Origin of the sequence: Paenibacillus sp. USDA918EY, assembly GCF_009870825.1 — a bacterium.
Taxonomy (GTDB): domain Bacteria; phylum Bacillota; class Bacilli; order Paenibacillales; family Paenibacillaceae; genus Paenibacillus_AQ; species Paenibacillus_AQ albilobatus.
On record NZ_WTWY01000023.1, the window covers coordinates 1 to 57,671 of the forward strand.

General features: G+C 53.5%; 48 protein-coding genes, 3 tRNA genes and 1 riboswitch (1 of these 52 running past the window's edge). Of the genes, 40 read left to right on the forward strand and 11 right to left on the reverse strand.

What is annotated here, in order from left to right:
* Window positions 1-61 precede the first annotated feature (61 nt).
* Together GQY55_RS27965 and GQY55_RS27970 are read left to right on the forward strand one after the other, a co-directional pair.
* Window positions 62-135 (forward strand) — tRNA-Arg (locus GQY55_RS27965).
* 14 nt (window positions 136-149) lie between these two features.
* Window positions 150-233: transfer RNA gene (locus tag GQY55_RS27970), tRNA-Leu, on the forward strand.
* Between the two features lie 170 nt (window positions 234-403).
* Here the strand turns inward: GQY55_RS27970 and GQY55_RS27975 are convergent.
* Complete coding sequence (locus tag GQY55_RS27975) at window positions 404-3,922, reverse strand: discoidin domain-containing protein (protein WP_160045215.1); 3,519 nt, start codon at window positions 3,920-3,922, stop codon at window positions 404-406.
* A 512-nt stretch (window positions 3,923-4,434) separates the two neighbouring features.
* Here GQY55_RS27975 and GQY55_RS27980 point away from each other — a divergent pair.
* The 4 genes from GQY55_RS27980 to GQY55_RS27995 all read left to right on the forward strand — a co-directional run bounded on the left by GQY55_RS27980 (window position 4,435) and on the right by GQY55_RS27995 (window position 7,711).
* Window positions 4,435-5,655 carry an ArnT family glycosyltransferase gene (locus GQY55_RS27980; RefSeq protein WP_236575926.1) on the forward strand — a complete coding sequence of 407 codons (1,221 nt, stop codon included), beginning with the start codon at window positions 4,435-4,437 and terminating at the stop codon, window positions 5,653-5,655.
* A gap of 29 nt (window positions 5,656-5,684) precedes the next feature.
* On the forward strand, window positions 5,685-6,707 hold the full coding sequence (locus GQY55_RS27985; RefSeq protein ID WP_160045216.1) for a polysaccharide deacetylase family protein: 1,023 nt from the start codon (window positions 5,685-5,687) through the stop codon (window positions 6,705-6,707).
* A 154-nt stretch (window positions 6,708-6,861) separates the two neighbouring features.
* A tRNA-Pro gene (locus GQY55_RS27990) sits at window positions 6,862-6,935 on the forward strand.
* Window positions 6,936-7,042: 107 nt separating this feature from the next.
* The gene (locus tag GQY55_RS27995) at window positions 7,043-7,711 is read left to right on the forward strand and encodes a BofC C-terminal domain-containing protein (RefSeq protein ID WP_236575927.1); all 669 of its coding nucleotides are present in this window, start codon (window positions 7,043-7,045) and stop codon (window positions 7,709-7,711) included.
* Window positions 7,712-7,792: 81 nt separating this feature from the next.
* Here the strand turns inward: GQY55_RS27995 and GQY55_RS28000 are convergent, their stop codons facing one another.
* Window positions 7,793-8,860: a branched-chain amino acid aminotransferase gene (locus GQY55_RS28000; protein WP_160045217.1), complete on the reverse strand. Its 1,068-nt coding sequence runs from the start codon at window positions 8,858-8,860 to the stop codon at window positions 7,793-7,795.
* 118 nt (window positions 8,861-8,978) lie between these two features.
* On the opposite strand from GQY55_RS28000, the gene GQY55_RS28005 reads away from it, so the two are divergent.
* From GQY55_RS28005 to yajC, 8 genes are all read left to right on the forward strand, one after another.
* Complete coding sequence (locus GQY55_RS28005; protein ID WP_160045218.1) at window positions 8,979-9,875, forward strand: LysR family transcriptional regulator; 897 nt, start codon at window positions 8,979-8,981, stop codon at window positions 9,873-9,875.
* 245 nt (window positions 9,876-10,120) lie between these two features.
* On the forward strand, window positions 10,121-10,624 hold the full coding sequence (gene ruvC / locus GQY55_RS28010; RefSeq protein WP_160045219.1) for a crossover junction endodeoxyribonuclease RuvC: 504 nt from the start codon (window positions 10,121-10,123) through the stop codon (window positions 10,622-10,624).
* Window positions 10,621-11,235, forward strand: coding sequence for a Holliday junction branch migration protein RuvA (ruvA, locus tag GQY55_RS28015; protein WP_160045220.1), 615 nt, complete (start codon window positions 10,621-10,623; stop codon window positions 11,233-11,235). Before ruvC ends, ruvA begins: the two co-directional genes overlap by 4 nt.
* A 36-nt stretch (window positions 11,236-11,271) precedes the next feature.
* The gene (ruvB, locus tag GQY55_RS28020; protein WP_160045221.1) at window positions 11,272-12,276 is read left to right on the forward strand and encodes a Holliday junction branch migration DNA helicase RuvB; all 1,005 of its coding nucleotides are present in this window, start codon (window positions 11,272-11,274) and stop codon (window positions 12,274-12,276) included.
* A 77-nt stretch (window positions 12,277-12,353) separates the two neighbouring features.
* The gene (locus tag GQY55_RS28025; RefSeq protein WP_160045275.1) at window positions 12,354-14,444 is read left to right on the forward strand and encodes a SpoIID/LytB domain-containing protein; all 2,091 of its coding nucleotides are present in this window, start codon (window positions 12,354-12,356) and stop codon (window positions 14,442-14,444) included.
* Window positions 14,445-14,450: 6 nt separating this feature from the next.
* Window positions 14,451-15,479, forward strand: coding sequence for a tRNA preQ1(34) S-adenosylmethionine ribosyltransferase-isomerase QueA (gene queA / locus GQY55_RS28030; RefSeq protein WP_160045222.1), 1,029 nt, complete (start codon window positions 14,451-14,453; stop codon window positions 15,477-15,479).
* Between the two features lie 37 nt (window positions 15,480-15,516).
* On the forward strand, window positions 15,517-16,656 hold the full coding sequence (gene tgt, locus GQY55_RS28035; protein WP_160045223.1) for a tRNA guanosine(34) transglycosylase Tgt: 1,140 nt from the start codon (window positions 15,517-15,519) through the stop codon (window positions 16,654-16,656).
* 69 nt (window positions 16,657-16,725) lie between these two features.
* On the forward strand, window positions 16,726-17,067 hold the full coding sequence (gene yajC, locus GQY55_RS28040; protein WP_160045224.1) for a preprotein translocase subunit YajC: 342 nt from the start codon (window positions 16,726-16,728) through the stop codon (window positions 17,065-17,067).
* 153 nt (window positions 17,068-17,220) lie between these two features.
* Here yajC and GQY55_RS28045 read toward each other — a convergent pair whose 3' ends face one another.
* The gene (locus GQY55_RS28045; RefSeq protein WP_236575929.1) at window positions 17,221-18,057 is read right to left on the reverse strand and encodes a phosphatase PAP2 family protein; all 837 of its coding nucleotides are present in this window, start codon (window positions 18,055-18,057) and stop codon (window positions 17,221-17,223) included.
* A gap of 77 nt (window positions 18,058-18,134) precedes the next feature.
* On the reverse strand, window positions 18,135-18,524 hold the full coding sequence (locus GQY55_RS28050) for a TIGR04086 family membrane protein (protein ID WP_160045225.1): 390 nt from the start codon (window positions 18,522-18,524) through the stop codon (window positions 18,135-18,137).
* A gap of 246 nt (window positions 18,525-18,770) precedes the next feature.
* Between GQY55_RS28050 and GQY55_RS28055 the strand changes: the two genes are divergently transcribed.
* Window positions 18,771-19,541 carry a DUF421 domain-containing protein gene (locus GQY55_RS28055; RefSeq protein ID WP_236575931.1) on the forward strand — a complete coding sequence of 257 codons (771 nt, stop codon included), beginning with the start codon at window positions 18,771-18,773 and terminating at the stop codon, window positions 19,539-19,541.
* A gap of 2 nt (window positions 19,542-19,543) precedes the next feature.
* On the opposite strand, the gene spoVB is transcribed toward GQY55_RS28055, so the two are convergent.
* Entirely contained in the window at window positions 19,544-21,157 is a 1,614-nt protein-coding gene (spoVB, locus tag GQY55_RS28060) for a stage V sporulation protein B (RefSeq protein WP_268895079.1), read from the reverse strand.
* Between the two features lie 266 nt (window positions 21,158-21,423).
* On the opposite strand from spoVB, the gene GQY55_RS28065 reads away from it, so the two are divergent.
* The 7 genes from GQY55_RS28065 to GQY55_RS31675 all read left to right on the forward strand — a co-directional run bounded on the left by GQY55_RS28065 (window position 21,424) and on the right by GQY55_RS31675 (window position 28,584).
* Window positions 21,424-21,666, forward strand: a complete 243-nt coding sequence (locus GQY55_RS28065; protein ID WP_160045279.1) for a post-transcriptional regulator — start codon at window positions 21,424-21,426, stop codon at window positions 21,664-21,666.
* A 165-nt stretch (window positions 21,667-21,831) separates the two neighbouring features.
* Complete coding sequence (gene secD / locus GQY55_RS28070; protein WP_160045226.1) at window positions 21,832-23,103, forward strand: protein translocase subunit SecD; 1,272 nt, start codon at window positions 21,832-21,834, stop codon at window positions 23,101-23,103.
* On the forward strand, window positions 23,093-23,998 hold the full coding sequence (secF, locus tag GQY55_RS28075; protein WP_160045227.1) for a protein translocase subunit SecF: 906 nt from the start codon (window positions 23,093-23,095) through the stop codon (window positions 23,996-23,998). Before secD ends, secF begins: the two co-directional genes overlap by 11 nt.
* A 174-nt stretch (window positions 23,999-24,172) precedes the next feature.
* A complete protein-coding gene (locus tag GQY55_RS28080; protein ID WP_160045228.1) occupies window positions 24,173-25,129 on the forward strand; it encodes a cation diffusion facilitator family transporter in 957 nt (318 codons plus the stop codon).
* Between the two features lie 54 nt (window positions 25,130-25,183).
* Complete coding sequence (gene recJ / locus GQY55_RS28085) at window positions 25,184-27,586, forward strand: single-stranded-DNA-specific exonuclease RecJ (protein WP_160045229.1); 2,403 nt, start codon at window positions 25,184-25,186, stop codon at window positions 27,584-27,586.
* Window positions 27,587-27,626: 40 nt separating this feature from the next.
* On the forward strand, window positions 27,627-28,145 hold the full coding sequence (locus tag GQY55_RS28090) for an adenine phosphoribosyltransferase (RefSeq protein ID WP_160045230.1): 519 nt from the start codon (window positions 27,627-27,629) through the stop codon (window positions 28,143-28,145).
* Window positions 28,146-28,479: 334 nt separating this feature from the next.
* On the forward strand, window positions 28,480-28,584 hold the full coding sequence (locus GQY55_RS31675) for a DUF4127 family protein (protein ID WP_236575930.1): 105 nt from the start codon (window positions 28,480-28,482) through the stop codon (window positions 28,582-28,584).
* Between the two features lie 174 nt (window positions 28,585-28,758).
* On the opposite strand, the gene uraA is transcribed toward GQY55_RS31675, so the two are convergent.
* On the reverse strand, window positions 28,759-30,063 hold the full coding sequence (gene uraA, locus GQY55_RS28095) for a uracil permease (protein WP_160045231.1): 1,305 nt from the start codon (window positions 30,061-30,063) through the stop codon (window positions 28,759-28,761).
* A 306-nt stretch (window positions 30,064-30,369) separates the two neighbouring features.
* Here uraA and GQY55_RS28100 point away from each other — a divergent pair, with 306 nt between their 5' ends.
* The 11 genes from GQY55_RS28100 to GQY55_RS28150 all read left to right on the forward strand — a co-directional run bounded on the left by GQY55_RS28100 (window position 30,370) and on the right by GQY55_RS28150 (window position 44,043).
* Window positions 30,370-32,547: a RelA/SpoT family protein gene (locus tag GQY55_RS28100; protein ID WP_160045232.1), complete on the forward strand. Its 2,178-nt coding sequence runs from the start codon at window positions 30,370-30,372 to the stop codon at window positions 32,545-32,547.
* A gap of 47 nt (window positions 32,548-32,594) precedes the next feature.
* Window positions 32,595-33,044 (forward strand): D-aminoacyl-tRNA deacylase, encoded by a 450-nt coding sequence (gene dtd, locus GQY55_RS28105; protein ID WP_160045233.1) that lies wholly within the window; start codon window positions 32,595-32,597, stop codon window positions 33,042-33,044.
* Window positions 33,045-33,108: 64 nt separating this feature from the next.
* On the forward strand, window positions 33,109-33,270 hold the full coding sequence (locus GQY55_RS28110) for a hypothetical protein (RefSeq protein WP_160045234.1): 162 nt from the start codon (window positions 33,109-33,111) through the stop codon (window positions 33,268-33,270).
* A gap of 149 nt (window positions 33,271-33,419) precedes the next feature.
* Window positions 33,420-33,911: a hypothetical protein gene (locus GQY55_RS28115; RefSeq protein WP_160045235.1), complete on the forward strand. Its 492-nt coding sequence runs from the start codon at window positions 33,420-33,422 to the stop codon at window positions 33,909-33,911.
* A gap of 823 nt (window positions 33,912-34,734) precedes the next feature.
* Window positions 34,735-35,991: a histidine--tRNA ligase gene (hisS, locus tag GQY55_RS28120; RefSeq protein ID WP_160045236.1), complete on the forward strand. Its 1,257-nt coding sequence runs from the start codon at window positions 34,735-34,737 to the stop codon at window positions 35,989-35,991.
* Between the two features lie 32 nt (window positions 35,992-36,023).
* Window positions 36,024-37,811, forward strand: a complete 1,788-nt coding sequence (aspS, locus tag GQY55_RS28125; protein WP_160045237.1) for an aspartate--tRNA ligase — start codon at window positions 36,024-36,026, stop codon at window positions 37,809-37,811.
* Window positions 37,812-37,834: 23 nt separating this feature from the next.
* Window positions 37,835-38,590 carry a tRNA threonylcarbamoyladenosine dehydratase gene (locus tag GQY55_RS28130; protein WP_160045238.1) on the forward strand — a complete coding sequence of 252 codons (756 nt, stop codon included), beginning with the start codon at window positions 37,835-37,837 and terminating at the stop codon, window positions 38,588-38,590.
* A gap of 481 nt (window positions 38,591-39,071) precedes the next feature.
* Complete coding sequence (locus GQY55_RS28135; protein WP_160045239.1) at window positions 39,072-40,031, forward strand: 3'-5' exoribonuclease YhaM family protein; 960 nt, start codon at window positions 39,072-39,074, stop codon at window positions 40,029-40,031.
* Between the two features lie 23 nt (window positions 40,032-40,054).
* Window positions 40,055-40,843, forward strand: a complete 789-nt coding sequence (locus tag GQY55_RS28140; protein ID WP_160045240.1) for an endonuclease/exonuclease/phosphatase family protein — start codon at window positions 40,055-40,057, stop codon at window positions 40,841-40,843.
* A gap of 370 nt (window positions 40,844-41,213) precedes the next feature.
* Complete coding sequence (rpoD, locus tag GQY55_RS28145; protein ID WP_236575932.1) at window positions 41,214-42,044, forward strand: RNA polymerase sigma factor RpoD; 831 nt, start codon at window positions 41,214-41,216, stop codon at window positions 42,042-42,044.
* Window positions 42,045-42,507: 463 nt separating this feature from the next.
* Window positions 42,508-44,043: an ABC-F family ATP-binding cassette domain-containing protein gene (locus tag GQY55_RS28150; protein ID WP_160045242.1), complete on the forward strand. Its 1,536-nt coding sequence runs from the start codon at window positions 42,508-42,510 to the stop codon at window positions 44,041-44,043.
* A 167-nt stretch (window positions 44,044-44,210) separates the two neighbouring features.
* Here the strand turns inward: GQY55_RS28150 and GQY55_RS28155 are convergent, their stop codons facing one another.
* From GQY55_RS28155 to GQY55_RS28175, 5 genes are all read right to left on the reverse strand, one after another.
* A complete protein-coding gene (locus tag GQY55_RS28155; protein ID WP_160045243.1) occupies window positions 44,211-45,047 on the reverse strand; it encodes an energy-coupling factor transporter transmembrane component T family protein in 837 nt (278 codons plus the stop codon).
* Window positions 45,041-45,826 carry an energy-coupling factor ABC transporter ATP-binding protein gene (locus GQY55_RS28160; protein ID WP_160045244.1) on the reverse strand — a complete coding sequence of 262 codons (786 nt, stop codon included), beginning with the start codon at window positions 45,824-45,826 and terminating at the stop codon, window positions 45,041-45,043. The genes GQY55_RS28155 and GQY55_RS28160 overlap by 7 nt, the downstream gene beginning before the upstream one ends.
* A 111-nt stretch (window positions 45,827-45,937) precedes the next feature.
* Complete coding sequence (locus GQY55_RS28165) at window positions 45,938-46,834, reverse strand: ABC transporter ATP-binding protein (RefSeq protein WP_160045245.1); 897 nt, start codon at window positions 46,832-46,834, stop codon at window positions 45,938-45,940.
* Window positions 46,834-47,427, reverse strand: coding sequence for an ECF transporter S component (locus GQY55_RS28170; protein WP_160045246.1), 594 nt, complete (start codon window positions 47,425-47,427; stop codon window positions 46,834-46,836). The genes GQY55_RS28165 and GQY55_RS28170 overlap by 1 nt, the downstream gene beginning before the upstream one ends.
* Window positions 47,424-48,044, reverse strand: a complete 621-nt coding sequence (locus tag GQY55_RS28175; protein WP_442953648.1) for a YkoF family thiamine/hydroxymethylpyrimidine-binding protein — start codon at window positions 48,042-48,044, stop codon at window positions 47,424-47,426. Before GQY55_RS28175 ends, GQY55_RS28170 begins: the two co-directional genes overlap by 4 nt.
* A 146-nt stretch (window positions 48,045-48,190) precedes the next feature.
* A riboswitch (TPP riboswitch) is annotated at window positions 48,191-48,307 on the reverse strand.
* Window positions 48,308-48,606: 299 nt separating this feature from the next.
* Between GQY55_RS28175 and GQY55_RS28180 the strand changes: the two genes are divergently transcribed.
* The 7 genes from GQY55_RS28180 to GQY55_RS28210 all read left to right on the forward strand — a co-directional run.
* Complete coding sequence (locus tag GQY55_RS28180) at window positions 48,607-50,772, forward strand: HelD family protein (protein ID WP_160045248.1); 2,166 nt, start codon at window positions 48,607-48,609, stop codon at window positions 50,770-50,772.
* Window positions 50,773-50,926: 154 nt separating this feature from the next.
* Window positions 50,927-51,841 carry an SDR family oxidoreductase gene (locus GQY55_RS28185; protein WP_160045280.1) on the forward strand — a complete coding sequence of 305 codons (915 nt, stop codon included), beginning with the start codon at window positions 50,927-50,929 and terminating at the stop codon, window positions 51,839-51,841.
* Between the two features lie 48 nt (window positions 51,842-51,889).
* On the forward strand, window positions 51,890-52,507 hold the full coding sequence (locus GQY55_RS28190) for a TetR/AcrR family transcriptional regulator (protein ID WP_160045249.1): 618 nt from the start codon (window positions 51,890-51,892) through the stop codon (window positions 52,505-52,507).
* Window positions 52,508-52,794: 287 nt separating this feature from the next.
* Window positions 52,795-53,097: a CD3324 family protein gene (locus GQY55_RS28195; protein ID WP_160045250.1), complete on the forward strand. Its 303-nt coding sequence runs from the start codon at window positions 52,795-52,797 to the stop codon at window positions 53,095-53,097.
* 313 nt (window positions 53,098-53,410) lie between these two features.
* Window positions 53,411-54,952: a PucR family transcriptional regulator gene (locus GQY55_RS28200; protein WP_160045251.1), complete on the forward strand. Its 1,542-nt coding sequence runs from the start codon at window positions 53,411-53,413 to the stop codon at window positions 54,950-54,952.
* Between the two features lie 276 nt (window positions 54,953-55,228).
* Complete coding sequence (locus tag GQY55_RS28205; RefSeq protein WP_160045252.1) at window positions 55,229-55,876, forward strand: aspartate/glutamate racemase family protein; 648 nt, start codon at window positions 55,229-55,231, stop codon at window positions 55,874-55,876.
* Between the two features lie 233 nt (window positions 55,877-56,109).
* On the forward strand, window positions 56,110-57,671 hold the 5' portion of the coding sequence (locus tag GQY55_RS28210; RefSeq protein WP_160045253.1) for an OPT/YSL family transporter. 49 nt of this gene lie beyond the right edge of the window; 1,562 of the gene's 1,611 nt are visible here — the first part of the coding sequence; it begins with the start codon at window positions 56,110-56,112; the stop codon falls past the right edge of the window.

Below are 57,671 nucleotides of genomic sequence, written 5' to 3' on the forward strand. Positions count from 1 at the left end.
GAGCATCGCCTTGCCAAGGCGAGGGTCGCGGGTTCGATTCCCGTCGTCCGCTCCAAAATATGCGCCCTTAGCTCAGCTGGATAGAGCGTTTGACTACGAATCAAAAGGTCAGGAGTTCGAATCTCTTAGGGCGCGTTTTACTTTTATAAGCCGGTGTGGCGGAATGGCAGACGCGAACGACTCAAAATCGTTTGGGGAGACCCGTGGAGGTTCGAGTCCTCTCACCGGTACCACATGTACTATAAGCGGTTCATTAGAGATAAATCTAATGAGCTTTTTTTGTTTTTTGTACCTTGTTTACTCTAGAAAACGGGGCTGTTCCCGTTCGAACTATGTTTCCGATTGCGAGTTGATAATCTAACAATCGGGGTGCAGTTCGGACTCGGGAACAGCCCCGTTTATATTATTTTACCTGAAGCCTGTTGATCAGATCCTCCATCGGCCGCAGATCGTGCGCAGCATCGTAAGGATAACGGTTTAGAAACTGCAGCAGCAACTTATGCGTTTTTTCGTTATTGTCGATTTGATTCAGGGACTTTTCCATTTTCGCAATCAACTGCTTGTATTCCCGATTAGAGTCGGAGCCGTACACTTCAAATTCAAAAAAGGAGTTACCGAACGCGGTAGCCCGCTTTATGCCTTGGAATTTGACGTAACGCGCTTGCTGCGGATCAAACGTAATGCTGTCCATATTGCCTTTGGAATTGATGATCCCCTCCCTGCCGGAAACATTGGTCCAGTTCTTCTTGTTCGTAGATACCAGCAGCTGGTATTTCGTCGCATAAGCCGCTTGCCATTTGATGATGACTTTGCTGATGTCTTTAGGCGCCCCGAGGTCAACGATAAACCAAGCATCATCCGCGTAAGCGCTGGACCATCTGGAACTCGGGGATATGTCCCCGTCAACGGCCTTGCCGGACGGGAATGAAGAGGATTCGGTTTTGGAGGATTCCGTCGATTGGTGCAAAGCCAGGTTTTTGCTGCTTAGCAGTTCGATGGCTTTGTTATAAATCATCACGTTATCCAATACGCCTTTAAAGGCATTGGTTTGGCTGCCGATTCGTAACGTCGGCAGGACAAGGGTATTCATTTTAGGATATTTTTCTTCCATCCGTTCCACATATTCATCCAAATTGACGAACAGCGTCACGCCTTTATTATCGCCCTTGAGTGTGAGATGCGTCCACTTGCCCTCCGGAACGGCATAGTTGAAAGTGCTGTTATAATGCTCTTTCGTAAATCCAAGCTTACCGGTTGTGCCTTGCTTTAGCTTCAGTGTTCCGACAGGGGATTCCATCAAAACAGCATCATTCGGGTTGCCCGGGTCCGGATTGACCCACATGGAGACGGTCCAGTCGAATCCAACGGCCTCCACCGGCGTTTCAATGTAGCTCTTTCCGCCGTTCAACCGGATGCCGTTATCGTATTTCCCTTGCGTAACATTGACGTTAACGCCTTTGCCGTCGAAATGGTTGCCGGAATCATCCTTGATTCCGTTTTCGAATGTATATTGAATGACGCTGTTAATGTCGTTGTTGACAGTGATTTTATGGGACAAGTTGGCATTCGGCGCTTCGCCAATGATTTTCTTCCGCTGCTCGAAGCGTTCGAACGATCTGTCGTCTCTCGTACCGGTCCACATTTTCTCCGATACGACCTGAATTCCGGGCAACAGTCGTTCATGCGAATCATCCATCGACACTCCGTTGGCTTCGGATGCATCGTTCCATAGGCAGAACATGCCGCCTTTGACGCGCGGATGACCGAATGGAAGCGTCGTTGTTGCCCATTTGACCGGCTCCCACTCATTGTATAAAAGCCGGGTATTCGGGTAGTCCCTATACATCGTAGGTACGATATACATATATGCGTTCTCGGCATTAACGATATCATAGCCGAGGTCTGCCGCCTGCTGCGGAGAACCATAAGATTCACGCCAGATGTCCATGGTGGCGTCGGTGCTGATAGGCGTCGAACCGTTATATTGCGTAAGCCCGCCCCATAGATGAGGATGTTTACCTTTTCCGTTAATGTATCTGATAAGCGTATCCATGTATCCCCGAAATACTTCCACATCACCGGCGTATTCATCCGTGCCGATGTTTATGTCCGGCCCGACGAATGTCGGATCGCTGCCGTCCAGGTATTCATCAAGTAAGGATTTGACGAATTGAACCGTTTCCGGTTTGGAAATGTCAAGGGTCCGATCGTTCCCCAACGCGGGGTTGTAGGCAGTGAATGCGCGGGAATGCCCCGGCGTATCGATTTCCGGAATGACGTTTACGCCGTATTCCATGCCCAGAAGCTGCAGGTCTTTGAACTCCTGCTTCGTATAATAGCCGTTGGGACTTGGCAGCCCCGGATAAGTGGTGCTCTCCAGCCGGAAAGCCGCTGTCGTTCCGTCTCCGAACGGCGTGCCGACAACATCGTTCAAATGAATCTGGAACGTGTTCATTTTGTACCAGGACAGCAGCTTCACATAACTCCGGAGAAAATCGATGGTATAGAATTTGCGGGCGACGTCAATCATGATTCCGCGCTGTTCGTATTTCGGATAATCTCTTGCTTCGCCTTTTGGAATGGTCCGGTCCGGATGTTGTTTGATGATTTGCAGCGCGGTTCTCGTACCGAAAAACACGCCTTTTGCGGAAGCGGAGGTAATGGAGACATATTGATCTACGTTGAACAGGTTCCCCTCATCGCCAAGCCATGCCAGGGAAGGGTTGATCGACAAGAACAAGTCGCCTTTGCTCGGTTCGCCGTTCACGATCTGGAGGTCGTAGCCGGTGATATCCTGCAAATCCTTACGAGTCAGCTCGGCGGCATTTTGCAGAGCGGCCTGGTCTTTCGGATCTACGACGATCCGCGACGATTTCGACAGAACGTAACTGCCCGTGTGCCCGTACCATTCGCGTAAGGATGGAATGACATCCGGCTCGGCATTCCGGTCCGGCGTTTGTTTATGCTGTCCAGGCACGATGACCGTCATATTTCCGGAAAGCAGTTTGCGGCCCGGGTTTTTTTTATCCTCGACCTGGATGATCAGATTTACCTTGGCGTCCACCAGCGGTTCCCGTATATTGCCTTCCATGTCGATCACTTGGACGCGGTCGCTTCCGTACAGGCTGACTCGATAACCTTCAGGGACTTGCGCTGCGGACCAATCAAGCTTCGTTTGCCCAGGTTTCACTGGAATTGCCGAGCTCACGTTGTCCACGATCCTCTGCAAGTCACGTAATTGGTATACTTCGAATTCATAAAACGAATAGCCGTATAAGACTCCTTTGACAGGCGCCCGCTTGATCCCTTGAAACTTCACGTATCGCGCCTGTATCGGCGTGAAATCTACCGTTTCAACGCCGCCTTTGCACTGAATCGTGCCGTCATTTTCTTTTGCATTTTTCCAGTGCTTGGCGTCATCGGACACAAGGATTTTATAGCTTTTAGCCGGAGTATGCCAGCGGATCACGACCCGGTCGATATCCGTTTTTTTGCCAAGATCGACATAAAACCATTGATTGTCTTTGAGAGCGGAGGACCATCTCGTACTGCCTTGTCCATCGACTGCCAGCTTAGAGTTCAGCTCATTTTTTTCATTGCCGGAGGCGAAGGCGGGTTGGAGCAGAGCCAGGTTCATTTCGCGATCGGTTTTGCCATTTTTCGCGTTATCCTTGGGCGTGTCCTTTGTTATGCTTTTTGTGTCGTCTTTCGTATTGCCTTGCGCGTTGTTTATTGTTCTGTCCTGGGCACGGTCGGAATGGAGTGCTGCTGCAGGAGGATTTTCTTTTCCTGACGAAGGCGCCTCTTTCATGACTTCCTTGGAGGCGGTTTGGGCATGTACGGTTGCCGACTGAACGATGGGGGCCGTCATCACGGCGAGAACAATCAGCGTTGAAGCGGCTTTCAATAATGTCTTTTTCATGGTCCCTCCATATTATTCCAATTTATGTGTTAAATGTGTTAAAACCTGGCTGAGCAAATATGTAGTAAAATTGCGTTTTTCCGCGGTCCCACATGCAGATGCAGCATAAATAACCCCAGCAATCCCAAAACTCCTTGGTTGTTGATGTAGTCGCGATGAGTAAGTCACTAAGCTAGCTCGTTACGTATACGGTTATATGACATTGAATCGTACCAAAGCCCCTCCATCGAATGTCGCCTCGACAACCGCATTCCAACCGGAATTCTGGCTGCGACTCTCTTTTTGCCCCAGCTTTTTAAACAAGTATATAGATTCAATACCCATAAATCCAACTCTATCCTATTTATTAAGAAATGATTAAGCAGCAGTTAAGCAGCAGTTAAGAAGTTTGGAATGAAAGGGTTAAGATCCATTCTTTATTCTTGGATCCGTCAACGTTCATTCCATCGCACGGCTCTCTTTTTAATCCCGCTTTCGCCCGAAAAAGCTTAGACATGACAGGAGGTTTTATTTTGAATATCTTACGATCGCCAAAAGCCGTGTGGGCGATGCTGGCAGTCATTCTGCTGATTGCTGTTTATTTACGAATCGACTTCTTGACCTCGGTGAAGCATAACGTATCCCACGATTCGGTCTATTACGATGAAATGGTGAAACGATTGATCGAAAAGGGGGTGTATGCCTATAAAGCGGAAACTCCGAACGCGCAGGTCGCTCCAGGTTTTCCGCTGTTCATGGCCGGTATCTACAAGCTTGTTGATTATACTCATCATGATCCGTTTCCGTATCTGCGTTATGCGAATCTGTTGCTCAGTATGGTCAATCTGGTCCTGATTTACTTCATTGCCTGCAAGCTGGTCAACGCCAGAATCGGTCTGATCGCAACTGGCGCCGCAGCCACCAATCCTCCGTTCATATGGGCGAATGGCGCAATCCTGACGGAGGTGCTGGCGACTTTCCTATTCCTTTCGTATATCTACCGGCAACTTCGAGCGATTCAAACCGGGCGGGGACGTGATTCCCTGATTGCCGGAGCGCTTCTTGGCTGCACCGCGCTCGTTCGTCCGGAATTTTTACCGGTCGTCGTACCGATCTATCTCTTCTATTGGCTGTGGACCAAGAATCGCGCCGCTTGGAAGCTGCTGCTGTTGGCCTGCATCGGATTGAGCATCGTCATGTCGCCGTGGTGGATTCGCAATCTGGTAACCTTAAACAAGGTCGTGCTGACCGCCACTCAGACGAATCCTTTTCACGCAGGTACATATCCGTACAAAAACTGGGATGACGGCTTGGTTGACCGTCACGGCAAGACGCAGCAAGAAGTGGCGATTGAACGTTTGAAGATAGGCTTCACTGAACATACGTGGCTGTTCCTCAAATGGTATACGGTCGGCAAATTGGATTACATTTATTCCCGGATGTATTTCGGCAGCGGCCATACACCGATGTATAAGGTCATCCCGCTGCGAAACCAGTATCATACGGCTATGATCTGGACCGGTGTGCTCGGTCTCATATTAACGCTCCGGCGCTGGCGCCAGCCGCTGACCTTGATCGCGCTAATCCTGGTCGTGATGTCGTTCATCAGGCTCTTGTTCATACCGGAGTATCGTTACAATTTCATTGCGATGCCCCTGTTCATCATCATCGGCAGCGCTGCCGCGGAGATGATTGCCAGGTGGATTTACGCTAGAATCTCTCCGAGTTTCACGAAGGAAGTTAAGGAAGTATGAACAAGATTTCGGCAAAGGAAGGAAACCCGATGACTTCAATATCTAAACATATTCTGATCGTGTTGGCCTTTGCCATTGCATCTGCCGTCCTGCTGAGCGGTTGTGACCGCTCGCAGAAACCGGCAGAAACGAACAACGGTCAGCCTTCAACCAAGCCCAAACCCGAGACCAAACAGCAGCCTGAGTCCAAAACCCAGCCGCAAACCGGCCCCAAGCAGGCGACAATCATCCCTCCTGCAGGAACGCCTATCGATAAAAAAGTGCTATACCGAAATCATGTTATTGTACTTATGTACCATCATCTAGAGGAGAAACCTTCGGCGAAGTCAAGGATCACGCCACAATTGCTGGATGATCAAATCGCCGCCATGATCCGTAACGGTTTCCGGATTATTTCCATGGACGAGTATCTGGACTTTATGCTGGACGACAAGCCGGTACCCGAGAATGCCGTTTTGCTTACGTTCGATGACGGGTATGCAAGCTTCTACGATTTGGCTTTTCCCGTTCTCAGGAAATATGGGGTTACGGCAACGGACTTTATTATGGCCGGAACGATTGATAATCCGCGGCACCCCGGCATCAAGAAGATGACATGGGATCAGATGAGGGAATTGAAAGCTTCGGGGATGAGTTTCTATAATCATACGTTTGACTCTCATAAGTACGCCGAAATCGATAAGGAAGGGCACGCGAGGCCGATGCTTGTCGCCAAGATGTATCTTCGCAAGGAGGGCCGAATGGAGACGACGGAGGAGTACGACAAGCGGATCAAAGAAGATATCCGCAAAGCTGAGGAATGTTTGCGCAAGGAGCTTGGCAACACGCGCGGAGTGCTTGCTTTTCCATACGGCAGATACAATAACGCGCTGCTCAAAGCGGCGAAGGAAGCCGGGATCGAAGTGTTCCTGACCATTGATCAGGGGATCAATGGCAAAGCGGACCGGATCGGATACCGCATCAATGCAGGAAATCAGAGCATGACCCCCGATAAGCTGATCAAAAAAATGAAAGAAGCAATCCCTGTCAAAACGACCCCGCGATCGAAATGAAGCGGGAAAATAGACGGGCCGGGAGCAGGCTTCCGGCCTGTTTTTAATTGTCAAAATTTACATTTGACCTTCATGCATGTCCGATATATAATAGGGAATGTTGAGGCGATAAACCAGATGAGAAATACTGGTGCGACGCCGATCCGTTCAATAACGGGATGTAGCTCAGCTTGGTAGAGCACCTGGTTTGGGACCAGGGGGTCGCATGTTCGAATCGTGTCATCCCGATCATGAAAGCCATCGATATTTCGATGGCTTTTTTTGCTGTATAAATATGTAATCCCCAGGTCACAATAACAGTAAAAGAAAAAGACTGGGAATAGAAGGGGATTATTGTGAATGCAACTCGGATCAAGAAACAACTGCAAAAGCAGTGGCGGCGCTGGAAACGCCGGTCGTTAACGTTAGGATTATCTTCGCTGGTGATCGCGATGGTGTGGGCCGGCATGTATTTGCCTGACAAAGTGCAAAGCCTGCTAAGCACCAAGCCGCCGGTGGCCATAGAAACGCTGCAATATTATCAACAAGCGGAAGCAAAAAGCGATCCGAAGGAAGACGCGAATTTTTGGAAGCTGCTGAACAAGTCCAAGGAAATCAAAGAAGTGGTCGTTCGCCACAGCTACGTTTGCGGGGAAGAAGAACGGTCGTTAGGAAAGCTGACCGTGGATGAAATTTATAATTTGCTGAACGAACATCCGTCTTGGAAAGGACAGTTCGAAGGACAAGGCAAGGTTGTATTAAACGAAACGATTCACGATCTTTCGCCTACCTGCAAGGAACGGGCGTACATGAGCCTGGATAAGGACGGCAATTTGTCATTGTTCGATGGACCGCCGGAGCAGGATAAAGTCATTAAGACGTTTTTCCAGCTGGATATCAACTCGATGGAATCCTCGCTGCCGGACGATGCATTAAGACATTTGTATGACGGCATCCGCATTCAGGATATCGATGAATATAACAGCGTCCTGTCCACGTTCAGCGATTATGCGCGGGAAGGATAAACCAGCGGCCGACAAAAAAAGATCCGCTCTGTCACGATGACAGAACGGATCTTTTTTTGCGTTGCATAGAGTTTGCGCGTCTTAAAACGTAACGGTCCAATTCCGCGGATCCGGGAGACTGCCGGACTGAAGGCCTGTGATGGTATCATACAGCTTTTGCGACAGTTCGCCGATTTTGCCTTCATTGACATGCATCGTATGTTCGTTCCAGTGGAGTTCGCCGACCGGCGAAATGACCGCTGCCGTGCCGGTTCCGAATACCTCTTCCAACTGTCCTTGCTTGTAGGCTTCGTAAATTTCCTCTATGGAAATCTTCCGTTCTTCGACCGGAACTCCCCAGTCCTTCAAAAGCGTAATGACGGAATCGCGCGTAACGCCCTCCAGGATGCTGCCGTTAATTTCAGGCGTGATGACCGTGCCGCCGATTTTAAAGAAAATGTTCATGCTGCCCACTTCTTCGATATATTTCTTTTCGATGGCATCCAGCCAAAGCACCTGCGAGAAGCCTTCTTTTTTGGCGATTTCCTGGGCTTTGATGCTTGCTGCGTAATTGCCGGCGGCTTTGGCATACCCGATTCCGCCGCGAACCGCGCGGGTATAGGAGCTTTCCACGTTGATTTTGACCGGTTCCAGCCCTCCCGAATAATAGGCGCCAACCGGCGACAGGATGACGATGAACTGATACGTGTAAGAGGATCTTACCCCTAGGCATGGCTCCGTGGCGATGATGAAAGGACGCACGTACAAAGAGGTTCCTTTTTCGGTAGGAATCCAGCTTTTATCGATTTCGATCAAAGTTTTGATCGCTTGGATGACAAAATCCCCGTCGATTTCCGGGATCCCCAACCGGTCGTTTGATTGGTTCAAGCGTTTCATGTTTTTGTCCGGTCTAAACAGCAGTACCTTGCCGGAGTCGGTCAGGTAGGCTTTCATCCCTTCGAAAACGGCCTGCCCGTAATGAAATACCATTGCTGCAGGGTCCAGCGAAATCGGGGCATACGGAACGATTCTCGGATCATGCCAGCCCTTGTCGATGTGGTAATCCATGATAAACATATGGTCGGTAAAATATTTCCCGAAACTCAGATTGCTGCTGTCCGGTTTGTTCCCCGGAGTGGTGGTTAATTGAATTTTGATTTCATCGCTCATGGCCATGCGCTCCTATCGACTTTTATAATAATGTCTACTATAGATAACAAAAAATGATTGGTCAATTCAATGTTATCAATTACAATAATAGTTATCAACTATGGTGGAGGGTTGGTCCATGGATTTTCGTCTGCTTGAATATTTTCTGGCGGTTTGCGAGGAGTTACATTTTACCAAAGCCGCCGTCAAACTGGGCATCAGCCAGCCAACGCTAAGTCAGCAAATCCGGTTGCTGGAGGATCGGGTAGGAACGCCGCTGTTCCAGAGAATCGGCAAGCGGAATTATTTGACGGAAGCCGGTTTGACGCTAAAAGAGCATGCACTGAACATATTCCATGAGCTTGAGCAAGCCCAGACGGAAATTAACGAGCTCAAGGGCATGCAGAGGGGAAAACTTACCATCGGATGCTCGGGCAACCACCTCCTCACGCAAACGCTCATATCCTTTCATCAAAAAATGCCGGGCATCTCCATCTCCGTGCTGGAGCTTGCGACCGAAGAAACGAGAACAGGGCTGCTCGACAACAAGCTGGACCTCGGCGTGGTGTTTCTGCCGCTGGATGACGAACAGCTCGTTAGCATGGAACTGTACACCGAAGAGCTGTGTCTTGCGGTTTCCTCCAAACACCGGCTGAGCCGCAAGAAAGCCGTTAAGCTGGAGGAGCTTATCCAAGAGTCGCTGGTGCTGTTCCCGGAAAAATTTTTGGTGCGCCGAATGGTCGACGCCTACAGCAAAGAGGCCGGGCTGCGGCTGCAGCCGATCATTGAGCTCTCGACCATGGATTCGATGCTGCAGCTGGTCAAGCTGAACGTAAGCTGCACGATTTTGCCGAAATCGTATTTGAATTTGATGCTCCATTCGGACATTGCCATCATCCCGATCGTTAATCCCGTTCCCCAGAAAAAGGTGGGCGTCGTTTACCGGAAGCAAAAATTTTTGAACGCCTCGATGGTTGCTTTTATCCACGAACTTACGCAAACCTATAATTCGACAAAACTGCCGCAAAAGATGTGACCGACCGCCTGCCCCTCTCTCTTCGCGAATGCGAACACTGCCGAAAACATCGTCATCGTAAAAACAACCTCCCCAGACATCATTAGATTCCCGCTAACCCGGTTGCGCAACTAGCATTGGAGCCGATTCGAAAGAGCCTTGACGGACGTTTTTCTGGTAGAGTCATAGACTTGATATGAAGTTTTACATTATAATGAAAAGAACGAATACATATGTTCGCTTTCAGACTAGAGGAGAGAATTCATTTGCGTATATTAGGTATCGACCCGGGGATCGCGATCGTCGGCTTTGGTTTCATCGATCAGGCCGGGAGCAAGCTGACCCCGGTGCAATACGGCTGCATCCAGACCGAAGCCCATACGCCGGACGAGGAGCGGCTGCTGCATGTGTACGAAGCGATGCTTCAGCTCATCGACAAATATCAGCCGGAATGCGTCGCTTTCGAGAAGCTGTTTTTCAACCGGAACGTAACGAACGCGATGCTCGTCAGCCAGGCCCGCGGCGTTCTGATCCTGGCGGCGACCCAGCGCGGCCTGCCGATTGCCGAGTACACGCCGATGCAGGTTAAGCAGGCCATCGTCGGATACGGCAAAGCGGAGAAAAAGCAGGTTCAGGAAATGGTGCGCATGTTTCTGAAGCTGCAGGCCGTGCCCAAGCCCGATGACGTGGCGGATGCGTTGGCGGTAGCCATTTGCCACGCCCATTCGCATGCGTTAAATTCGAAAATAAACGAGGTATATAGAAAATGATCGATTTTTTGAGAGGACCCGTGGTCCATCTGGAGAATGAATATATCGTGCTGGACGTTCAAGGGGTGGGATACCGCGTATTCTGCCCTAATCCTTTAATATTCGCCAAAGCGGAAGGGCCTGTGACCGTGTACACCCACCATCATGTGCGTGAGGACGCGATCCTGCTGTTCGGTTTCCCGAGCCGGGAGGAACAGAGGTTGTTCCGCAAGCTGATCGACGTATCGGGGATCGGGCCGAAGGTGGCCTTGGGCATTCTTGCGGGAGGCACGCCGGAGCAGCTGGTGACGGCCATTTACCAGGAAAACATTACGTTCCTGACGAAAATGCCGGGCATCGGCAAAAAAACGGCGCAGCGCATGGTCCTTGATTTGAAGGACAAGCTGGACGGGTTCGGCACGGCTTCGCTGGCCACCGGACTGTTTGCGGTACCGGAGCCGGAAGAAGGGGACGGATCGGCATGGTCCGAAGCGCGCGAAGGCCTTAAAGCGCTGGGATATACTGATGCGGAGCTGGATCGGGTATGGCTCAAAATCAAGGACGAGACGGCGTTTGGCGATTCGGTGGACATATTGATGAAAAAAGCGCTGAAGCTGCTTTATGCGGGTTAATCGAAGCACTCGGCTGCTGAAAGAGGGGCGATGGGAATGGATGACCGGATCATATCGGCAAATTTAATGATGGAAGACCAGGCGGTGGAGCTGAGTCTTCGCCCCCGGTATTTGAATGAATATATCGGACAGAACCAGGTGAAAGAAAACCTGAAGATTTATATCGAAGCGGCCAAAATGCGCAACGAGGCCTTGGATCACGTACTTCTGTACGGACCTCCGGGGCTTGGTAAAACCACGTTGGCCAACATTATCGCCAACGAGCTTGGCGTGAACTTGCGCACGACCTCGGGTCCCGCGATCGAGCGTCCCGGAGATCTGGCGGCGCTCCTGACCAACCTGCAGGAAGGGGACGTGCTGTTCATCGACGAGATTCACCGCCTGCACCGCACGGTGGAAGAGGTGTTGTACCCGGCGATGGAGGACTTTGCGCTCGATATCATGATCGGCAAAGGCCCAAGCGCACGCTCCGTTCGTTTGGATCTGCCGCCGTTTACGCTGATCGGGGCGACGACGCGGGCGGGCCTGCTGTCCGCTCCATTACGCGACCGTTTCGGCGTCGTAAGCCGGCTCGAATTTTACAACGTGGACGAACTCAGCTATATCGTGTCGCGCGGCGCCGATATTTTCGGCATCGAAATCGTCGGGGACGCGGCCGAGGAAATCGCTTTGCGTTCAAGGGGGACTCCACGGATCGCCAACCGTCTGCTGAAGAGGGTGCGCGACTATGCCCAGGTGCGCGGCGACGGGATGATTACGCCCAAAATCGCGGAGGAGTCGCTGAAGATGCTTCAAGTCGATCCCCGCGGATTGGACCAGATCGACTACAAGATGCTGACTTCGATGATTACGAGCTTTAAGGGCGGGCCGGTCGGACTTGATACGATTGCCGCCACCATCGGGGAGGAAAGCCAAACGATTGAGGATGTGTATGAGCCTTACCTGCTTCAGATCGGCTTCCTGCAGCGGACGCCCCGGGGCAGGATCGTGACCCCTGCGGCCTATCAGCATTTGGGTCTGCCGATGCCTGAAACCCGTTAATTCAATGCGATTGTAAACATTCTTTTTTATATAGACTTCATGGGATGCAAGGAGGAACATAACGAGTGCGAAAATCGATGGTACCGAAGGTTGTTTCATGGTGTGGCAAAGGGCTTCTGGCCGTATTGCTGGCCGCCGGAAGCTTGCAGATGCCAGGCGAGGCAGCTGCTCTTTCTGCCGACCATATCCGGGTCGGGTTGTTTATGGATTTGGGAAGCACCTATAAATCTACGACGACGGCAATGACGCTGTCCTCCGGACAAGCTTGGTCGATCGGATTCAATGCGGCAGGGGGAGCATCCTCCTTACTTACGCTTGCCGCCGGGGAAGAGGCACGTTTCAGCATTGACGGCTTCCGCGTGAAGGTGCTGGAAACCAAAGATCTTTCGGCTGCTGCCGCAGCTTACAAAAAGCTGGCGGCTACGGCGGACAAGCCGATTTTGTTCGCGGCCCCAACGTCCTCCGGACAAGTGTACCAGCTTTATACGGGGTATTATGCCAATGAGCAAACAGCCGCAGCGGCGGCAACGAGAGCAGCGCAAACGGCAGCAGCCTATTTGGACGGGCAGAAACCTGCGGTAAAAGGATCTAAACATTTGACGGCAGGCACGTACGCTTCGGAAGCGCAGGCAACAGCCGCCGCAACCTCCATCAAGGATGTAGGTTTTGACGCGATGGTCGCGTTGGAGCAGACGGCCGACGGCGGCAGCCGCTACGCGGTTTGGGTCGGGGAAGCCGCCAACGATCAGGAACTGGCCGCGCTGCAAAGCTCCGCCGCTTCGCAATTGCCGCAGTTTGCGTTAACGAACGCGGACGCGAGTATGCCGGCGTTGATCATCCGCCAGGATGTCAGCCTCGGGCAAGCCGTAAAACATTTTCAGGTTAGCGGCCAAGACGCCAAAGCTTGGGTATCAAGCAACGGTTCGGAACTGAAGGTGAAAGAAAGATCCAACCGTGCTTACCGCGGAGCGATGGAGATCAGCTCTTTAAACGGGCAGCTGGCGCTGGTTAACGACCTGGCGTTCGAACAATACTTGTATTCGGTTGTTGGCGGCGAGGTGCCGGCTTCGTGGCCTGCCGAAGCGTTAAAAGCGCAAGCGGTCGCCGCGCGCAGTTATGCGGAATTCCAAATCGGGCAAAGCAGCAAATTCAAAATCGCCGATGTCGTCGATACGACGCTCAGCCAAGCTTACAACGGGGTATCTTCCGAATCTCCCAGCGTCGTCGAAGCGGTTGACGCGACCCGCGGCGAAGTGATCCGGAAGGACGGCAAAGTGGTCGAAGCGGTGTTCTCCTCGAATGCCGGAGGCGCGTCGGCCGATCCTTCCGAAGTATGGAACAGCGGCGGGGACGCGTTCGCAAGCGTGCCGAGCCAAGGAGACACGGCCGCGACGAAAGGCCAAAAATTGTGGTACCATGTGCTGCTTCCTTCCGGCGTAAGCGGATATGTGCGTGAAGACAACGTAAAAGAGACCGGGACCTTTACCGGCGGCGGGCTTGCCAAAGTAACGGTAACGGCCAAAGACACCAACGTCCGGCCGCTGCCGCTGATCCAATCCGACAAAAGCCCCGTCGCCAAAATGAATCCCGGCGATACCGCGGTTTTGCTGGAAAAAGTAAACGAGTCCGGCACCTACTCCTGGGTCCGGGGGCCGTTTTCGTCGGCAGAACTGCTGAAAACCATCCAGGGCAAGACGCAGACATCGCCCCCTTCTCCGATCGTAACGCTGGAGGTCACCAAACGCGGGCCGTCCGGCCGGGCGACGGAAATCAAGGCCAACGGCCAAATTCTTGACGTAAAATACCCGGACTTGTTCCGCTCGGCGTTCGGCAGCCTTCCGAGCACATTGTTTGATATTGTCCAAACGGGGAGCTATACTGTACTGAGTGCGAACGGCACGACGACCAAACTGACCGGTTCGTCCGGCGCCGCCGTTATGTCGGCTTCCGGCCAAAGCACGGTGTCGGGAAGCGGAACGGTCATCCTGACCGGGGACGGCACGGCCCGCAGCATAGACCCGAGCGAAGGCTTCCTATTTGTCGGCCGCGGCAACGGGCACGGCCTCGGACTCTCGCAATGGGGAGCCAAAGGGATGGCGGACGAAGGGTATGGTTATCAGGATATATTGAAACACTATTACCAGAATGTGACTTTGACTAAGGAATGACGAAATATGAACGTAGATTTGTACGATTTTGACCTGCCGGAATCATTGATTGCGCAGACGCCGCTCAAGGAGCGCACGGCATCTCGATTATTGACGCTGAACAAGCAGACCGGCGCCATCGCCCATCATACATTCAAGGATATCGTGGATCAGCTGCAGCCCGGCGACACGCTCGTGTTAAACGATACGCGGGTCATTCCCGCGAGATTGTTCGGTACCAAGGAGGATACGGGGGCCAAGGCCGAAGTGCTGCTGCTGAAAAACCTCGGCGAGGACCGGTGGGAAGCGCTCGTAAAACCGGGCAAAAAGCTGAAACCGGGGACGTCGATCCTTTTCGGCGACGAACTGAAGGCCGTCATCGAAGACGAAGGCGACATGGGCGAGCGCGTGCTGAAGTTTTATTATAAAGGGATTTTCCAGGAGATTTTGGACCGGCTTGGCCAAATGCCCCTGCCGCCGTATATCAAGGAGAAACTGGACGACCGGGAGCGGTATCAGACCGTATATTCCCGCCATGAAGGCTCCGCGGCCGCGCCGACGGCCGGACTCCATTTTACGAAAGAGCTTCTCGAGGAAATCGGCCGGAAAGGCGTCACGATCGCCTATCTGACGCTTCACGTCGGGCTCGGAACCTTCCGTCCCATGTCCGTCGACAAGGTTGAGGATCATGTGATGCATGCGGAGTATTATTCCGTTTCGCAGGAAACGGTCGACCTTTTAAACGCGGCGCGCAGCCGGGGCGGACGCATCATTGCGGTCGGCACGACTTCGTGCCGGACGCTTGAAACGCTTGGCACCCGTTTTGCGGGCGGACAGCTCGAGGCTTGCAGCGGTTGGACGGATATTTTCATCTATCCCGGTTACGAATTCAAGGTCGTGGATGCCCTGATCACCAACTTCCATCTGCCGAAGTCCACGCTGGTGATGCTGGTAAGCGCGCTGGCAGGCAGAGAACATATTTTGCATGCGTACGAAGAGGCGATCAAAGAGAAATACCGCTTTTTCAGCTTCGGCGACGCCATGTTTATTTACTAAAGTCCGATCGAGCGGAATCTAAGAGGATGGTAGATATATGACAGCACCCGTGTATTATGAACATATTAAAACATGCAAACAATCCGGAGCGCGGCTTGGCCGCGTTCACACCCCACACGGGGTGATCGAAACGCCGACCTTCATGCCGGTGGGAACGCTGGCTACCGTAAAAACGATGAGCCCGGAAGAGCTGAAGGCGATGGATGCGCAAATCATCTTGAGCAACACCTATCATCTTTTCCTGCGTCCCGGCCATGACATCGTGCGGGAAGCGGGAGGACTTCACAAGTTCATGAACTGGGACCGCCCGATCCTGACCGACAGCGGCGGCTTTCAGGTGTTCAGCTTGAGCGAAATGCGCAAGATCACCGAAGAAGGCGTTCATTTCCGCTCCCACTTGAATGGGGACAAGCTTTTTATTTCCCCGGAAGTGGCGATGGAAATCCAGAACTCGCTCGGCTCCGATATTATGATGGCGTTCGACGAATGTCCGCCGTATCCGGCGGAATACGAATACGTTAAAAAATCGACGGAGCGGACGACAAGATGGGCCGAACGCTGCCTGAAGAGCAATGCCCGCCCTCATGACCAGGCGTTGTTTGGCATCGTGCAGGGGGGCATGTACGAAGATTTGCGCAAACAAAGCGCGCGGGATTTGACTTCCATGGATTTCCCGGGGTATGCTATTGGTGGACTCAGCGTTGGAGAGTCCAAGCAGCTGATGTACGAAGTGCTGGATTATACCGTTCCGCTTCTTCCGGACAACAAACCCCGTTATTTGATGGGCGTCGGTTCTCCGGATGCTCTGGTCGAAGGTTCGATCAGAGGAGTGGACATGTTTGACTGCGTACTTCCGACGCGGATTGCCCGCAACGGAACGACCATGACAAGCCAGGGACGGATCGTGGTCCGAAACGCCCAATACGCCAGAGATTTTGGCCCCCTTGACCCTGCATGCGATTGCTACACTTGCCGGAACTATTCAAGAGCCTATCTGCGGCATTTGATCAAGGCCGACGAAACCTTTGGCCTCAGGCTGACGACGTACCACAACCTGCATTTCCTCATCAACCTGATGAAGCAAGTGCGGCAGAGCATCATGGAAGACAGGCTGCTTGATTTCCGCGACGAGTTTTTTGAACAATACGGTCTTCATGACAATGATAAAGGTTTTTAATCCGAATGGTTTTCGGAAATGCCTGAAAAATGCATTCGCGGGGTTAGTCCTTGAAAGGGGGGAAAGGGAATGTTCGGAAAATTCGAAAGTTTTGAATTTGCGGCAGGCGCAGGCGGCGCAGGCGGCGGCAACAGTATTCTCAGCCTGGTTTTGCCTCTCGTGCTGATGTTTGCGATTTTTTATTTCCTGCTCATTCGTCCGCAGCAGAAGAAACAGAAAACCCGTAACTCGATGCTCAGCGCATTGAAAAAAGGGGATAAGGTGGTCACGATCGGCGGACTTCACGGAACGATCATGGAAATTTCGGACGACGTCGTCGTTTTGCGCGTCAATGACGTCACGAAACTGACGTTCGACCGCAATTCCATCAGCCATGCGATCAGCACCTCATCGGCTGAAAGCGACAAATAAGCCGATAAAGACATAAAGAAAAACAAGATACTTATGAATCTAACGAGGATTGCAATTCCTCGCAGCCAAACAAAAAAGGCGGTTCCCGCACGGGGAGCCGCCTTTTTTGCTTTTGCATCGGTCATGCAGCATGAACGGATTGCGAATTCAAAGTCAGCCGAACATTTTGCCCTGCTCGCGCAGCATCACGCCGTCTTTGCTTCTCAGGGACAGCTTTGCGAGCGCGATCCCCGCGTTTGAAGCGATAAGGCCGAGTATGGTGCCGGCTATCATATCGGTCAGCCAATGGATGCCCAAATAGAAAATGCTGAAAACAATGATCACCGCGCTGACGGTCGTTATAAGGCCGAAACGGCGGTTGCCCGAGCGCAGCCCGAGGACCATCATCGTAACCGAAATCGACGTATGAAGGCTTGGGAAACAGTTGTTCAGTCCGGATAACGGCCTGTACTCCTGTTCAAAGTTCGGGAACACCTCCAGCATGAAAAACTGCGCTCCGGACGGCGGGTAAGACCATACCTCGTTGACCGGGAAAAACAGGTAAAACGGAATCGCTACGGTGTAGTTGATGATGATGGCGAAGCAGGTTGCCAGCACGAAAACCTTGTTTTGGTCGGAAACGTAGACGCCGAGCGACGCGACGAGCAGCGATTGGAAAACCACCACATAAAAAAACACGAGGACGGGAGTGATGTACCCGCTGTGGAAAAAGTTTTGCAAATGCTGCACGAAATGCCCTTCGAGGCTGAACACCCAAGGCGTGAAATCTTTATGGTAATTCATTTTTTCTTCGATCTGCAGCTCGTATTTGTTGGCCAAGAGCAGGCCCACCATAATACAGAACAGCAATAGGAATTTGCGCGAAGTCAGCAGCTCTTTAATGAAGAGGTAAGCCGCTTTTAACGGGTTGCGGAGCGTCCCCACCCAGATCAGCAGGATGACCGTAACTGCCGATGCGATGGATATTCCCTGCATGGATTGGAATAACAAATCGGTAAAAGCCTCCTCTAGTAAGAATCACGTGACCATAGTGTACCACATTTCAAAAGAAGAGACCCTATAAATAATTATTTTTTGAGATTCACGCCCAGCATGCCGCCGATGGCCGAAGAGGCGAAAACCGCGGCAAGCAAAAGCAGGTCTCCCGTCCGAAGATGGCTGTCCAGCGCAAGGAAACCGATCATGATGACCAGCGCTCCGTACAAAATACCTGTAAGCCCGCCATGGTACCAGCCTTTTTTGCCCGACCGCTTGCCTGCGACGAGACCGCCAAACAACGACGCTGCCGCATGGACCACATAAACGTAACGCGAAAGGCTTTGTTCGTTCATGCCGCTGGACCAAAGCAGCAGGGAGAGAATAAGCGCGCCAAGCATCATCCAGAAAAAAGAATAATAGAGCCCCGAAAGGATCGGATTTGCGATCCGAAAAGAAAATACGCGCCGGATCATGTGCATAACAAGAACCCCCTTCATCATTCTAAGAATTTTGCGAACTCTCCTAATGCATACGTAATGTAAATTTATGTCCAAGCCTTGCGGGGTAGTACAATAACTTTTTCCAATTATTAACCCGCACGGCAGTGCATGGGGAAAATGGGCCGGGGCCAAAATACCAATACAACTTCCGTAAAATTAGCCGCAAGAGGGAGGGTACGGCAAGTGGCATTGCATCTTTTGGTTACCATTTTTCGGACGGTACTCATGTATTTTGTCATCTATCTGACGTTAAGGATTATGGGGAAAAGGGAAATCGGAAAACTGTCCATTTTCGATCTCGTCATTTCCATCATGATCGCCGAAATCGGCGTCTTTGTGCTGGAAGATATCAAGCGCCCGGTATTCGACGGAATCGTGCCGATGGTCACATTAGTCATCATTCAATTGCTGATTGCGCTGGTCAGCCTGAAAAGCCGGAAAGTGCGCTTATGGTTTGAGGGCGAGCCAAGCATCCTTGTGGCCAGGGGCAAGCTGAACCGGGAAGAAATGCGGAAACAGCGCTACAATTTGGACGACCTTCTGCTTCAGCTTAGGGGAAAAAACATTCAAAACATCGCGGACGTCGAATTTGCCATCCTGGAAAATTCCGGGCAGCTGACGGTCATTCCCAAATCCACGTCTCCCGTGCAGCAGCTGCCGGTCAGGCAGCCTCAAAAAACGGGGGGCGGCGTCTATCCTACGGGGCAGTCCGAAAGCTCTTCCGCCAATCCGCGGCGGGCCGTGGCAAGGCCGGGCAATACAAGCGGCTCCCGATCGAAAAAAATGATCTTTGCCCCTGCAGGAACCTTCAACAACGGCGTGCTCCCGGTTCCGCTCATCATGGATGGTAGGGTGCAGGACGACAATTTGCGGATGCTGAAAAAAAACCGGTTTTGGCTTAAACATCAGATCCAGCAGCACGGCGCCAAGGAGTTCAAGGATGTTTTTTTATGTTCGATCGACCATCGCGGCAAAGTGTACGTCGACCGGAAGTAGCGTCAGGCCGCCGGGTTTTTCGGTTCGTCATTCCCGAACCATCTGCCGATGACCGGCATTCTTTTTACGTCCCGCGGCGTCACCAGCTTCAAGGCGAACACCGTAATCAAGAAACCGGCGGCGCCGATAAACGCCGAAGCAAAAAACTGAACCAGACTCAGGCCGGCAAACGGAAGATGGCGGTAGGCCAGGGAAGTAACCGCCGCCGTAATGATCATGGAGCAAAGCAGTTTTACCATTTCAAACAGTTTGAAACGGTATGTAAGCAGCCGGCTGATGCTGTAGCCGTGAAGGAACGCGACAACGATGCTGTTGATGATGATCGCGATGACGGCGCCGTAGATCCCGTATTTGGGCTGCGAGGACAGATACCAGATCAGAAGCAGCTTGACGGTTGCGCTGACAAGCGTGTTGAACAGCGCCCTTCCGGGGCGGTCCAACGCCTGCAGCGCGGCTTGAAGCGGAGCCTGTACATATACGAAAAGCGCAAAAGGGGCCAGCATGCGCAGCATCCCCGCAATGTCCGCATCGTTGTATAAAAGCCGGCAGAGCGGTTCGGCAAGCACATACATCAAGACGGAAAAAGGAGCGCCCGTCACCAAGGCGAGCCGGATCGTCTGATTGAGCCGTTTGTGGATCGTTGTCCGGTCGTTGCGGGCAGCCGCTTCGGAAAGGGATGGAACCAGCGAAACGGCCAGAGAAGAAGTCAGCGCCCCGGGCAGCAGCAGGACGGGGATGATCATGCCTTGCAGCGCGCCGTATTGCGCGGTGGCGACGGAGGTGGCGATGCCGGCGATGGCAAGGCTTTGCGCGGTGACGATCGATTCGAACAGGTACGAAAAGGATCCGACCAGTTTGCCTGCCGTAACCGGAACGTTGATGCCCATGAGCCGCGAAAAGAGCCCCCGGCTTGCGGCTTCGGAGCGGGAGGTTTTATCCGGTTTGACTGCATTCGGCCGTTCCCTGCGGAACTGCCATAACAGAGCGAGCATGCCGAAAAATTCCCCCGCCATAACACCGAGCATCGCTCCTGCCGCGGCGTAAGCAACTCCCTTGGGCAGCAGCAGATAGGCGAACCATAACGTGCATATGATTCTGGCTATCGTTTCGATAATGCTTGAGGCGGCGGACGGAATCATGTTTTGTTTGCCTTGGAAATAACCTCTGTAAACGGAAGAAACGGCAACGATGACGAGCATCGGACTCATGCTGATAAAGGTGTGATAGACGCGGGAATCCGTCAGGATCGTGCTTGTCACCCAAGGCGCGAGCCAAATCGAAAGCGCCATGAACAGGATGCCCAAGCCGACGGTCAGCAGCAGGCTGACCCGAAGGACGAACGCGGAATTTTGCGGCTTGTTTTCCGTTTCGGCCTCGGATACCAGCTTGGCCACCGCGAGCGGAATCCCTCCGGTAATGATCGTGACCAATACCAGAAAAAAGGGGTACCCGAGCTGATAGATTCCGACGCCTTCGGCTCCGATGATCCGGGGAAGCGCGATTCGGGGAATGAAGCCCAATATGCGGTTGATGATCCCGGCCGCAAGCAAAATCATCGTCCCTTGAATAAACGTCTGCTTTTTCGGTGTCCATTTGTCAGGTGTTAGCTTGTTCAAATGCGCCCACTCCCTCTTTCTATGCCCAGCCTCTTATGCCGCTGCAGTCGTCTGCGACAGACCTTTGTATATGGATATGCCGGACTCGTCCATTCATGCCACGACTTTTTGCGCGAAAATATCGCATTCCCGCCAAAAAAAGAACCTGCCCCGGAAAAGAAGGAATGGGGCGATCCGGAGTCGAATGTAGTAGAATCAATATAGATAGGTTGGCATGAAGACATCAGGAAGATCGAGAGGAGGCTGCGCTAGTGAGCCCGGACCATATGAGCGAAAGCGAGCTGGATGCCGCGATTGAGGCGCTGTGCAGAAGCAAAGCGGAGGAATTCAGGCTCGTCGGATACGAGCACGTGACCAGCAAAGACATCTGGAACTGCATCAGCAGCAAATACGAAAAGGAAGGCATTCCTCCCTTGTATAAGCTGACCAACGATATCCTATCCTTGAAAGTGACTGCGTTCATGAATTATATGACTATTTCTGCATATAAAGGTTCCTCTTTCGATTAACGGAGAGGGACCTTTTCGGGTTCACCGGCAGCGATCGCAAAACCGACGGTTTGGCGCGGCGAGATCCTTCCGAAGAGCCGAAACGACAAATATTGATAAATTGACTGCTTTTTGACGCATAGCTATAATAGGAATATTGAGAACGAAAGGGGAACTAGGAACGGCATGAAAAGAATTGCTACTTTCATCATCGTCGTGCTCGTTGCAGCGGGGATCATGGGCTGGTCGACTCCGGGATTGCTCAATGGCGTCCGGCTGGGCCTTGACCTAAAAGGTGGCTTCGAGATTTTGTACGAAGCATCGCCGCTGGAAGCGGGACAAAAGGTTACGAAACAGTCCCTCACGCGTACGGCGGAAAGCCTGGAAAAGCGCGCCAATGCGCTTGGCACCAGCGAACCTGAAGTAACAACCGAAGGTACGAACCGGATTCGCCTTAAAATCGCAGGCGTAACCAACGAAGCCGAAGTCAGAAAGAAAATGAAGGAGCCGGCCTCGCTGACCTTCCGCAGCGCGGATGGCTGCAAGGCGCCTGCGGAAAACGCGCAACCGAAAGATATATATTGCAAGGTTGAACTCGTCGGCAGCGATTTCGTCGAGAACGGAGCTTCCGTCGGCTATGGCCCTCTGAACGAACCTGTCATCGACATCAAGGTAAAGGACAAAAAGAAATTCGCCGATGTGACGAAACGTCTGCTCGGGAAAAACCTGGCTATCTTCCTGGATGAAACCATGCTGTCCGACCCTACGGTACGGCAGGAGCTGACGGACGGCAAAGCCCAAATTTCCGGCAGCTACTCCATCGAAGAAGCCAAACAAATCCGGGATACGATTAACCTGGGCGCCCTGCCTTTGAAACTGACCGAAAAATACTCCCAAAGCGTAGGGGCGACGTTGGGCAAACAGTCGCTGCAAAAAACGGTGGAGGCCGGCATCATCGGTTCCATCGTCATTCTGCTCTTTATGATCGGGATGTACCGCTTGCCGGGCATCATTGCCAGCTTCGGGCTGATCGTGCATACCTGGCTGCTGATTCTCGTGTTCGTCTGGGCCGACTTTACGCTGACCCTTCCGGGTATCGCCGCGTTTATTCTCGGGATCGGGATGGCCGTCGACGCGAACATCATCACAAACGAACGGATTCGGGAAGAAATCCGCAACGGCCGCAGCATCACCTCGGCGGTCAAAGCGGGGAACAAATCTTCCTTCCGTACGATTCTCGACTCGAACATTACGACGATTATCGTCGGTGCCGTGATGTTCGCATTTGGGACAGGCGCCGTCAAAGGTTTCGCCCTCGTCCTGATCGTCGAAATCGTGCTGAGCATTTTGACGAACGTGTATTTGACCCACTTCCTGCTTAGTTTGCTCGTCAAAGGCGAGCTGCTTAAAAAACCGAAGCAATTCGGTGTAAAGGAGAGTGAAATCAATGCACTTTAAGAGAGAATTTGACTTCGTGAAGCTCAGCAAATCCGCGTTTATCTTTTCGATCGTGCTGACGATCGCGGGGATTATCGCGCTTGCCGCTTTCGGTTTGAACTACGGCGTTGATTTCCAGGCAGGCTCGAACGTGGACGTGAAACTTTCCAAAAACGTGACGAAAGAAGAAATTCAACCGCTGCTTAACGAAATTGGAATCGGCAAGGATGCGAGCATCACTCCCGGCGACAAACGGGTGAACATTCGGTTCACGAAGGTGCTTGAAGGCGACCAGGACGAGAAGCTGAAGGCGGCGATCCAACAGCTGGACAAGTCCGCTTCCTTCGAAATCAACACCGTCGATCCGGAAATGGCGAAAGAGCTCGGACGGAATGCGATTTACGCCGTACTCATATCCTGTATCGGGATCATCATATATGTAAGTATCCGGTTTGAATGGCGGTTCGCCGTGTCGGCCATCGTAGCGCTGTTGCATGACGCGTTTATGGTCGTGGCGATCTTCTCCATCTTCAGGTTGGAAGTCAGCCTGACCTTCATCGTCGCGGTGCTGACGATCATCGGTTACTCGATTAACGATACGATCGTTATTTTTGACCGGATTCGCGAAAACCTTCGTTTCGGCAAACAGAAGACGCGCGAGGATTTGGCCAAGCTGCTGAACCACAGCGTCAACCAAATGCTGATGCGTTCCTTGTATACGGCGTTTACGGTATTTATTGCCGCATTTTTCCTGTTCCTGTTCGGCGGGGAATCGATCAAAATGTTCTCGCTGGCCATGGTCATCGGCCTGATCTTCGGAGCCTATTCTTCGATTTTCATCGCCAGCCCGTTGTGGCTGCTCTTTAAGTACAAACAAAAACCTAACCGGAAAGCGGTCAAGCCTTCCAAAGCGTAAGGTTCGTTGTACATTCGAAAGCCGCGTCCCATGCGACGCGGCTTTCGATCTTCCATGTGAAACTCATCGATGGCTTATTCATCTCGAAGAAACGGATGCGGTTTGAACCGTGCGGGTTATATCCATTTCAAAGAATAGAATCGGCATGTTGGGACTGCCGGAGAGGAGGCAAACATGAGCAAAGAGCGTTCACATTCTTCCGATACCGTTACCTGGGCGGGGATGATCGGCGATTTGTCGCTGGCCGTTGTTAAAGGGGCCGTCGGTTATTTCGGGGGCAGCAAGGCACTGCTCGGCGACGCCTTGTATTCCGCTTCCGATGCGGTGTCCGCCTTAAACCGGCTTATTCCGCGGCGCATGTCCGTTAAAAGAAGGGGCCGGGCCGAACTGCCAAGCCGTTCGTACAGGACGGAGCCTTTATTTGCGGTTATTTTTGCGGTGCTTGTCCTGATGGGAGGGCTGCAAATCGCGATCGCTTCCATCCGGGAGATGGCGTCGGGAACCATCGAAATTCCGCATCCGTTTACGCTCATCGCCATTTTCGTGTCGCTTGCCGTGAAAGAAGCCGTTTTCCAACTGCAATACCGTTATTCGAAAAAACAAAGCGACGGAAGCCATACGGCATATGCCGAAGAACACCGTTTTAGCCTGTACACCTCGCTAACCGTTTGCATCGGCGTATTTCTGTCCGTGCTGGGAGATAACCTGCAGTGGAAAGCGATGATGTACATGGATCCGGTGTCGGCCTTGATCGTGGCGGCTTTGGTGCTCCGCAAAGGGTACCTGATGATCGTAAAATCCGTTTACGGTACGCTGGTGCAGGAGACGGAGCAGGAGGATGCATTGAATTTCATCGAAACGGTGCAGCGGGTGCACGGCATTATCACGGTGGACGATTTGAAGGCGAGGGAGCAGGGGCATTACGTGACGGTCGATCTGAAAATCAGCGTCAACCCCCGCATCACGGTGCTTGAAGCGAACGAGATTGCGGAGCGGGCGAAAAAACTGCTGATGAACCGTTTCGTGCATATCAGCGACGTCAATATTCAAGTCGTTCCTTATGATCCCGGCTATCCGTACAAATCCAACCATCATCTGACCGATAGCGACATGCCGACGCTGATTCAATAGAGCTTTCGCTGATTGTTAGGCTCACGGCATCCAGGGAAAGAAAGGTGAAGACGATTGTTTGAATCAAAATATTCGTGGCAGACTCCTTCCGGACATGAAGAGACCGCACGAAGTTTGGCGGAGAAGCTTTCGATCTCCCCATTGACCGCTTCGCTGCTTGCCGCAAGAGGCATCGCCAGCAAGGAAGAGGCGGATATGTTTCTGGGCGGCGGCCTTGAGGCATTGCATGATCCGTATCTGCTGCTTGGCATGGAGAAAGCGGTGCCGCGGATTCGGCGGGCGATCGAACATGGGGAGCATATTTTAATATACGGTGACTACGATGCGGACGGCGTTTCCAGCACTTCGTTAATGATTTATTTTATGCGGCAGTTAAAGGCCTCTTTCGATATTTACATTCCTCATCGCTCCAACGAAGGTTACGGGTTACATAACCACGCGCTGGATTGGGCGCATCAGCAGGGAGTCAGCCTGGTCATTACGGTCGACACCGGGATCAGCGCGGTAGAACAGATCGCTTACGCCAACGGGCTTGGCATCGACGTGATTGTGACCGACCATCACGAGCCGCCGGAAGTGCTTCCCGACGCTTATGCGCTGATCAATCCGAAACAGCCGGGATGCCCGTACCCGTTCAAAGGTTTGGCCGGGGTCGGCGTTGCCTACAAGTTGGCGCAGGCCGTGCTCGGGGAGCCTCCGGTCGAATGGACCGAAATCGTGGCGATCGGCACGATCGCCGACTTGATGCCGCTAACCGGGGAAAACCGCATTTTGGTCAGCCGCGGTTTGGAATCCATGCGGCGTACGTCGTTTCCGGGGATTCGCGCCCTGATGGAAGTGAGCGGGATCGCGATGGGCACGGTGACGGCGACGAACGTCGCGTTCGGGATGGCGCCGCGAATCAATGCCAGCGGACGGCTGGACCATGCCGGCTCCGCCGTATCCCTGCTGACGACCGATGATGCGGACGAAGCGCAGCGATTGTCCCATTCCTTGGATGAGTTGAACAAGGAACGGCAGCAGGTCGTGGAAACGATCGTCCAGGAGGCGCTGGACCAGCTGCAGGGCAAAAGTTCGGACGGCAGCGTTCCCGACGTGATCGTGCTGGCCGGCGAAGGCTGGAACGTCGGCGTCGTCGGCATCGTCGCTTCCAAAATTTTGGAGCGTTATTACCGTCCGGTCATTATTCTCGGCATCGATCCGGAAACGGGCATGTGCAAGGGGTCGGCCAGATCCATCCCGGGCCTTGACATTTACGAGGCGCTGACTTCCTGCAAAGAGCTGATGGACCATTACGGCGGCCATCCGTCCGCGGCCGGAATGAGCCTCCACCGGGATCGGCTTCAAGCGTTTGAGGAAGCGTTAAACCGGTTTGCCGCCGAAGCAATGACGGAAGATGATTATATTCCCGTCACGTCGGCGGACGGGGAATGGCGGCTGTCGGACGTTCCGCTGGCCGTCATTGACGAACTGGATATGCTGGCGCCGTTCGGCATGGCCAATCCGGTGCCGAAGCTCATTTTTCGCGGCACGGAGCTCGTGGAAACGCGGAAAATGGGGAAAGACGGGAAACATCTGAAGCTGGTCGTCCGGCAGGGCGGAACGCGGATGGAAGCCGTGGCGTTTGGCAAGGGCGATCTGGCGGACGTGCTGGAAGAAGGAGTGACGCTGGATATACTCGCCGAAGTATCCGTTAACGAATGGAACGGGTCGCGCAAACCGCAGCTGATGCTCCAGGATATGCGGATCGTGGGTCCGCAGGTATTCGACCTGCGCGATGCCAAGGAGCCTTGGACGCTCGTCCAACAGATCTATGACCGGATTTCGCCCCATATGAGATTGGATCGCCGGCATACCGCCGCCGTGTTTAATCCGGGCATCGAAAGTTCCCCGAAATTGCATTTGAATGATAGCACCCTTTGGGTATATGATAAGAATGCTGGAATTTCGGCATATAACGACGCGGCGCTGACTTATGGCCCAGATCATATTACGACTTTATTTATGATACATGTGCCCGACTCTGCGGAACAGCTGGATACGCTGCTCGCTACGTTCAAAAACCTTTCCAACCTGTTCCTTCTCCATTCGGGGCGGAGCCGGGCGGAAAAACTGACGGCGCCGAGCCGGGATCAATTCAAATTGCTGTACGTATTACTGATGCGGATCGCTTCGGAGCCCATCAGCGAAAAAGAAGCGCTTGTCCGTCTCAGCCAGCAGTCTTCGGCCACCATACGCATGGTATCGATGATGATGGACGTGTTCGAGGAGCTCTCGTTCATTGAACGCCGCGACGGACATATCGTGGTCATTCCAAAACCGCCGAAACGCGAGCTGAGCAGTTCCGCTCATTTCTCCGCATTGGGCAATCTGGCCGAAATGGAACAGCATTTGCTGTATGCGGGCACTTCCCAATGCACGAGCTGGGTGATATCCCGTTTGGAAGGCGCCAGCTAAACGCATGACCTTTTTGCATATTACTTAGGAGGAGATTTATTTGGATTACAAGAAACATATTCGGGTCATTCCCGATTTCCCGCAGCCGGGGATCAGCTTCAAAGACATTACAACATTGCTTCAGGACGGAGAGCTTTACAAAAAAGCCATCGACGATCTTAAACAAATGGTATCCGCTCTGAGCATCGATGTGATTGCAGGTCCCGAAGCGCGCGGGTTTGTCGTAGGCGCTCCTCTGGCCTATGCGCTTGGCGTCGGTTTTGCGCCGATCCGCAAAAGCGGAAAGCTTCCATATGAAACGATCGAAGTCGGATATGACCTGGAATACGGCAAGGACCGTCTTGCCATGCATACGGATGCGATCCGCAAAGGTCAAAACGTCCTGATCGCGGACGATCTGCTGGCTACCGGCGGCACGATTTCGACTTCCGTGAACCTTGTGCGTCAGCTGGGAGGAAACGTGGTCGGCGCTGCCTTCCTGATCGAGCTTTCGGCTTTGAACGGCCGCGGGAAGCTGCCCGGGGTGGAAGTATTCTCCCTGATGCAATACGAAGACTGATCTTAAAATAAAGCGGAAACTTTAACGTTTCCCGGGAAATAAAACAAGATGCCTTTGGGTCGATTTCGGCCTGAAGGCATTTTTTTTGTAAAAAGAAAAGCATGCGCCATGCGTATGGTTCAGGATAGCTAAAGCGTTGTATAAAAAAATCCTCCGAAGTGTTAAGATAACTTCGGTTCGCCAACCAAATTTAAAACACGAGGAGGAGATCAGATGCCATCTGATGTGAACAGTTTAACACATACAAAAAATGGAATTGCAAGTATCACATTGTGTTAGCGCCAATTAAGCGCCGGAAGCGCGAAACCGATGGCGGCAAAGAGGGCTTGAAACGATGGGGAAAGAGAACAAAATCGCTTTGATTCCGCTGGATGAGCGGCCCTGCAACTACGAAGCGGAAATTACCGACTGCTGCATGCCCGTGGAACCGGACCTTTGAGGTGGGGCTTAGCGTTCATTTTCGTGCTCCTGCATTGGGGCGGGAACGGGATCGGGATCGGAGCGGGAGTCATAGTTCAGGCCTTCCTTGGAATGTGAATTGAATCTTCCGGATTAAAAAATAGAGCCGGCAGCGCTCCACGCAACGGAGGCCTGTCCGGCTCTTTCATTTGGATCAGTCTGGAGTTTTTTCGGCGAGTTCGCCGCTTTTTTCGTTGGATAGGCCAAGCACTTCAATCAGCCTGAAGAACAAGCTGAGCACGATGCCCACGATCGTCGCAAGCGCCATCCCTTTCAGGTGGACGTTGCCGATATCGAGCTGCACGCCGCTGATGCCGACAACAAGCACGAGCGTGGCGAGGATCATGTTGGTCGGTTTTGAAAAGTCCACTTTTTGCTCGACGAAAATACGCAGCCCCGAAGCCGCGATGACCCCGAACAGCAGCAGCGATACGCCGCCCATGACGGGTTCCGGGATGTTCGCGATGACTGAGGAGAACGTTCCGGAGAAGGAAAGCACGATAGCGATAACGGCTGCCCCGCCGATCACGAACACGGAGTAGACTTTGGTCAGCGCCATGACTCCGATGTTTTCGCCGTACGTCGTGTTCGGCGTGGAGCCGACGAAACCGGACAGGATGGTCGAAATGCCGTTACCGAGCAAAGAGCGGTTCAGTCCGGGATCTTTGGACAAGTCTTTGCCGACGATGTTGCTTGTGACAAGCAAATGCCCGATATGCTCGACAATGACGACCAGCGAAACCGGTATGATGGTAAGGATCGCATTCATATCGAATTTAGGAGTGGTGATCGTCGGCATCGAAATGAGATGCGCGCTTGCGATAGCGCTTTTGTCGATCATGCCCGGCATAAAGTAGGCGACCGCGTATCCGGTCACGATCCCGATCAGGATGTGGATGATCTTCGGGAAACCACGGAACAGCACCGCGCCGATGACGGTGACGCCAAGCGTCGTCATGGACAGGATCACGCTGTTCGGATTAAACCAGTCGGCTGCAGCGCCTTCCTTCGGGATCAATCCTGCCATGCCTGCCGCTGTAGGGACGAGCTCGAGGCCGATCGTTGCGACGATGGCGCCCATGGCCGCGGGAGGGAAGACGACGTCGATCCATTTCGTTCCGGCATATTGCACGACCAGGCCGACGGCGACGAAAATGACGCCGGTGACGATAAAAGCGCCGAGCGCCAGCGGGTAGTTGTCCGCGTTATGATCCAGGACGGCCAGCACGGGCGAAATAAACGCGAAGCTGGAGCCGAGGTAGGCGGGGATTTTTCCGCTGCAAATCAGAATGTACAGCAGGGTACCGATGCCGTTCATCAGCAAAATCATGCCGGGATCGACGCCGAACAGGTTAGGCACGAGCACCGTGCTGCCGAACATGGCAAACAGATGCTGCAAGCTGAGAAGGAATCCCGGACCCAGCGGAAGCCTTTCATGGACTTGAATCTCGCGTTGCAAGGTTCTTCACTCCTAAATATGAATTTTTTCGTTTCTCGAATTGCATTCAATGAACTAGAATAGCTAAGAAGCCGACATTTTTCAATCATTTTTTATGCGATTTTCGCAAAATCCTGTTATAAACATGGACGAAATATTAAAAAGATGCGAATGTTCGCGGGAGTCTTCCCTGTTCCTGGCAAGAAATATTGACGCGAAGCCTTTCAAGCGTCATAATTATAGGAAATCTTATTTGACCAGGGAACCTGCTAAGGATAAACGTTTGCGGGTTCTATTTCATATAGAAGGGACACGGAAACGACTAGAATGGGCATAGAGCGATTACTTGAAAAGGCAGGCGCCTATATCAAAGAACCGGATTTGAGCCGCATCCGCGAAGCCTATGAATTTGCGGAGCAAGCTCACCACGGACAAGTCCGCAAATCCGGCGAACCGTATATTCTGCACCCGCTTGCGGTTGCAGAAATTGTCGTGGGCTTGATGATGGATACGACCTCCATCGTCGCTGCGCTGCTGCATGATGTCGTTGAGGATACGACCGTATCGCTGGAAGAAATCCGTGATAAATTCGGCGACGCTTGCGCGATGCTGGTTGACGGATTGACCAAACTGGAGCGTATCCAGTTCCGTTCCAAAGAAGAGCAGCAGAACGAAAATTACCGCAAAATGTTTATCGCCATGGCGCAGGATATCCGCGTCATCGTGATCAAGCTGGCGGATCGGCTTCATAACATGCGTACGTTAAAATACCAGTCTGAGGAAAGCCAGCGCCGGATCGCCTACGAAACGCTCGAAATTTTTTGTCCGATCGCGGACCGGCTCGGGATTTCGGCGATCAAAAGCGAGATGGAGGATCTGTCCCTCAGATATCTCAATCCGCAGCAATATTACCGCATCGCCAACCTGATCCACAAAAAACGCGCCGAACGCGAGCAATTCGTGGAAAACGTCATTTCCCGCATCCGCGAAAAGCTGGACGAAATGGGCATCGAAGGGGATTTGTCCGGCAGGCCGAAGCATATTTACAGCGTTTTTAACAAAATGACGGCCAAAAACAAGCAGTTTAACGAAATCTACGACCTGATCGCGATCCGGGTGATCGTCGACAACATCAAGGATTGTTATGCCACGCTTGGGATCATTCATACGTTATGGAAGCCGATGCCCGGGCGTTTCAAAGATTATATCGCCATGCCGAAAGCCAATATGTACCAATCGCTCCATACGACGGTGGTCGGCCCCAACGGCGAGCCGACGGAAGTGCAGATCCGGACGTGGGAAATGCACCGGACGGCCGAATACGGGATCGCGGCACACTGGGCGTATAAGGAAGGAACGACGCCGGGCGGCAATTTCGAAAATAAAATGACCTTTTTCCGGGAAATTCTGGAGCTTCAGCATGAAGCGAAGGATGCTTCCGAGTTCGTGGAATCCCTGAAGATGGATTTCTTTTCGGACCTCGTATTCGTGTTTACTCCGAAGGGCGAGGTTATTGAACTGCCTTCCGGCTCCGTGCCGCTCGATTTTGCTTACCGCATCCACACGGAAGTCGGCAACCGGACGATCGGCGCCAAAGTCAACGGCCGGATCGTGCCGCTGGACCATCGCCTGAAAACCGGGGACATCGTCGAGATCCTCACGTCCAAGCATTCCTACGGGCCTAGCGGAGACTGGCTGAAGATCGCCCAATCGTCCCATGCAAGAAGCAAAATCAAGCAGTGGTTCAAGAAGGAAAAACGTGAAGAAAACGTGGAAAAAGGCCGCGACATGATCGAGCGCGAGCTGAAAAACCGCGGTCTTGATCCGGCGGAATGGACGACGGACGACAAGCTGCTGGAGGTTGCCAAAAAGTTCGCCTTTAATGATGTGGATGATATGCTGTCCGGGATCGGATTCGGCGGCATTACCGCCGCCCAAATTTGCACGCGCCTGACGGAACGTCTGCGCAAAGAGCAGGAAGAAGCGCACCTGCTTGAACTGACGACGGAGAAGAAGGAAATCAAGGCCCCTTCGGAAAAAAGATCCCGTCCGACCAATGGCGTGCGCGTCAAAGGGATCGACAATTTGCTCGTCCGTTTTGCGCGCTGCTGCAACCCCGTTCCGGGGGATGAAATCGTCGGCTACGTGACCCGCGGGCGCGGCGTGTCCGTTCACCGGGCGGACTGTCCGAACATCCAGGTTTCGGGGGACGGCGAAGAAGCGGCTCGCGTGATCGAGGTCGAATGGGAGAACGAAATCGAAGCGAATTACAGCGTCGACATCGAAATTACGGGCCATGACCGCAACGGGCTGCTGAACGAGGTGCTGCAGGCGGTGTCCGAAAGCAAAACGAACATTTCGGCGGTTACCGGGCGTTCGGATAAAAACAAAATGGCGCTGATCCACATGACGATCCTGATCCGCAATACGGATCACCTGCATTCGGTCGTTGAACGGATCAAACGCGTCAAAGACGTGTATACCGTGCATCGGATTATCCAATAACAGGATAATCCTTTCATTTTTTCAAAGCATATGGAGGAGTTTTCGGCATGAGAGTTGTCGTTCAGCGCTGTAAGGAAGCGCAGGTTACCGTAAACGGAGAGGTTACCGGCAAGATAAACCAAGGATTGATGGTGCTTGTGGGGGTGACCCATGAAGACACGGAAAAGGATGCGCAATATTTGGCCGACAAAGTCGCCGGCTTGCGCATTTTCGAGGACGAAGAAGGAAAAATGAATTTCAGCGTAACCGATGTGGGCGGAGGGATTTTGTCCGTGTCGCAGTTTACGCTGTACGGCGATTGCCGCAAAGGCAAACGCCCGAATTTTATGGCCGCGGCCAAACCGGATCAGGCGCTTGGGTTATACGAATGTTTTAACCGCGAGCTGGCGGCAAAAGGGCTGCAGGTCGAAACCGGCCGCTTCGGCGAAATGATGGATGTGGAGTTTACCAACTGGGGGCCGGTCACGCTCATCATCGACAGCAAAGCGACGGCATAAATCGGTCTTCATGCGGGAATGCTGAATCTATAATCATCAGCTTCACCCGAAGGAGCCGTCATCGATGCGCCAATCTTCCCAAGGATCCGCCCTGAAGCAGCTGCCGCTCATTCCGATCGAATCCGTAAAGGAAGCGGTAAAGCTGGAGCGGACAGGCCGAATCCCTTTTCCTTTATGGCATGGATACCATAAGGGCAAAGGATCGCTGCCGTACATGCAGCGTTAATCAACGAATTTGTCGACCGGCATCAAAAGCAGGGTTCCCGTTAGCGGAAGCCTGCTTTTTAACATCATTCATTGTTACACTTGCATTTTGTGGGGTAATTACAACGTATAAAGATCAACCTATTCCCCGCAAATAAGGAGGTAACGATCATGCCGAAACAAATTCAAGCTTATTTCAAAACGGAAGACGACGCCGAACAAGCGAAAACAAAATTGATCGGCATTCAGGCCGAGCATTTGGAGGTTGGCAGGCTCGGAACGGCGCTGGAAGGGAACCGCCACATTCTGCTGCCGATCGCGCCGGTGGGAATGACGGGGAGCGGCACAACGACGGGAGCATCCGCTGCGGCCGGCGTTTCCGGTGTCGCCTATACGCCTCCCGTTGTCGTCTCGCCTGACGATGATGACCCCAACGGCGTTTCTTCGGAAGGAAATCACCCAGCGGAGGAACACGCATGGGGGGACAGGCAGGACGAAGTCGAACCACTGTTCGATCCCTATGCGGATCGATACGATGATCTTGAATACGTTCTATCCTGCAAAGTACGGGACAAGGACTACGCGGATGTCGTCAACACGCTGCGCAACAACGGCGGTTACGTCGAAATATTCGAAGACGGGGAAGACCGGGCCGAGATCTAAGCTTTATGCAAGGCATCTGCTCAAGGATCTCAGTGGGGTCACATGGGATATCGTGCCGAACGAGCTTTTTTGAAACGGTTTCCTGTTTGTAATATAACTGTAATATAAGCTTCATCTTCCCTTAATATAGCCTGTTTATAATAACAGCATGACCCCCTTTTTTAATATAAAACTTTTGGACCTACAATCCGTATTGTAGGTTTTTCTTTTGTCTGCCACTTGACTTTAGTGAAGCGGTTCATTACAATCTAAAAATAATCCAAAATCGATTCGATGACGGGACCAAGTAGTCCGTGCCCCACCATGTCAGAGAGGAATCCCTTAGGCTGGAAGGATTCTATGGATGACCGGATGAATGACTTCCCCGAGAACAGGCGTCGAACGCGGAAAGGGATTTTGTATGAAACCGATCCCTGTCAGTAGACGTGCTGCGCGTAAACGGGCGTTAAACGTATGAGCGGATTCGCGATCCATGCGGGTCCGGAATGTGGGTGGCACCACGGGAGATTGAACAAGCACAATCCCTCGTCCCTGATTGCTTATTTGAAGCAGCAGGGCGGGGGATTTTTTGGCATACCCGTTTGCTTGAGCCTATGCTTTGATAAGCGAAGCTTTTATGGAGGATTTTGCAAAAATCCAAGGAGCGGCTTTCAATCAGCAATATATTGAGCGAAACGGTTTCGTTCGTCTGTATATTGTACCCGGGAGCGGCTGGAATCGAATTTTTGCAAAAACCTGAATACAGAAAAAGAACGAAAATACGTATATTTTGCAGATCGCAGCCTTTGGGCATTTGCGAAATACGCGAGCAGGAGGAAAAACGATGGCTTACCAAAAACCGACAGGCACCCAGGATTTTTTGCCTGGAATCGTGGAAAAATGGCAGTTCGTCGAGGAAAAGGCCCGGGATTTGTGCCGGCGATTTAATTACCGGGAAATCCGCACGCCGCTGTTCGAGCAGACCGAGCTGTTTGAACGCGGAGTCGGCGAAACGACGGACATCGTCGAAAAAGAAATGTACACCTTCAAGGACAAAGGCGACCGCAGCATGACGCTCCGTCCGGAAGGCACGGCGGGCGTCGTCCGTTCTTATGTGGAGAACAAGCTCTATGGAGAACCGGATGTGAGCAAGCTGTATTACATCGGGCCGATGTTCCGTTACGAACGTCCGCAGGCCGGCCGTTACCGCCAGTTCCACCAGTTCGGCGTCGAAGCTTTCGGCGCGGTCGATCCGGCGATCGATGCGGAAGTCGTGTCGCTTGGTTACCAGTTCTGCAAAGAGCTGGGGCTGCAGGGCGTGAAGGTGGAGATCAACTCCGTCGGCAATCCGGCGAGCCGCGCGGCCTACCGCGAGAAGCTGCTTGCGTTCCTCACCCCGATGAAGGACAGCTTGTGCAAGGACTGCCAATCGCGGATGGAACGGAATCCGATGCGCGTGCTGGACTGCAAGGTCGATCAGGAGAAATTCGTGAACGCGCCTTCGATCCTCGACAGCCTGGACGAGGAATGCACGACCCACTTCGAGCAGGTCAAACGGTATTTGAGCGATATGGACGTCGATTTCGTCGTGAATCACCGCCTGGTGCGCGGCCTTGATTATTACACGCATACGGCGTTCGAATATAAAGCGCAAGGCATCGGCGCGATCGATACGATCGGCGGCGGCGGCCGCTATAACGGCTTGGTCGGCGAAGTCGGCGGGCCGGATCAGCCGGGGATCGGGCTTGGGCTCGGGCTCGAGCGGATATTGCTCATCCTCGAGAAACAGGAAATCGAGCTGAATGCCGTCAAACCGCTGGACGTTTATTTCATCGCCCTCGGCGAAGCGGCGGACCGCGAAATTACGAAGCTGCTGTACCTTGCCCGCAAGGAAGGGTTATCGGCCGAACGCGATTATTTGGGAAGAAAAATGAAAGCCCAAATGAAGTCCGCGGACCGTTTTAACGCCAAAATCACGGCGATCCTCGGGGATGACGAGCTGGAGCGGGGAGAAATCGCGCTCAAGTTGATGGCCACCGGCGAGCAGCAGACGGTGAAGCTGGACGAACTGGTTGCGAAATTAAAGGAATTAGCCGAATAGGCATACCACATAAAAAAAGGAGTTTGAGAAACATGCATAGGACTCATCAATGCGGAAGCCTGACGACAGGCCATATCGGAGAAACCGTCACACTAAACGGCTGGGTGCAGACCCGCCGCGACCTTGGGGGCGTCTTGTTTATCGACCTGCGCGACCGCAGCGGCATCGTGCAAATCGTATTCAACCCGGCCTATTCCGGAGAAGCGCTGGCGATTGCCGACAAAGTGCGCAGCGAATACGTGCTGGCGGTTACGGGCAAAGTCGTCAAACGCGATCCGGAAACGATCAATCCGAACCTTGCCACAGGGGAAATTGAAGTTCAAATTACCGAGATTGAAGTACTGAATGCGGCCAAAACGCCTCCGTTTTTCATCGAAGACGGCGTGGAAGTCGACGAGTCGCTTCGTCTGAAATACCGTTACTTGGACCTGCGCCGCCCGGAAATGCAGAAAACGCTGCTGCTCCGCTCCAAAGCCTCGAAGATTTTCCGCGACTTCCTGGACGGCGAGGGCTTTATCGAAGTGGAAACGCCGATCCTGACGAAAAGCTCTCCGGAAGGCGCGCGCGACTATCTCGTGCCAAGCCGGGTGCATGACGGCGAGTTCTTCGCTTTGCCGCAATCCCCTCAGCAGTATAAGCAGCTTCTGATGGTGGGCGGCATCGAACGTTATTTCCAAATCGCCCGCTGCTTCCGGGACGAAGACCTCCGCGCCGACCGTCAGCCGGAATTTACGCAGGTCGACATTGAGACCTCCTTTATGAACCAGGACGAGCTGCTGGGCATGATGGAGAAGCTGATGGCCCGTCTGTTCAAGGAAACGATTAACGTCGACGTTCCGCTGCCTTTCCAGCGCCTGACGTATGCCGAAGCCATGGACAAATACGGCTCCGACAAACCGGACCTGCGTTTCGGACTCGAATTGATTCAAGTCAGCGATCTGGTTGCATCGAGCGGCGTCAAAGTGTTTGCTTCGGTGATCGAAAAAGGCGGAGAGGTTAAAGTGCTCAACGCCAAGGGCTGCGGCACGTGGAGCCGCAAGGAAATCGACGATTTGGGTCCGTTCGCGGCCCGTTACGGCGCCAAAGGATTGGCTTGGATTCAAGTGAAGGAAGGCGAATTCAAAGGGCCGATCGTGAAATTCTTTACGCCTGAAGAGATCGAAGCGCTGAGAGAGCGCACCGGAGCCGAGGAAGGCGACCTGCTGCTCTTCTCCGCCGACACCAAAAAGGTCGTGGCCGATGTGCTTGGCGCGCTTCGCCTGAAGATCGGCAAACAGCTCGGCCTGATCGACGAAAATGAATTCAAATTCGCCTGGGTGGTCGACTTCCCGCTGCTCGAGTGGGATGAAGAGGAGAAACGTTATGTCGCTCTGCATCATCCGTTCACCCGTCCGCGCGAGGAAGACCAGCATCTGTTCGAAACCGATCCCGGTCAGATTCTTGCCCAGGCTTACGATATCGTGCTGAACGGTTATGAAGTCGGCGGCGGTTCCATGCGGATCTACAAACGCGACATGCAGGAAAAAATGTTTGCGGCCCTCGGCTTGTCGCCTGAGGAAGCGAAGGACAAATTCGGTCACCTGCTGGACGCCTTCGAATACGGCACGCCTCCGCATGGCGGCATCGCGTTTGGACTTGACCGTCTCGTGATGCTACTGGCCGGACGCAGCAACCTGCGCGAGACGATCGCCTTCCCGAAAACGGCAAGCGCCACCGATCTGCTTATGGATGCGCCGTCGCCGGTCGACCAAGCGCAGCTTGAACAGCTTCATATCAAGCTGGTGAAGAAGCCGGGAGAAGAAAAGAAAGTTCATGCTTAAGTTAAGGGAGGCCTTCTGACGATATGCTAAACCAATTTTCACGTACGGAACTGGCCATAGGACCGGAAGGTCTGGAAGCGATGAAAAACAGCACCGTTGCCGTCCTCGGCATTGGCGGCGTGGGCTCCATTGCGGCGGAAGCCCTCGCCCGCACGGGCGTCGGCAAGCTGATCCTCATCGATAAGGATGTCGTGGACATTACCAACATCAACCGGCAAATCCATGCGCTCACGACGACCATCGGACAGAAAAAAACCGAACTGATGGTGGAGCGGATCAAGCAGATCAACCCCGAATGCGAAGCGATCGCGCTGAACATGTTTTATACCGAAGAAACGTACGAAGAGCTTTTTAAATACGACCTGGATTATGTGCTTGATGCCTCCGACACCGTATCGTACAAAATCCATTTGATCAAGGAATGTCTGAAACGCAAAATTCCGATCATCTCCAGCATGGGCGCGGCCAACAAAATGGACCCGAGCCGCTTTCAGGTGGCGGACATTTCCAAAACGACGGTCGACCCGATCGCGCGCGTCATCCGGACCAAACTCCGCAAGGAAGGCATCAAAAAAGGCGTGAAGGTCGTATTTTCGACCGAAGAGCCGATGAAGCCGCGGGTAGACGTGACGGAGAAGATCGTTCCCGAAAACGCGCCGGAAATCCGCAAAGCGAAGCAGCCGCCTGCCAGCAATGCGTTTGTTCCTCCGGTGGCGGGGCTGATCATGGTTAGCGTGGCCGTAAAGGATCTGCTCAAAAAAGCCGGGATCGAGGTTTAAAGAAAATCCCTCCCGCGAGGTAAAATGTGGTACAATCAAAAGGCGTGAAAAGTCGAGCAAAAACGACAATCACGCCTTTTTGTTTCAAACCTGGAACAGGATAAAGGAACTTGTTCGCGGGTTTTACCCTGGCACGGGGATCGCCGCCGGCGGCCCGATCGTGCTAAACATGACGGAGATGGATTTGTCGAAAACATAAGCGAAGCGTTCCCGGCCTTTCTGATCATGGTGATGATTCCTTTCACATACAGTATTGTGGATGGCATTCGGTTTTATCATCTATCCGACCGTTAAACCGCCAGGGGAAAAGCGAGGGACGTTTCTTTCGGTATAATATATGATCGCCGCTTAGTTGTCGTAAGCTTTGCGGTGCAAGTCCTGCCGAAGCCGGAAGCCATGGAACGCATAGGGCCGCTTGCTTCCGGCAGGCGGTTCCTTGCTTTCAAAAGCGTTGAACGAGATTTGGGGGAGGAGATGCCATATGACGCTTATACAATCATTTACAGAAGGACAGGAAGTTACGGGGTATTATCTATTGAAAACCGCGATGGTCAAGCAAACGAATTCCACGCCGCCCAAAGATTATTTGGATCTGATCCTTGCGGACGCCAGCGGAGAGATTTCCGCCAAATTTTGGGACGCCTCGGCGACGGACAAGGAAACCTTTTTTGCTCCCATGCTCGTCAAGGTGAGAGGGGTCGTTCAGCTGTATCGCGATCGGCTTCAATTCAAGGTAAACAAAATCCGGCCGGCAACCGATGAAGACGGCTACAACATTACCGATTTTGTAAGGTCGGCGCCGGTTCCGCCCAATGATCTCGTCTACACGATCAAAACCGCGGCGTATACGATCCAGGATACCGAGATTCAGATGATCATCGACCACTGCCTGAACAAAATCGGGGACAAACTGATGCATTATCCGGCCGCCAAAGGCATGCACCACGCGTTTTACGCCGGGTTGGCCTATCATATCGTGCGGATGTTGGAGCTAGCCGAGTTCATCTGCAGGCAGCGGCCTTTCCTTAACCGGGATTTGCTTGTAGCAGGGATCATCCTGCATGACATCGCCAAAACGGAAGAACTGACGGCGGAATTGGGCATCGTCAGCGAATACAGCTTCACCGGAAAGCTGCTCGGGCATATTCCGCTTGCCGCAAGCTGGGTGTCGGAGGCGGCGATTGCGATCGGCGTCGACGTCAGTTCGGAAAAAATCGTGCTGTTGCAGCATATGATTTTGTCGCACCACAATTTGCCGGAATGGGGCAGCACCGTGCAGCCGCAAATTCCCGAAGCGCTTGCGCTGCATCTGATCGACCAAATGGATGCCAAGCTGCAGGCGGCGGAGGACGCCATCGCGACGATGCCGGCGACGGAGGATTGGACCGCGCCGGTTCGGGCGCTGGAGAACAAATCGTTTTATCGGGCCAAAGGAAACTAAAAACGGAAGAGGGGAGCTTTCCGATGAAAGCAGCGGGCTTTTCGGACGGAACCGCCAAGGAGGTTTATACTGCGAAAGGGAACATAAAGCCGGTTCTGCGGGTATTGACTTACAACATTCATCATGGAGAAGGGATGGACGGCGTTCTGGATTTGGAACGGATTGCCGGCGTGATCCGAAGCGCCCGTCCCGATCTCGTAGCGCTGCAGGAGGTGGATCGGCATCTGTCCCGAAGCGGCGGCGCGGATCAGGCGGCGGAGCTGGGCAGGCTTACGGGCATGCATCACCGATTCGCGCAGGCGATTGCTTTTGACGGAGGCGAATACGGCATTGCGATTCTTTCCAAATTTCCGTTTGAATCGGTTCATGCGATGATGCTGCCAAACGAACCCGGCGGCGAACAGCGCGTCATGCTCGCAGCAAAGCTGGCATTAGGTCATGGGCTCCCGTCCGTCGTGTTTGCGGACACCCATCTGGAATGGCAGGAAGACGTTCAGCTGGCCGAACGAATCCGGTGGGCCCAGGCGGACCGTATCCGGGAATATCTTAAGGACAAAACGCCGTTCATTCTGGCGGGGGATATGAACGCGCTGCCGGATTCCGGGCCGATCCGGACGTGGACGGAAACGATGATGGACGACGCAACGGCTCACATCGGGCCGACCCATCCGGTGGATGGAAAAATCGACTATATCCTGTTTGATAAACAGAGCGGGTGGAGGCTGGCGACATCGGAGGCCATCCCGGAGAATACCGCCTCGGATCATGTTCCGGTTCTGGCTGTTTTGGAATGGGACCCTCAATCGGAGTAACAAGGCAGTAAAAAACCGAAACGGGCTCTTGCGGAAAAGAGCCCCGTTTCGGTTATATGAAAAAAAAGTATGTTGATTTGCGTTATTTTTTTGAAACATGTTGCATATGACAAGCGTATATGATACTATATAGTGTACCCTTAAATTGATATTATATAGTCATTCATATTTTAGCATATTTTATTGTGTTCGTCAATATTAATTTGAGGGCGGCAGCAATGAGGGATGCATGATGGTGTCGAAATGATCTTTGAAGGGGGAGGGCGTACGTATGGCAAACGAGGAACATGAATTAGAGACAAATCATGCCGATACGAACGATCAGGAGCACGCCGTCACTTTTGCTGATGCAGAGCTTCTGCCGACGGGAATGAAAAATGACGACTCGGTGCGCATGTATTTGAAGGGAATCGGCCGGGTCGGCTTGCTCAGTGCGGAGGATGAAGTGAATTTGGCGAAACGCGTCGCAGCCGGCGACGAAGAAGCCAAAAAAATGATGGTCGAGGCCAATCTCCGGCTTGTCGTCAGCATCGCAAGGAGATATGCGGGACGGGGAATGCAGCTGCTTGATTTGATCCAGGAAGGGAATATGGGACTCATCAAAGCGGTGGATAAGTTCGATTACACAAAAGGCTTCAAATTCAGCACCTATGCGACGTGGTGGATCCGGCAAGCGATTACGCGCGCCATTGCCGACCAAGGCAGAACGATCCGCATTCCGGTTCATATGATCGAAACGATCAATAAATTTACGCGCATTTCGAGACAGCTGGTTCAGGAATTGGGGCGCGAGCCCGAAGAGGAAGAAATCGCGCGCGCCATGGAACTGAGCGTGGAGAAGGTTCGGGAAATCATGAAAATCTCCCAGGAGCCGGTATCGCTCGAGACGCCGATCGGGGACGAAAACGATTCGAAGCTCGGCGATTTTATCGAAGATCATGACGCGTTGGCTCCCGTCGATTCCGCTGCGCATAAATTTTTGAAGGAGCAGCTCGGCGACGTGCTGGATACGCTCACGGAACGCGAGGAAAACGTGCTTCGCCTCAGATTCGGGCTGGAGGACGGACGGACGCGGACCCTGGAAGAGGTAGGCCAAGTCTTCGGCGTTACCCGCGAACGGATTCGCCAAATCGAAGCGAAGGCGCTGCGGAAGCTGAGACACCCCAGCCGAAGCAAGCGGTTAAAGGATTATATCGATTAAGCGGGAATTTCCGGGCCCGCCAAGGCTAACGCCCATCGGGGTTGACAACCGGAATGAAGCATCATTATAATCTTGAAATAGCGAAGGTTTTGCGCAGGTCAACTTTTTATCCCGCCCAAACCGCCGCAATGATTCCAAATTGACGATATGAGGTGGAAAGGTATGGAAAGATCAACTGTTCTTGTAAGAGATTTGGCTTAAGACGGGAGAAGTCTGCCCTTTTTTAACAAGCCATCTCGAGAACAGTTGATATGATCCGAATCCTTTCTTACTCTGATATAGAAATTACGGGTAAGGTGTATTCGCCTTACCCGTTTTTTTTCGCCAAAGTGAAGGGACGGACAGTTTTGACAATCAAAAACTTCCGTTAAGCGCGCAGGAGCGCCGCTTGCAAATTTCATACCGCTGTTTCTCCGGATGGCTTTCGCTTGAATCCAACGAAACCAAAAGGAGAGAAAAAACGATGAGTATATTAAATGTCGAAGGATTAACGCATATGTACGGCGATCAGACGACGTTCAGGGACGTCCATTTCCGCTTGCTTTCCGGGGAGCATGCCGGCTTGGTCGGTCCCAACGGCGCGGGCAAATCCACCTTGTTCCGTCTGCTTACCGGCAGCTTGCTGCCGGATGCGGGAACCATCGCATGGTCGCCGCAGGTGCGGGTCGGATTTTTGGAGCAGCATATCGAATTGCAGGCGGGGACGACGATACGCCAATATTTGGAGCGGGCGTTTTCGCGGCTGTTCGACATGGAAAAGGAAATGAACGCGATCGCCGAGCGTTTTGCGGATCCGGGCGAGGATCTGGACGCGCTGCTGCGGAAATACGGAGAACTTCAGGCGCTATTAGAGCATCACGATTTTTACCAGGTATCCTCGAAAATCGAAGACATCGCTGCGGGTCTCGGCATTACGGAGTTGGGGCTTGAAAGGGATGTCGGCACGCTCAGCGGCGGGCAGAAAACAAAACTGCTCCTGGCCAAGCTGCTGCTCGAAGAACCACAGGTGCTGCTGCTGGATGAGCCGACCAACTATTTGGATCAGGTTCATATCGAATGGCTGACAGCGTATCTGAAACGTTATCCGCATGCTTACATCGTGGTTTCCCATGATGAACATTTCCTGAATGAAATCACGACGGTCATTTTCCATCTGGCGCATCAAAATATAAAGCGTTACGCAGGCAACTACCGGCAGTTCCAAAAGGAGCTTGCGCTCGGGCAAGCGCAGCAGCAGATCGCTTACGAGAAACAGAGCAAAGAGATCGAAAGGCTGGAGGCTTTTATCGACAAAAACCGGATCCGCAAAGCGAAGCAGGCCAAAAGCCGTGAAAAAATGCTGGGCAGAATCGTCCGGGTCGAAAAGCCGGTGGAAGGGCCCGCGCCGCGTTTTGCGTTTTCCGTCCCGTCCGCGACGGCAGGTACCGACATCGTTGAAACAAGAGATTTGAAAGTAGGTTATGGCAGCCCTCTGTTCAAACCGGTTTCGCTGAAGGTCCGCAAAGGCGATAAAATCGCGATCGTCGGCGAAAACGGGGCGGGCAAATCCACGCTCGTCAATACGCTGCTCGGACAGCTCCGGCCGCTTGGCGGAGAATTGTTGGCATCCGAAAAGGTTAAAACGGCTTACTACCGGCAGGAGGATACAGCGCCGGAGGAAACGCCGATGGAAAAGGTGTGGGCGCTGCGGCCGGACTTGACGCAAAAGGAGATCCGCAAGGTGCTTGCGATGTCCGGCTTGACGGCGGAACATATCCGCAAGCCGATCCGCACGCTCAGCGGCGGCGAACAAGCCAAGGTACGGCTGGCCGAGCTGATGTTGTCGCCCAGCCACCTGCTTGTCCTGGATGAGCCGACGAACCATTTGGACGTCCGGGCGAAAGAGGCGCTAAAAAAAGGATTGATGGATTACGAAGGCACGGTTTTGCTCGTCTCCCACGAGCCGGCCTTTTATGCAGATTGGGTGACGGATGTGTGGAAGGTGGCGGAATGGAGATAAGCCTTTCCGGGCAGAGATGGAAGGCCGGCGTTCTCTGCGCCGGCTGCAATGCTTTAATAGAACGTTGGAATGGCAAAAGCTGTCCTTTTTGGGACAGCTTTTTTTCGGATGGACGGATAAAGGCAGCTTTTTGCTTTCTAGAACACGCGATTCCGATGACGGAAAAATCAAAGCTCGCCGTTATACCACCGCAGCGTCCCGAGAGCGTAAGAAAGCCCGTATCCGATTGCCACGATGGCAAGCATGAGCGCCATAAACACGCCGTCCTTCCAGGTAACCGGGACCCGGGTATAAAAATCGCGGCGGCCCGATCCGGTAAACCCTCTCGATATCATCGCCACCGCCGTCCTCTCCGATTTGCGGATCGCTCCCGCCAGCAGCGGAATGCCGTAACGCTTCAAAGCCTGCAGCAGCGAGCGGGGCGTCCGGCGGATCCGTCCGGCCCCCCTTACGCGGTGCGCTTTTTGCATAATAGACAATTCCTCGCGGAACAATGGCAAAAACCGAAAGCCGGCCAAAATGCCGTACGCCAGCTTGGGCGGCAGCTTGCATTGCTGCATCAGGCTGAGCATCAGCTTGACCGGGTCGGTCGTCAACATAAAAAGCAGCGACAGCGCAGAAAACAGCAGCGCCCGCAGGCTGAGCGAAAGCGCGATCCAGCATGCTTCCTGAGTCACCCGGACCGCTCCGACCGACCACAGCAGCTCGGAATCCGGACCTATAGGCTCGCGCGGAAACAAGGCTGCCGTCCAGAAGCAGCCGAACGCCAAAATGAGAAACGGGGAAAAAAGCAGCAGCCATCTTTTCCACGGGATGTTCCCGAACAGCCAGGTCACAAGCACCGTCAGCGCCAAAGCCGCGGCGACGGTTACCGGATCGAAGGCCAGCGACAGCGGCAGCACGCACAGGATGACGGTCAACCCTTTCATGGCCGGATTCAGATGCTCGAGTTGGAGGAACGAACGCTTGGGGGAGCCGATTTTGCCGCTTTGTACATTCAGCATGCCCGTTCCCCCTCCAGTGCCTGCAGCATTTGTGCGGCGATCGGCGGGATCAGGCCGCGTTCTTTCAGGAACTGCTCGGGGCTCGACCAGAGCGAACCCGGGGGCCCGTCGTAATCAACGGAACCGTTGTTGATGACGACGACGCGGTCGGCGTATTCCTGGACGAATTCCATGTCATGCGTGATGACGACGACGGCCAGCCCCATGTCGGCGCGGGCGCGCAAGCCGGACATCAGCTCTTTAGCCGCATAAGCGTCCTGACCGTAGGTCGGCTCGTCGCAAAGCAAAATTTGCCGCTCGTCGGACATCATGGCAGCCACGCTCAGGCGCCGCTTCTGGCCTTGGCTGAGCGAGAATGGGCTATACCTCTCCCGTCCCTCGAGGCGAAATTGCGCCAGAAGGCTGCGAACCCGGTTATCGACTTCCGTTTCGCTGAAGTGCTGCAAACGAAGGGAATATGCCAGCTCGTCATATACCGTGTCCGTCACGAATTGATGCTCGGGATGTTGGAAAATGCAGCCGATCTTTCGGCGAAGCTCCGCTTCCTTCCAGGCTGTCAGCGGTTTGCCGTGAAGCGAGACGCTGCCGGAGGAAGGCATCAGCAGTCCGGACAGCAAAGCCATCAGCGTCGATTTTCCGGCGCCGTTGCGGCCCGCCACCGCAAGCAGTTCCCCTGCGCGGACGGAAAAGGACGCCTCTTGAACGATCACGCGTCCGCCCCGGGAGAAGGACACTTTTTCCGCACGCAGCGGGACCGGATCGCCCAAACCGGCATTCACCGGGTTCGGTGGGGCTCCCGGAATGTCCTGTTCCGACGACCTGCGATCTTGGCGAAGCTTTTCTTTGAGCAGGCGGATCGCCGCGTTTTGGACGGGAGCCGGGTATCGGGTCTACCGCCGAATGAGATCGCGGATTGAAAGCGGCGGCGGGGCTGAACCAGCCTCCGGTGGATCGCCGCCTTCCGTCATGCCGGCAGAGCGGGAAAGCTCCCGGTGAAGCCCGACGGCCCGGGGCAGCCAAATGCCGGCGCTTTCGGCTTCGGCATCCCGGCTTTCAAAAAAATGCCCCGGATCCCCTTCATATTGAACGGTTCCTTGATGATCCATGACGACAAGCCGGTCGACATATTCCATCCACGGATCCAGATGATGTTCGATCAGCAGCGTCGTCACGGGCAGCAGCCGGCGGATGGCATGGATCCGCTCGGCAAGCTGCCGCGCCGAAGCCGGATCGAGATTGGAGGTGGGCTCATCCAGAAGGAGCACCTTCGGCCGCAGGGCAAGCGCCGCCGCGATGGCGACGCGCTGCTTTTGTCCGCCGGAAAGTTCATGGATCAGCCGATCCCTGCAATCGCTCAGCTGAACAAGCCTTAACGCGTCGTCGATCCGTTCGCCGATTTCCTCCCGGGGACAAGAGACGTTTTCGAGGCAAAATGCAAGCTCCTGCTCGACCGTCAGCATGCAAAATTGACTGTCCGGGTCTTGAAAGACGATGCCGACGATTTGCGCCGTTTCTCCGGGATGTTCCCCGTCCAGCGTTTTCCCGAAAATCTTTACGCAGCCGGTGACCTCGCTTTCCACGGCATGCGGGTAAATCCCGTTAAGGCAGAGGGTAAGCGAGCTTTTTCCGCAGCCGCCCGGACCGAGAAGAAGCGTCAGTTCCCGTTCGTGCAGCGTCAGCGATACCGAGGACAGGACCGGTTCCGTTTGATCTTCGTCCAGTCTCAGGGATATGCGGTCGGCGACAAGCACCGGGCTGCGGTCCGGCTGCCGTTCCCCGGCGGCCATCACGAAACCTCCGCTTTGGATCCCAGCCGTCCCCGCGAGGTTTTGGCGATCGGAAAGCTGCGGAGCGCGCCCGTTTTTGCAAGGGCGTCCGCGATCCATTTGCCGAGAAGGCCTGCCAGCAGCGCGGCGCTGATGACGCGGGTGACGAACATGGCGAGCAGCAATCCCGGCGACAGCGCGGCAAACCCGGAATGAATGAATCCCCAGGCAAAGCTGAAGACGGCGGCGCCGGCACCCGCAGCCATCAGGGCCGGAGCGGAATAGCTGCGGTAACGAAGCGCCGCAAACACCGCTTCAGCGCCAAGCCCTTGAATGAATGCCGACAAAATCAGAACCGGGCCGGCGGTGTTGCCGATCAGGAGCTCAACGCATCCGGCTTCCGTTTCCGACAGAAGCGCGGCTCCCGGCCGCTGCAGTATGTAAGCCGAGATGACCGATACGATAAACCAGATCCCAAAAATGACTTCGTAACCCATCGGCCCCATAAAGCCGACCAGCACGTTGCCGACCTGCAGGAAAAGTACGTACACGACGGCAAAAACGACGGACAGCGAACTCAGCACGATGATGTCGCGCAGCTTCCAGTTTTTCATCGGGCCATCGCCTCCCCGGCCGATTTCCGCACGGGTTTCGGCGAAGGGCTGTTGCACGACAAGGTTGCGGTCATCACCAGATGGGACACTTCGTCCGCAGCCTTGGCGAAGACCTGCTCCAATGTGCGGAAGACGTCGTTTGCGCTTCCGTCCAGACGGCTTGCGTAATGAACGCTGCCGGAGAAGGTGCCGAGACTTTTGGCGGCCTCGACCGCATCCGCAATCATGCCCATGTATCCCGGGGCGTTCAGCGGGTAAAGGGCAAACTGTGCCGCGGTGTCGACGCCAGGCGGCGGTTCGTTCAACCGGACGTCATCCTCGGACATGTAAACGTCCCCGCTGGAATCCCCGGGGCAGCCGATCGAAAACGTGCCGCTGAACACGACGTGCTCGCCGCTTGCCGCCGCATGGGCGAAGATCGCATGCACAACGTCGAAGACCTGGGACATCCGTCCGCGGACGCAGGTGCTGACATCATCCGTCAGCATCCAAACTTTGGACGTATTCGTTTTTTTCAAGGCGTCTTCAATGATCGATACAAAATCGCCGCTCAGCGGGTAGATCGAAAAGCGGCAGCCCGCGATGCGGCTCGTTCCGCAAACCCATTTTTCACTCACCATTTTCGTTTCCTCCTTGTACGAACGCTGATACATATTCGAACTTTCTGCCGGCCGGCGCACAAAAAAACCGCACCCGAAAGAGTGCAGCTCACCGGACGGCTTGAAGGCCCGCTTCAGACGTTGCGAAAGAAGGGCTTCATGGCTGTCGTTTCACCGCACTTCCCCACGCTAGTATGACCTAGATCGGGTGTGAAGGGTTAACGTTCGAGCATGCATTCGCTACTTGTCTCTCAGCCAAAAAGGCACCCCTAGTGCTATCTTTCCGTATGCAGTTTTTTGCTGGTTCCCATTATACCGCTTCGAACAAGATTGTAAAGACCCGAATGTTTTTTCTGATGCAGCCGTTTTCAATCGCGGCTATGGAGAATGCGCCTTCATTGTGATATACTGAAAATCCTTTCTAAGCGGGCTTATGGCTCACGACTAAGCATCGGCTTACCAGGGCAGGGTAGTTCTGCAGCGCTCGGCCGCATCGGGCACGAGTTGCATGCGAATGCTGCAGGAACGGCTCCCGTACGGCTTTTTGGCTGACGGAAGAACTTTTAGGAGGTAACTGAAATTGGAGCAAACTTTTCAAAGTGCCTATCAAGAGGAAGAGCGAAGGCTGAATGCAACGATAGCGGAAATTGACAGGCAGCTGAAACGGCTGCGGGCGATCCCGGTGTATACCGGACATGATTTCACTGAACAGGTGCTCGAGGCCGGACGCGAGGAAAAAAGGCAATCTTTGGCCAAAAGCCTGGCTGCCCCTTATTTCGGCCGGCTTGACTTTCAGGAAACAAACGATGCGGAGCCTAAGCCGCTGTATATCGGCAAAATCGGCGTCGACCACGCGGAGGTCGGGGATCAGCCGATGGTGATCGATTGGCGGGCGCCGATTGCCAGCGTGTTTTATTCCTTCACGGGCGGCGACGAACCGGCTGCGTACGAAGCCCCCGAAGGAACGATCGAAGGGCTGGTGTATTTGAAGCGCAACCTCGTCATCCGGAAGCAGATTTTGGAACGGGTATCCGATACCTATGACCGGAACAGCGACCAGCCGGCGGTGTCGGACGAATTTCTGGTTTACCGGCTCGGCGAAAACAAGGACAACAAGCTGCGCGACATCGTCTCGACCATCCAGGCGGAACAGGACAAAATCATCCGCGCGGCCCGAAATACGGCGCTGATCATCCAAGGGGTCGCGGGAAGCGGAAAAACGACCGTGGCGCTGCACCGTCTCGCGTATTTGCTGTACCAGTACAAAGAGCAGGTCGCGGCTGAAAAAATGATCATTTTTGCGCCGAACCTTATGTTTCTCGATTACATATCCGACGTGCTGCCCGAGCTTGGGGTCGGCGACATCCAGCAGAGCACGTTTGCGGATTGGGCCATGCGGCTGCTCGGCATTGATTTGCCGCTTGCCGATCCTTCCGAGACGTTGTCCTACTGGTTCGAGTCTGCCGACGGGATGCCGGAAGTGACGGACGAAGTTCCCGGGCGGTTCAAAGGTTCGATCCGGTTCATGGAGATGATCCGCGCCTGCATCGAGGTTATGGAGGATGCGTCGGTGCCCGAAGCGGATTTTATGCCATGGGAAGGCGCCGTGCTTTCGCGCGCCACCATTCTCCATTGGTTCAACGATGAATACAAGCCGTATCCTTTGGCGAAGCGGAAAGAGCGGGTGATGGCAAGAATCCACCGCTGGGTCGAGATGGAGCTGAAAAAATCGCCATCCGCCGCCGCGCTGAAAGAACGGAAGAAAAAAGCATCCCAACGCGAAAAATCCTATGCTTCCAAATGGCCGAAATACGAGCCGGTCGTGTTGTACAAGCAAATGTTCAAGGCGCTGAAGCTGCAGGCCGGCTGGCCCGAAGAGCTGCTGGCCGGGATTCCGGACGGCGTCATGAAATCGACGCAAAAGGATTTGAAAAAGGACGTTCTTCGCGAAGAAGATCTGCCCGCCCTTCTGTACATTCATTATCTGCTTAACGACATTACGGGGGAGCAGCGGTTCGATCACATCGTCATCGACGAAGCGCAGGATTTTTCGCCTTTCCAGGTCGCGGTTCTCGATCTGTTCGTCAAGGGGCATTCCTTTACGATTCTCGGTGACTTGTCCCAAGGTATCCATGCGTATCGCGGCGTTCACGGCTGGGACGAAATGAGGTCATGGTTCAAGCCGGAGGACACGGCGTATTTCGCTTTGACGCGCAGCTACCGGTCGACGATGGAAATCATCGAATTCGCCAACCGCATCCTCGAGCAAGGCGTAAACAGCGAGCTGCTGGCGGTGCCGGTGTTCCGCAGCGGGAACCCGGTGCGTTTGATTGCTTACGGAAGCGGCGGCGGCGGGCGTCTGAATGATTTGCGCGCAGGGCTGCAAAAGCTTTCTTCAGGCGAATACCGCACGGTGGCCGTATTGACCCGAACGCTGAAGGACGCGAAGGAGCTGTACGAACGGCTGAAGCCGGATCTGCCCGAGCTTCATTTGATCGACGGCGGTGATCAGGCATACGAGGGGGGACTTTCCGTCCTGCCCGTCTACCTCTCGAAAGGGCTTGAGTTCGATGCGGTCATCTTGGCGGATGCAGACAGCGAGCGCTACGGCGCTTCGTCATGGGACGCCAAGCTGCTGTACGTGGGCTGTACCCGCGCGCTGCATGAACTGTGGCTGATGCACGGAGGACCGCTGCCGGATTATTTGCAAAACATGCATGAAGACATTGCCGTTACAGGCTGGTAATCCTACGTTTTCGTAAGCGGAAACCGTCTCTTTTAAAAAGAGGCGGTTCTTTTTTTGAAAAGAATTGACAACAGGGAAAAAACGGAATATATTGATTTTAAAAATGAATGAACTATTCATTCATAAAAAACGGAGGGATTTGAACATGTTGAATATGCAAAAGGAAGCCGCTGCTTTGCCTTGGACGATTCGGGATAAATACGTGCTTATTACAGGCGCTACGAGCGGAATCGGATTGGCCGCAGCACGTGCGCTGGCACAGGACGGAGCAAAAATCGGAATCATAGCCAGGAACCGGAAAAAAGCTATCGAATGCGCCGAGCGGATTCGGCTGGAAAGCGGCGCAAGCCATGCTCAGATCGACATTTTTACCGCGGATATGGGATCGCTTCATTCCGTGCGGAAGGTTGCGAAAGATATACTTGAAAAATGCCCGCGCATCGATGTGCTCATCAATAACGCCGGCGCCTTTTACGACCGGAGATACTGGAGCGAAGACCATTTTGAAATGACATGGGCCGTCAATCATTTGGGGCCGTTTCTACTCACGACGCTTCTGCTGGATCGAATAAAGGAAAACGCGGAGGCACGGATTATTTTCACCTCTTCCCACGGTCATAAAATGGTCAAGGGAGGAATCGATTTTGAGGATTTGGATGGCAAACGGTTATATCACCCGTTCAGAAAATTTCTGGGAGGCGCCAATCTCCGCTACGGCGAAACCAAACTGGCGAATATCTTGGTTACGGTGGAGCTTGCGGATAAATTGAAGGGCACCGGTGTTAGTGTCAATTGCTTTGATCCGGGCCTTGTATCAACAAATTTCAACATGAATAACGGCAAACTCGCCAGAATGACGATGGCTTGCATGAAACCTTTCTCCCGAACGCCGGAAAAAGGGGCCGAAACGCTCGTATGGCTGGCGGAATCCGCCGAACTGGCCGGTCAAAGCGGCAACTATTATAAGGATTTAAAAGCAGGGTTTCCGTCCAAATCCGCCGTCGACCCGAAAAGCGCGGCCCGTCTGTGGGAAATCAGCGAGCGGCAGATTCGCAGCGTTTTGTCTTGAAGCCTGGTTCAAGCCGCCCTACAATAGAATTAACATGGATTAACATGAATGGAGTTGAAAACAGACGTGTCGCCATTAACCGATCAGCAGCTTGAGCGGATTCACGAGGAACGCAAATCGCAAATCAAACAAGCGGCGCTCAAGGTGTTTGCCCAGCACGGGATCGCCGGAACGAAAATAAGCTCCATCGCTGCCGCGGCAGGCATCAGCCAGGGACTCTCCTACAGGTATTTTAATTCGAAGGAAGAACTGTACACGGAGTTGGTGCGTGAAGCGCTGTATGAAGCCGATTCCGCGCTTGGACGGCTGCATGAATTTCCGGGCTCGCCCGCGGAACAAATCAGGGAATTGACGCGGATCATGCTTGATCCGGAGCATCGTTTGTATTTTCTGCTGATCCGGCAGGTGCAAATATCCGAAGATGCGCCTGATGCGGCGAAGATGCTTCTTGCGGAGCATCCCCCGGAAAAGACGATCGAAAATATCATCCCGATTTTTATCAAAGGGCAGCAGGAAGGAGAGTTTTACGAAGGGGATCCGGTAGAGCTTTTGCTCTGTTATTTTTCCGTCATTACAGGTTTGATGCTGCAGGAAAGCCCGGCCGATGAGGACTTTTGGAGCCGTCAGATCGACGTTCTGATGAGAATGGTAAAAAAATCCGGGTAAAAAACGTATATACTCATTTTTTCGCTTGAAGCGGAGCTCCAATTATGAGTTAATAAAGATGTCGGACGGCCGACAACTTCCTAAAGAAAGGAGCTGATGCAATTTTGATCACAAATAACGAGGTGGTTTCCGCCTAAAGCGGAAATCGCAAAGTTCAGGGGGGCCGGAACTGGCCTCCCTAATTACCTTTTTCATATATCCTACATAACAGAAAGGAGGGAACGATAAAATGTTCAACGCAAAAATCGCAAATCGGAGCCAACATCTGATGAAGGAGGACGTTTATCGTGAATTACCGAAACGGGAGGGATGTGCTTCCCCCTAGTTTGCTCAAAGAGCTTCAGAAGCACATTGAGGGTGAGCTGATCTACATTCCAAAAAGAAGCAGCGAGCGTGTCGGCTGGGGAGTCAACAGTGGCACCCGGCAGATGATCGAGCGCAGAAACGAGGAGATCTACAATCTCCACTGCAGCGGTCATTCGCTCGAATCTTTGACGAAAACCTTCCACTTGTCCGTGGAAAGCATCCGGAAGGTCATCTTTAAAAAACGCGCGGAGCATGGCGCGGAAAAAGTGCAGGTACGCCGTTGATCTCCGCTGGATCGATAGATAACCGCATATGGAACGAGGATTGGCGAAGTCCTTGTTTGCGAAAGGGTGTCCCCGATGGTTTTTTAGGAAACGGAGGGACTCCTTTTTTTTCATTTGCCGGACAGGATCCGAAAAAAATCGGACTTCCCGAATTGCCGCCGCGTGATTGCCTTCTTCTGGATATCGGCGGCGCTTCATGGCGGGAGAATCGCAAGGTGCGGTACAATGGAATGGCAAGGCCCAATCACACGGTCATGAGAGCTGCAGCAAGCCGCGAATACTTGATAACCGTGAACCGTGAGAGGTGAGATTTATGAATTTGAGAGGCTTGACCGTAAGGGAAATGCTCAATCTGCCTGTCATGAAAAACGCAAAGCTGATCAGCGGGGAGCAGGGGCTGGACCGGATCGTGCAGTACATCGATATTTGGGAGGTTCCCGATATCGGGAGCTGGCTGCGGGAAGGCGAAATGGTGCTTACGGCCGGTTATCCCGCACGGGATAATCCGTCCTTGCTCACCGAAATGATCGAACAGCTGGCCAATGTGAACGGAGCGGGGATTGCCATCAAACCCGAACGGTTTATTCCCCAAATTCCGCAGGAAATGATCGAGAAAAGCAATTTGTATCACATTCCGGTCATCCAACTGCCGCTGTCAGCGGCTTACATCGACATTACCTATAACGTCATGGAGCAAATTTTGAACAGGCAGGCTGTATTGCTGAAACGTTCCGAGGAGGTCAACAAAGCGCTGACCGGCCTCGTGTTGAACAACAAAGGCATTCAGGTGGTCGCGGACAGCGTTTCGAAGCTGATCGATTCGCCGATTTGGATCGTCGACAAAGGCGGCGCCGTACTCGCCTCGTCTCCGGAAGGCAATCCTTACGTCCCGTCGGGCAATCACCGTCAATGGGAAGTGAACGTCGACAATAAAATGCTCGGCAAATTCGTGGTGGAAAAGCGGGGGTTGGACGAGCTGGACCTGATGCTGATCGAGCAGGCGCGGCTCGTGTTTTCGCTGGAGCTGATGAGGGAAAAAATCGCCTTCGACACCGAAAGCAGGCTGCGGGGGACGTTTTTTGAAGAGCTGATTTTGAACCCGCCGGCGGACGAAAGGATCACCGCTTCAAAAGGACTGCAGCTCGGGCTTTCCCCGGATTGGCTATGGGAGGTTGCCGTTATTGAAGCGGACGAGCCGTTTTATAACGAGGATGCTCCCATCGCGGAAGCCATTCAATCCTATTTGTCGGAGGAATCCGCCGCCCGGAAGGTTCGCCCCCAGCTGCAAATCCATGGCGGGAAAATCGTGCTGTTTTTGCCTTCCGTACCGACTGCGGACACGGAAAAGCGGCCGGATAACAAAAGGAGACCGCTTCCCTGGAGCGAAGAGCTGCAGCGATGGCTGAAGCCGTGGGATACGGTGCGGGTCGGCATGGGCCGCCAGGCGCCGCTTTTTGAAGCGAATCGAAGCTACAACGAAGCAAGGACGGCCGTGTCGATCGGCTTCCGGCTGAATCAGAGGCGGCAGCTGTTTACGTACGCGGAGGTCGAAATGCTGCAAATGCTGCTGTATTCGTCCGATTCGGCTTGGCTGGGCAGGTTCGTCGACGAAAGGATCGGCAAGCTGGCCGAACACGACCAGGCAAACGGCACCAACTACGTCAGCACGCTTTACCACTATTTGGCGACGGGCGGCAGCCTGAACGAAACGTCGAACCGGATGTTTATCCATCGGAATTCGGTCAATTACCGCATCGACCGGATCAAATCGATGACGGGGCTCGACCTGAACAGCGCGCAAAGCCGATTTGAACTGTATTTGTGCTCGGCATATCAGTTATTGAAACGAGCCTAAACTTTTCGCCGGATGTAAGCTATCAAATAGTTCCTGTACTGCCAGTGCTTGACTGTTGCGAATCCGGACATCATTCTACGATCAAATATATCTGTTTATTCTTGGATAAAAAAACGCCTTCTTTGTGCTCCGGGCACAAGGAGGCGTTTTTAGTTTTGTTGGCCGGGTACATTGTTGCTTGGCGGGTAAAACAATTAAAATCTTACTTAATAAAAATTTTTGGGGATGGTAAATATCCTGACATCAACCTGAAGAGGGGCGAAAGGGTGATCGGCTTTGATAGGATTAATTCGCGTATTTACCGCAAATGATAATGAAGTGCTTCAATCGCATGGAAAAATTATCGAGGAGCAGCATGGTATTCCCATATTAAGCAAAAGCATCCCCGATCAGCCGCTAGGGATCTATGACGACGAATCGGAACGGATTGCCGTACCGAAAATCGTAGACCTCGGCGTTCAGATGGAACGCGAAGGATGCCGGGCGATCATTATTAGCTGCGCCGCAGATCCGGCCATCCGCGAGCTTCGAAGCCGCGTTTCGATTCCGGTCATCGGCGGGGGAAGCTCGGCAGCGCATGTGGCGCGCGCCCTGGGACTGCCTGTCGGCGTTATGGGCATCACCGAAGGCGTTCCGCCTGTGATGCGCGATATTTTAGGGGATCTGATCTCGGGTTACCTCCGTCCGGAAGGCGTCACAAACACGACGGACCTGCTGACGGAAGAAGGCCGCGGCAAAGCGCTGGAAGCGGCGAAAACGCTCATCGGGCAAGGGGCAAAAGCGATTGTATTCGCTTGCACGGGCTTGTCGACCATCGGGTTTGCCGAAACGCTCCGGAAGGAACTGAAAGTTCCGGTCATCGATACGGTAGAATCGGAAGGTTTCATGGCCGCGAACTATTATAAACAAGCCGGCGCGATTTGAAAAGGGCTTAACCCTACCTTGCAAACGTTACAAATTACCGTTCGGCCTTCGATTTGAATGTCGGCAGCATTTATTCTTCCTTTTTTTTCGGAAGAGAGCGCTCGTTAGATCCGTTTGAAAACGACTTACCCTCGACTTGAAAGCGGTCTGCAGAGTCGGGGGGCATGACGCGACGCAAGCCCTGCGGATTTCTAGCAAACGAGTGATTAATCTAACAAATTGGAGGCATACGGATGAGCGAAATCAAACATGAAACCGGACAGGCGGACAAAAAAGAGAAACATCCCAGCATATTCGAACCGTTTGGCCTGATCCTCAACATCGTTACCGGCGTTCTGGGCGCGATCGTCGGCATACAGATCGTTACGACGCTTGGCGTGACGCCAAACACGGCGATCATCGGCGCGCTTGTTGCGATGCTGATTGCAAGAATTCCGCTAGCGATATTTAAAAAGTATAAATCGATCCACCGTCAAAACATGGTCCAAACCTCCATCTCCTCGGCGACGTTTGGCGCGGCCAACAGTTTGTTCATCCCGATCGGGATCCCGTTCGTGATGGGAGAGACGAAGCTGATCATCCCGATGTTGATCGGCGCGGCGCTTGCGATGTTCGTGGACGCGGCGCTGCTCTATAAGCTGTTTGACTCGAAGCTGTTCCCCGCATCCGGAACGTGGGCTCCGGGCGTGGCGACCGCCGAATCGATCATTGCCGGGGATAAAGGCGGCAAACGCGCCGGACTGCTCGGCGTCGGGACGGTGATCGGCCTGATCGGGTCTTATTTCCATATTTCCATGTCCGCGTTCGGCGTGGCGTTTATCGGCAACATTTGGGCGCTTGGCATGTTCGGGATCGGACTTTTGATCCGCCAATATTCGAACCCGCTGTTCAGCATCGACGTCGACAAGCTTTATATTGCGCACGGCGTCATGATCGGCGCCGGGATCGTTGCCTTGGTGCAGGCGGCCATTCTTATTTTGAAACGTCCGAAAAAGGAAGATAGAGCAGCGGACGCGGAAAAATACACCCGCTCGGAAGGCGAAGCGAGACGCGCCCTCGGGCTTGGTTTTGTCGCTTACCTCGTCATCGCGCTGATCATCGCCCTCATTGGCGGCCTCATTACGAAAATGTCGATCGGCATGCTGATCGGATTCCTTGTCTTTGCTGCCTTTGCCGCGTTCGTGCACGAAATTATCGTCGGCATCGCGGCGATGCATTCCGGCTGGTTCCCGGCCTTTGCCGTAGCGTTTATTACGCTGCTGTTCGGCATGTTGATCGGATTCCCGACTGTTGCGCTGGCGCTGCTAGCCGGATTTAGCGCCGCTACGGGCCCGGCGTTCGCCGACATGGGTTACGACCTGAAGACGGGTTACATCCTTCGCGGCAACGGCGAAGACAAAGAGTTTGAGCTGCGCGGCAGAAAGCAGCAGTACATGACGGGCATGATCGCTTTCGGCGTGGCGGTGATCGTCGTTGCCCTGACGTACCATTCCTATTTCGGCCAAAATCTCGTTCCGCCGATCGATACGGTATACGTGTCGACCATCCAAGCGGGGACTTCCCCGGACGTTGCGATGAAGCTGCTGCTTTGGGCCATCCCGGGCGCCATTTTGCAATGGCTTGGCGGCGCGAAACGCCAGATCGGCGTCATGTTCGCGACCGGCTTGCTTATTGCGACGCCTAATGCATGTTGGGCGGTGCTGGCAGGTCTTTTGATCCGGATCGTCGTGCTGAAAGTGAAGGGCAAGGAAGCCGAGACGCCGATGAGCATTTTGGCGGCAGGGTTCATCGCGGG

Bases quoted from the DNA above. Each gene is read 5' to 3' on its own strand.
- GQY55_RS28025 (WP_160045275.1), top strand. From the start codon at position 12,354: ATGGTACCGAAGGTTGTTTCATGGTGTGGCAAAGGGCTTCTGGCCGTA.
- GQY55_RS28080 (WP_160045228.1), top strand. From the start codon at position 24,173: ATGAGCAAAGAGCGTTCACATTCTTCCGATACCGTTACCTGGGCGGGG.
- GQY55_RS28100 (WP_160045232.1), top strand. From the start codon at position 30,370: ATGGGCATAGAGCGATTACTTGAAAAGGCAGGCGCCTATATCAAAGAA.
- GQY55_RS28155 (WP_160045243.1), bottom strand. From the start codon at position 45,047: ATGCTGAATGTACAAAGCGGCAAAATCGGCTCCCCCAAGCGTTCGTTC.
- GQY55_RS28050 (WP_160045225.1), bottom strand. From the start codon at position 18,524: ATGCACATGATCCGGCGCGTATTTTCTTTTCGGATCGCAAATCCGATC.
- ruvA (WP_160045220.1), top strand. From the start codon at position 10,621: ATGATCGATTTTTTGAGAGGACCCGTGGTCCATCTGGAGAATGAATAT.
- tgt (WP_160045223.1), top strand. From the start codon at position 15,517: ATGACAGCACCCGTGTATTATGAACATATTAAAACATGCAAACAATCC.
- ruvB (WP_160045221.1), top strand. From the start codon at position 11,272: ATGGATGACCGGATCATATCGGCAAATTTAATGATGGAAGACCAGGCG.
- GQY55_RS28000 (WP_160045217.1), bottom strand. From the start codon at position 8,860: ATGAGCGATGAAATCAAAATTCAATTAACCACCACTCCGGGGAACAAA.
- GQY55_RS28140 (WP_160045240.1), top strand. From the start codon at position 40,055: ATGAAAGCAGCGGGCTTTTCGGACGGAACCGCCAAGGAGGTTTATACT.
- GQY55_RS28130 (WP_160045238.1), top strand. From the start codon at position 37,835: ATGCTAAACCAATTTTCACGTACGGAACTGGCCATAGGACCGGAAGGT.
- GQY55_RS27975 (WP_160045215.1), bottom strand. From the start codon at position 3,922: ATGAAAAAGACATTATTGAAAGCCGCTTCAACGCTGATTGTTCTCGCC.
- secD (WP_160045226.1), top strand. From the start codon at position 21,832: ATGAAAAGAATTGCTACTTTCATCATCGTCGTGCTCGTTGCAGCGGGG.
- GQY55_RS28065 (WP_160045279.1), top strand. From the start codon at position 21,424: ATGAGCGAAAGCGAGCTGGATGCCGCGATTGAGGCGCTGTGCAGAAGC.
- queA (WP_160045222.1), top strand. From the start codon at position 14,451: ATGAACGTAGATTTGTACGATTTTGACCTGCCGGAATCATTGATTGCG.
- GQY55_RS27985 (WP_160045216.1), top strand. From the start codon at position 5,685: ATGACTTCAATATCTAAACATATTCTGATCGTGTTGGCCTTTGCCATT.
- GQY55_RS31675 (WP_236575930.1), top strand. From the start codon at position 28,480: ATGGGGAAAGAGAACAAAATCGCTTTGATTCCGCTGGATGAGCGGCCC.
- secF (WP_160045227.1), top strand. From the start codon at position 23,093: ATGCACTTTAAGAGAGAATTTGACTTCGTGAAGCTCAGCAAATCCGCG.
- hisS (WP_160045236.1), top strand. From the start codon at position 34,735: ATGGCTTACCAAAAACCGACAGGCACCCAGGATTTTTTGCCTGGAATC.
- aspS (WP_160045237.1), top strand. From the start codon at position 36,024: ATGCATAGGACTCATCAATGCGGAAGCCTGACGACAGGCCATATCGGA.
- rpoD (WP_236575932.1), top strand. From the start codon at position 41,214: ATGAAAAATGACGACTCGGTGCGCATGTATTTGAAGGGAATCGGCCGG.
- GQY55_RS28150 (WP_160045242.1), top strand. From the start codon at position 42,508: ATGAGTATATTAAATGTCGAAGGATTAACGCATATGTACGGCGATCAG.
- GQY55_RS28005 (WP_160045218.1), top strand. From the start codon at position 8,979: ATGGATTTTCGTCTGCTTGAATATTTTCTGGCGGTTTGCGAGGAGTTA.
- GQY55_RS28135 (WP_160045239.1), top strand. From the start codon at position 39,072: ATGACGCTTATACAATCATTTACAGAAGGACAGGAAGTTACGGGGTAT.
- GQY55_RS28170 (WP_160045246.1), bottom strand. From the start codon at position 47,427: ATGAAAAACTGGAAGCTGCGCGACATCATCGTGCTGAGTTCGCTGTCC.
- GQY55_RS28200 (WP_160045251.1), top strand. From the start codon at position 53,411: ATGAATTTGAGAGGCTTGACCGTAAGGGAAATGCTCAATCTGCCTGTC.
- GQY55_RS28110 (WP_160045234.1), top strand. From the start codon at position 33,109: ATGCGCCAATCTTCCCAAGGATCCGCCCTGAAGCAGCTGCCGCTCATT.
- GQY55_RS28190 (WP_160045249.1), top strand. From the start codon at position 51,890: ATGGAGTTGAAAACAGACGTGTCGCCATTAACCGATCAGCAGCTTGAG.
- GQY55_RS28185 (WP_160045280.1), top strand. From the start codon at position 50,927: ATGCAAAAGGAAGCCGCTGCTTTGCCTTGGACGATTCGGGATAAATAC.
- dtd (WP_160045233.1), top strand. From the start codon at position 32,595: ATGAGAGTTGTCGTTCAGCGCTGTAAGGAAGCGCAGGTTACCGTAAAC.
- GQY55_RS28055 (WP_236575931.1), top strand. From the start codon at position 18,771: ATGTATTTTGTCATCTATCTGACGTTAAGGATTATGGGGAAAAGGGAA.
- yajC (WP_160045224.1), top strand. From the start codon at position 16,726: ATGTTCGGAAAATTCGAAAGTTTTGAATTTGCGGCAGGCGCAGGCGGC.
- GQY55_RS28165 (WP_160045245.1), bottom strand. From the start codon at position 46,834: ATGGCCGCCGGGGAACGGCAGCCGGACCGCAGCCCGGTGCTTGTCGCC.
- GQY55_RS28115 (WP_160045235.1), top strand. From the start codon at position 33,420: ATGCCGAAACAAATTCAAGCTTATTTCAAAACGGAAGACGACGCCGAA.